This window comes from Azospirillum picis (assembly GCF_017876115.1).
GTDB classification, from domain to species: Bacteria; Pseudomonadota; Alphaproteobacteria; order Azospirillales; family Azospirillaceae; genus Azospirillum; species Azospirillum picis.
In genome coordinates, this window is the sequence record NZ_JAGINO010000011.1 from 1 (window position 1) to 57,671 (window position 57,671).

At 69.8% G+C, this 57,671-nt stretch carries 45 protein-coding genes, 2 tRNA genes and 1 pseudogene (1 of these 48 running past the window's edge); 35 read left to right on the forward strand and 13 right to left on the reverse strand.

Translation table 11 applies throughout. The features are described from left to right. Together eno and J2850_RS15860 are read right to left on the reverse strand one after the other, a co-directional pair. Window positions 1–284: pseudogene (eno, locus tag J2850_RS15855) on the reverse strand (phosphopyruvate hydratase); the annotation flags it as partial. Between the two features lie 185 nt (window positions 285–469). Then, window positions 470–1,252, reverse strand: a complete 783-nt coding sequence (locus J2850_RS15860; protein ID WP_209983345.1) for an alpha/beta fold hydrolase — start codon at window positions 1,250–1,252, stop codon at window positions 470–472. A 166-nt stretch (window positions 1,253–1,418) separates the two neighbouring features. Here J2850_RS15860 and murJ point away from each other — a divergent pair, with 166 nt between their 5' ends. Beyond that, a complete protein-coding gene (gene murJ / locus J2850_RS15865) occupies window positions 1,419–2,969 on the forward strand; it encodes a murein biosynthesis integral membrane protein MurJ (protein WP_209983347.1) in 1,551 nt (516 codons plus the stop codon). A gap of 1 nt (window position 2,970) precedes the next feature. Here the strand turns inward: murJ and J2850_RS15870 are convergent, their stop codons facing one another. After that, the gene (locus J2850_RS15870; RefSeq protein WP_209983349.1) at window positions 2,971–3,813 is read right to left on the reverse strand and encodes a sulfurtransferase; all 843 of its coding nucleotides are present in this window, start codon (window positions 3,811–3,813) and stop codon (window positions 2,971–2,973) included. Window positions 3,814–4,134: 321 nt separating this feature from the next. Here J2850_RS15870 and fliN point away from each other — a divergent pair, with 321 nt between their 5' ends. Further along, a complete protein-coding gene (fliN, locus tag J2850_RS15875) occupies window positions 4,135–4,437 on the forward strand; it encodes a flagellar motor switch protein FliN (RefSeq protein WP_209983351.1) in 303 nt (100 codons plus the stop codon). 195 nt (window positions 4,438–4,632) lie between these two features. Further along, a complete protein-coding gene (locus J2850_RS15880; protein ID WP_209983353.1) occupies window positions 4,633–5,874 on the forward strand; it encodes a diaminopropionate ammonia-lyase in 1,242 nt (413 codons plus the stop codon). 28 nt (window positions 5,875–5,902) lie between these two features. On the opposite strand, the gene J2850_RS15885 is transcribed toward J2850_RS15880, so the two are convergent. Then, entirely contained in the window at window positions 5,903–6,604 is a 702-nt protein-coding gene (locus J2850_RS15885) for an ATP-dependent Clp protease proteolytic subunit (protein WP_209983354.1), read from the reverse strand. A gap of 271 nt (window positions 6,605–6,875) precedes the next feature. Between J2850_RS15885 and gatB the strand changes: the two genes are divergently transcribed. Continuing rightward, window positions 6,876–8,327: an Asp-tRNA(Asn)/Glu-tRNA(Gln) amidotransferase subunit GatB gene (gatB, locus tag J2850_RS15890; protein ID WP_209983356.1), complete on the forward strand. Its 1,452-nt coding sequence runs from the start codon at window positions 6,876–6,878 to the stop codon at window positions 8,325–8,327. Window positions 8,328–8,466: 139 nt separating this feature from the next. Next, window positions 8,467–10,260, forward strand: a complete 1,794-nt coding sequence (locus J2850_RS15895) for a PAS domain-containing sensor histidine kinase (RefSeq protein ID WP_209983359.1) — start codon at window positions 8,467–8,469, stop codon at window positions 10,258–10,260. Between the two features lie 43 nt (window positions 10,261–10,303). On the opposite strand, the gene J2850_RS15900 is transcribed toward J2850_RS15895, so the two are convergent. Beyond that, window positions 10,304–11,152, reverse strand: coding sequence for an EcsC family protein (locus J2850_RS15900; protein WP_209983360.1), 849 nt, complete (start codon window positions 11,150–11,152; stop codon window positions 10,304–10,306). A 254-nt stretch (window positions 11,153–11,406) separates the two neighbouring features. Between J2850_RS15900 and glgX the strand changes: the two genes are divergently transcribed. The 4 genes from glgX (at window position 11,407) to J2850_RS15920 (ending at window position 17,426) form a co-directional block, all read left to right on the forward strand. Continuing rightward, window positions 11,407–13,548 carry a glycogen debranching protein GlgX gene (glgX, locus tag J2850_RS15905; RefSeq protein WP_209983363.1) on the forward strand — a complete coding sequence of 714 codons (2,142 nt, stop codon included), beginning with the start codon at window positions 11,407–11,409 and terminating at the stop codon, window positions 13,546–13,548. Window positions 13,549–13,690: 142 nt separating this feature from the next. Further along, the gene (locus J2850_RS15910; RefSeq protein ID WP_209983365.1) at window positions 13,691–14,827 is read left to right on the forward strand and encodes a response regulator; all 1,137 of its coding nucleotides are present in this window, start codon (window positions 13,691–13,693) and stop codon (window positions 14,825–14,827) included. A 112-nt stretch (window positions 14,828–14,939) separates the two neighbouring features. Continuing rightward, on the forward strand, window positions 14,940–17,159 hold the full coding sequence (gene malQ, locus J2850_RS15915; RefSeq protein ID WP_209983367.1) for a 4-alpha-glucanotransferase: 2,220 nt from the start codon (window positions 14,940–14,942) through the stop codon (window positions 17,157–17,159). Window positions 17,160–17,352: 193 nt separating this feature from the next. Beyond that, window positions 17,353–17,426, forward strand: a tRNA-Gln gene (locus J2850_RS15920). Between the two features lie 254 nt (window positions 17,427–17,680). Here the strand turns inward: J2850_RS15920 and J2850_RS15925 are convergent. Beyond that, a complete protein-coding gene (locus tag J2850_RS15925; RefSeq protein WP_209983369.1) occupies window positions 17,681–18,448 on the reverse strand; it encodes an IclR family transcriptional regulator in 768 nt (255 codons plus the stop codon). A gap of 191 nt (window positions 18,449–18,639) precedes the next feature. On the opposite strand from J2850_RS15925, the gene J2850_RS15930 reads away from it, so the two are divergent. The 5 genes from J2850_RS15930 to J2850_RS15950 all read left to right on the forward strand — a co-directional run bounded on the left by J2850_RS15930 (window position 18,640) and on the right by J2850_RS15950 (window position 25,782). Then, window positions 18,640–20,235, forward strand: a complete 1,596-nt coding sequence (locus J2850_RS15930; protein WP_209983371.1) for an ABC transporter substrate-binding protein — start codon at window positions 18,640–18,642, stop codon at window positions 20,233–20,235. A gap of 106 nt (window positions 20,236–20,341) precedes the next feature. Then, the gene (gene ggt, locus J2850_RS15935; RefSeq protein WP_246513120.1) at window positions 20,342–21,961 is read left to right on the forward strand and encodes a gamma-glutamyltransferase; all 1,620 of its coding nucleotides are present in this window, start codon (window positions 20,342–20,344) and stop codon (window positions 21,959–21,961) included. Between the two features lie 70 nt (window positions 21,962–22,031). Further along, entirely contained in the window at window positions 22,032–23,015 is a 984-nt protein-coding gene (locus J2850_RS15940; protein WP_209983374.1) for an ABC transporter permease, read from the forward strand. Next, entirely contained in the window at window positions 23,012–23,944 is a 933-nt protein-coding gene (locus tag J2850_RS15945; protein WP_209983376.1) for an ABC transporter permease, read from the forward strand. The genes J2850_RS15940 and J2850_RS15945 overlap by 4 nt, the downstream gene beginning before the upstream one ends. Next, window positions 23,944–25,782 (forward strand): ABC transporter ATP-binding protein, encoded by a 1,839-nt coding sequence (locus J2850_RS15950; protein ID WP_209983378.1) that lies wholly within the window; start codon window positions 23,944–23,946, stop codon window positions 25,780–25,782. The genes J2850_RS15945 and J2850_RS15950 overlap by 1 nt, the downstream gene beginning before the upstream one ends. A 95-nt stretch (window positions 25,783–25,877) precedes the next feature. On the opposite strand, the gene J2850_RS15955 is transcribed toward J2850_RS15950, so the two are convergent. Next, window positions 25,878–26,615: a FadR/GntR family transcriptional regulator gene (locus tag J2850_RS15955; RefSeq protein ID WP_209983380.1), complete on the reverse strand. Its 738-nt coding sequence runs from the start codon at window positions 26,613–26,615 to the stop codon at window positions 25,878–25,880. A 191-nt stretch (window positions 26,616–26,806) separates the two neighbouring features. On the opposite strand from J2850_RS15955, the gene J2850_RS15960 reads away from it, so the two are divergent. From J2850_RS15960 to J2850_RS16020, 13 genes are all read left to right on the forward strand, one after another. After that, window positions 26,807–27,604: an ABC transporter substrate-binding protein gene (locus J2850_RS15960; RefSeq protein ID WP_209983382.1), complete on the forward strand. Its 798-nt coding sequence runs from the start codon at window positions 26,807–26,809 to the stop codon at window positions 27,602–27,604. Window positions 27,605–27,747: 143 nt separating this feature from the next. Further along, window positions 27,748–28,419, forward strand: a complete 672-nt coding sequence (locus J2850_RS15965; RefSeq protein WP_209983384.1) for an amino acid ABC transporter permease — start codon at window positions 27,748–27,750, stop codon at window positions 28,417–28,419. Between the two features lies 1 nt (window position 28,420). After that, on the forward strand, window positions 28,421–29,212 hold the full coding sequence (locus J2850_RS15970) for an amino acid ABC transporter ATP-binding protein (RefSeq protein WP_211113946.1): 792 nt from the start codon (window positions 28,421–28,423) through the stop codon (window positions 29,210–29,212). Beyond that, the gene (locus J2850_RS15975) at window positions 29,209–29,736 is read left to right on the forward strand and encodes an ureidoglycolate lyase (protein WP_209983386.1); all 528 of its coding nucleotides are present in this window, start codon (window positions 29,209–29,211) and stop codon (window positions 29,734–29,736) included. Before J2850_RS15970 ends, J2850_RS15975 begins: the two co-directional genes overlap by 4 nt. A 17-nt stretch (window positions 29,737–29,753) precedes the next feature. Next, a complete protein-coding gene (locus J2850_RS15980) occupies window positions 29,754–31,007 on the forward strand; it encodes a cysteine desulfurase-like protein (RefSeq protein ID WP_209983388.1) in 1,254 nt (417 codons plus the stop codon). Between the two features lie 45 nt (window positions 31,008–31,052). Beyond that, window positions 31,053–32,489: a dihydropyrimidinase gene (hydA, locus tag J2850_RS15985; RefSeq protein ID WP_209983390.1), complete on the forward strand. Its 1,437-nt coding sequence runs from the start codon at window positions 31,053–31,055 to the stop codon at window positions 32,487–32,489. Between the two features lie 282 nt (window positions 32,490–32,771). Next, window positions 32,772–34,646 (forward strand): sensor histidine kinase, encoded by a 1,875-nt coding sequence (locus J2850_RS15990; RefSeq protein WP_246513121.1) that lies wholly within the window; start codon window positions 32,772–32,774, stop codon window positions 34,644–34,646. Next, window positions 34,636–35,262: a response regulator transcription factor gene (locus J2850_RS15995; protein WP_209983392.1), complete on the forward strand. Its 627-nt coding sequence runs from the start codon at window positions 34,636–34,638 to the stop codon at window positions 35,260–35,262. The genes J2850_RS15990 and J2850_RS15995 overlap by 11 nt, the downstream gene beginning before the upstream one ends. A 172-nt stretch (window positions 35,263–35,434) precedes the next feature. Next, window positions 35,435–36,220, forward strand: coding sequence for a sulfate reduction electron transfer complex DsrMKJOP subunit DsrO (gene dsrO, locus J2850_RS16000; RefSeq protein ID WP_209983394.1), 786 nt, complete (start codon window positions 35,435–35,437; stop codon window positions 36,218–36,220). Next, the gene (gene nrfD, locus J2850_RS16005) at window positions 36,217–37,329 is read left to right on the forward strand and encodes an NrfD/PsrC family molybdoenzyme membrane anchor subunit (RefSeq protein ID WP_209983396.1); all 1,113 of its coding nucleotides are present in this window, start codon (window positions 36,217–36,219) and stop codon (window positions 37,327–37,329) included. The genes dsrO and nrfD overlap by 4 nt, the downstream gene beginning before the upstream one ends. Window positions 37,330–37,359: 30 nt before the next feature. After that, window positions 37,360–40,464, forward strand: coding sequence for a molybdopterin dinucleotide binding domain-containing protein (locus J2850_RS16010; RefSeq protein ID WP_209983398.1), 3,105 nt, complete (start codon window positions 37,360–37,362; stop codon window positions 40,462–40,464). A gap of 638 nt (window positions 40,465–41,102) precedes the next feature. Further along, window positions 41,103–44,942: an ATP-binding response regulator gene (locus J2850_RS16015; RefSeq protein ID WP_209983400.1), complete on the forward strand. Its 3,840-nt coding sequence runs from the start codon at window positions 41,103–41,105 to the stop codon at window positions 44,940–44,942. A gap of 184 nt (window positions 44,943–45,126) precedes the next feature. Further along, window positions 45,127–45,200, forward strand: a tRNA-Gln gene (locus J2850_RS16020). A gap of 137 nt (window positions 45,201–45,337) precedes the next feature. Here J2850_RS16020 and J2850_RS16025 read toward each other — a convergent pair. Together J2850_RS16025 and J2850_RS16030 are read right to left on the reverse strand one after the other, a co-directional pair. Next, window positions 45,338–45,811 (reverse strand): SRPBCC family protein, encoded by a 474-nt coding sequence (locus J2850_RS16025; RefSeq protein ID WP_209983402.1) that lies wholly within the window; start codon window positions 45,809–45,811, stop codon window positions 45,338–45,340. A 56-nt stretch (window positions 45,812–45,867) separates the two neighbouring features. Continuing rightward, complete coding sequence (locus J2850_RS16030; protein ID WP_209983404.1) at window positions 45,868–46,734, reverse strand: SDR family oxidoreductase; 867 nt, start codon at window positions 46,732–46,734, stop codon at window positions 45,868–45,870. Window positions 46,735–46,831: 97 nt separating this feature from the next. Between J2850_RS16030 and J2850_RS16035 the strand changes: the two genes are divergently transcribed. Next, window positions 46,832–47,734: a LysR family transcriptional regulator gene (locus tag J2850_RS16035; RefSeq protein ID WP_307354441.1), complete on the forward strand. Its 903-nt coding sequence runs from the start codon at window positions 46,832–46,834 to the stop codon at window positions 47,732–47,734. 36 nt (window positions 47,735–47,770) lie between these two features. Here the strand turns inward: J2850_RS16035 and J2850_RS16040 are convergent, their stop codons facing one another. After that, entirely contained in the window at window positions 47,771–48,610 is an 840-nt protein-coding gene (locus J2850_RS16040; RefSeq protein WP_209983406.1) for a substrate-binding domain-containing protein, read from the reverse strand. A gap of 648 nt (window positions 48,611–49,258) precedes the next feature. Here J2850_RS16040 and J2850_RS16045 point away from each other — a divergent pair. From J2850_RS16045 to J2850_RS16060, 4 genes are all read left to right on the forward strand, one after another. Beyond that, a complete protein-coding gene (locus J2850_RS16045) occupies window positions 49,259–50,071 on the forward strand; it encodes an amino acid kinase family protein (protein WP_209983408.1) in 813 nt (270 codons plus the stop codon). 12 nt (window positions 50,072–50,083) lie between these two features. Next, the gene (locus tag J2850_RS16050) at window positions 50,084–50,929 is read left to right on the forward strand and encodes an amino acid kinase family protein (RefSeq protein ID WP_209983411.1); all 846 of its coding nucleotides are present in this window, start codon (window positions 50,084–50,086) and stop codon (window positions 50,927–50,929) included. Between the two features lie 286 nt (window positions 50,930–51,215). Then, window positions 51,216–53,375, forward strand: coding sequence for a M48 family metalloprotease (locus tag J2850_RS16055; RefSeq protein WP_307354442.1), 2,160 nt, complete (start codon window positions 51,216–51,218; stop codon window positions 53,373–53,375). 210 nt (window positions 53,376–53,585) lie between these two features. Then, window positions 53,586–54,050 (forward strand): response regulator, encoded by a 465-nt coding sequence (locus J2850_RS16060; protein ID WP_209983413.1) that lies wholly within the window; start codon window positions 53,586–53,588, stop codon window positions 54,048–54,050. Between the two features lie 32 nt (window positions 54,051–54,082). Here the strand turns inward: J2850_RS16060 and J2850_RS16065 are convergent, their stop codons facing one another. Next, entirely contained in the window at window positions 54,083–55,144 is a 1,062-nt protein-coding gene (locus tag J2850_RS16065) for an SDR family oxidoreductase (RefSeq protein WP_209983414.1), read from the reverse strand. 350 nt (window positions 55,145–55,494) lie between these two features. Here J2850_RS16065 and J2850_RS16070 point away from each other — a divergent pair, with 350 nt between their 5' ends. The 3 genes from J2850_RS16070 (at window position 55,495) to J2850_RS16080 (ending at window position 57,001) form a co-directional block, all read left to right on the forward strand. Further along, the gene (locus J2850_RS16070) at window positions 55,495–55,857 is read left to right on the forward strand and encodes a hypothetical protein (RefSeq protein ID WP_209983415.1); all 363 of its coding nucleotides are present in this window, start codon (window positions 55,495–55,497) and stop codon (window positions 55,855–55,857) included. A 266-nt stretch (window positions 55,858–56,123) separates the two neighbouring features. After that, a complete protein-coding gene (locus tag J2850_RS16075) occupies window positions 56,124–56,777 on the forward strand; it encodes an ERCC4 domain-containing protein (RefSeq protein ID WP_209983417.1) in 654 nt (217 codons plus the stop codon). A gap of 20 nt (window positions 56,778–56,797) precedes the next feature. Further along, complete coding sequence (locus tag J2850_RS16080; RefSeq protein WP_209983419.1) at window positions 56,798–57,001, forward strand: hypothetical protein; 204 nt, start codon at window positions 56,798–56,800, stop codon at window positions 56,999–57,001. Window positions 57,002–57,044: 43 nt separating this feature from the next. On the opposite strand, the gene J2850_RS16085 is transcribed toward J2850_RS16080, so the two are convergent. Next, window positions 57,045–57,413 carry a hypothetical protein gene (locus tag J2850_RS16085; RefSeq protein ID WP_209983421.1) on the reverse strand — a complete coding sequence of 123 codons (369 nt, stop codon included), beginning with the start codon at window positions 57,411–57,413 and terminating at the stop codon, window positions 57,045–57,047. Between the two features lie 119 nt (window positions 57,414–57,532). Beyond that, on the reverse strand, window positions 57,533–57,671 hold the 3' portion of the coding sequence (locus J2850_RS16090; RefSeq protein ID WP_209983423.1) for a TetR/AcrR family transcriptional regulator. The gene runs 632 nt beyond the window's last position; the window shows 139 of its 771 coding nt (coding positions 633–771); its start codon lies beyond the right edge, outside the window — the gene reads right to left on this strand; the stop codon is at window positions 57,533–57,535.

Consider the following 57,671-nt stretch of genomic DNA (forward strand, 5'->3'; position numbering starts at 1 on the left):
ATCATGGCGAGGTCGATGGCGCGCTGGTCGGCGGCCTCCAGGCCGGCGAGCGCGTCGTAGATCTCGCCGTTGACGGCCTCGACCGCCTTCAGCACGCCCTTGCCGCCGAAGCGGGCCTTGTCGCCGTCGCGCAGCTCGACCGCCTCATGGGCGCCGGTGGAGGCCCCCGACGGCACGGCGGCGCGGCCGAAGGCGCCGCTGTCCAGCGCAACGTCCACTTCCACGGTCGGGTTGCCGCGGCTGTCGAGGATTTCGCGGGCGTGAATCTCGGTGATGACGCTCATGGTCGGTCGATCCTTCGAGGAAAGGCAGCCGCGTTGTCGCGGGCTGAGTTTTGGTTGGGCCGCGTTTCAAGGCGCGCAGGCTTGATAGCCTTGGCGTCCGGGTGATGCAATATCTGCTTCGGCTTACAACCTGCACCCGTGGCGGCCTTCCGGGCGCTGCCGGATTGCCGCTCCGGCTGCGGGTTTCAGGCGAAGCTCTCCACCAGTGCCGCGAACTCCGCCGGACGTTCGGCGTGCAGCCAGTGGCCGACACCCTCGATCATCCGGATCTCGGCGGCCGGGAAATGGCGGCGGATCGCGTCGTGATGTTCCGGCCGCACATAGTCGGACCGGCTGCCGCCGATGAACAGCGCCGGCCCCTCGTACCGCGCGGTCCCGAAATCGGGGAAACCGATCAGCCCTTCCATGTTCGCGCCAATGGAGTCGAGGTTGATCCGCCACGAGAAGACGCCGTTCTCCAGCACCAGGTTCTGCATCAGGAAGGAGCGCAGCGGCGCCTCCGGCACGGCGTCGGCGAGCTGGGCCTCCACCTCCGGCCGGCGGGTGGCTCCCTCCAGCCTCGCCGCCTTCATCGCCGCGACGTAGGGAGCGTGGGTGTGGGTGTAGGCGACCGGTGCTATGTCGGCGACCACCAGCCGCGCCACCCGGTCGGGATGGGCCAGCGCCAGCGCCATGGCGGTCTTGCCGCCCATCGAATGGCCGACCACCGTGGCGCGGGCGAAGCCGCGGTCGTCGAGGAAGCGCCGCACGTCTTCAGCCATGTCCCGGTAATCCATGCCGTCGGCCCAGGGGGCGCCGCCGTGGTTGCGCAGGTCGAGCGCATAGACGCGGCGCGATTCGCCGAAGCGCCGGGCGAGGGTCTGCCAGTTGCGGGCCGAGCCGAACAGGCCGTGCAGGATCAGCATCGGCGTCCCGCCGTTGGCTTCGCCGGCTTCCAGGTAGGTCAGGGGGAGGGCTTGCTGCGCCATGGCGGTCTTCCAACGAAGGGTTCTGGACGAATGCGGGCGGCGATCCTATGACGATCACCGCCGCGCCGCCATCATGCGGCGGTCCATTTTCTGCAAACCGGCCCTGTCCCGGCGGCATCCGCCGCCCCCGTCACCGGCATCCGCCGCAACCAGTGGTTCCGCCATCGTGTTTCGCCATATCCTTTCCGTCGGTGGCCTGACGCTCGCCAGCCGGGTGCTCGGCTTCCTGCGCGACGTGCTGACCGCAGCACTGCTGGGCGCCGGTCCGGTGGCCGACGCCTTCTTCGTCGCCTTCCGCCTGCCCAACCATTTCCGAGCGCTGTTCGCCGAGGGCGCCTTCAACTCCGCCTTCGTGCCGCTGTTCTCGGCCAAGCTGGTCCAGGACGGCGCCGCCGCCGCCCGACGCTTCGCCGACGAGGTGATGACGCTGCTGGCGATCGTGCAGGTGGTGCTGCTGCTGGCGGTGCTGGCCTTCATGCCGCAGTTCATGACGGTCTTCGCCCCCGGTTTCGCCGACGAGCCCGAGAAGTTCCGGCTGGCGGTGCTGTTCACCAGCATCACCTTCCCCTACCTGCTGCTGATCTCGCTGGTGTCGCTCTATGGCGGGGTGCTGAACAGCATGAGCCGCTTCGGCGCGGCGGCGGCGGCCCCCATCCTGATGAATCTCTGCCTGATCGCGGCGCTGGTGCTGGCGACGCCGCTGATGCCGAGCGCCGGGCATGCGCTGTCCTGGGGCGTCCTCGCCTCCGGCGTCGCGCAATATGTCTATCTGGCGTGGGACGCCCGCCGCGCTGGCATGGCCCTGCGGCCGGTCCGCCCGCGCCTGTCGGCCGACGTGAAGCGTTTCCTGGCGGTGCTGGGGCCGGCGGCGCTCGGCTCCGGCCTGACCCAGATCAGCCTGTTCGCCGACACCCTGATCGCGTCCGCCCTGCCGACCGGTGCCGTGTCCTACCTCTATTACGCCGACCGTCTCAACCAGTTGCCGCTCGGGGTGATCGGCATCGCCGTCGGCACGGTCCTGCTGCCCGAGATGTCCCGGCGGATCAAGGGCGGGGACGAAGCCGGGGCGGTCGACAGCCAGAACCGCGCCATCGAACTGTCGCTGGTGCTGACGCTGCCGGCGGCGGTCGCCTTCCTGGTGGCCGGCACGCCGATCCTGTCGGTGCTGTTCCAGCGCGGCGCCTTCGGACCTTCCGACGCCGCCGCCTCGGCCCTGACGCTCCAGGCCTATGCGCTTGGACTGCCGGCCTTCGTGGTGATCCGCAGCCTGGTCAACGGCTTCTATGCCCGCCACGACACCGCGACGCCGGTGCGGGTGGCGCTGGCGGCGGTCGGCATCAACGTGGCGCTGAAGCTGGCGCTGATGGGGCCGCTGGCCCAGGTCGGGCTGGCGGTCGCCACCTCGGTGGGCGCCTGGGTCAACGCCGGGCTGCTGGCTTGGCTGCTGCATCGCCGCGGCCTCTTCCGCGCCGATGCCCGGCTGACCCGTAACCTGCCGCGCATGGCGCTGGCCGCCGCCGCCATGGCCGCGGCGCTGTGGCTGGCCGGCGAGCGCCTGTCGCCCTGGCTGGGCGCGGCCGGCATCGTGGAGCGGCTGGGCGGCCTTGTGGTGCTGGCGGCCGTCGGGCTCGGCGTCTACGCGGCGGCGGCGGCCCTGCTCGGGCTGGTGCGCCGGAGCGACCTCGCCCGCCTGCGCCGCCGCCGCGCCAAGGCGTGACTCAGCCGCCGTTCTGCAGCGGCCGGGCCGGGTCGGCGCTCCACTCCGACATCGAGCCGTCGTAGAGCCGCACCCCGGGCACGCCGGCGATCTCGCTCAGCGCGAACCACGACACCGAGGCGAGGTGGCCGGTGTTGCAGAAGGTGATCGGCTGGTCCTTCAGCGGCAGCCCGGCCTTGTCCGCCAGGTCGCGGATCGCCTCGGCCGAGGCGAAGCGGTGGTCGGGCGCCGAATAGAGGGTGGCGATGTCGAGGTTGACGGCACCGGGGATGGTGCCGGCGGCGCGGGCCTGCGGGCTCTTCGCCTTGCCGGCGAACTGCTCGGCGGAGCGGGCGTCGTGCAGCGGGGCGCTGCCGGACGCCACCACCGCCTCGACCTCCGGCAGCGTGGCGCGCAGGTCGCTGCGCGGGGTGGCCTTGAAGGCCACCGGCTTGCGGTCCGACGGCAGCGGCTTCACCGGGCCGGCGGCGGCGGTCCAGGCGGCGAACCCGCCATCCAGCACCGAGACCGCGTCATGGCCGAGCATCCGGAAGGTCCAGTAGACGCGGGTGGCATTGCCCATGTCCGACGCGTTGGCCCCGGCCGCCACCAGGACCACATGGTCGCCGTTGCCGATGCCGAGACCGCCGATCAAAGTCTCAAGCGCCGGGCTGTCAGGCAGCATGCCGGCGCCGGCGCCGACCGTGGCGCGCCAGCCGGCCGTTGCATAGTCGGAATGGACCGATCCCGGAATAAAGCCGCCGGCGGCAGGGGTTCGCAGGTCGAGCACGACCAGGGTCGCGCCGCCCAGGCGGTGCTTCAGCCAGTCGGCGCTCACGAGGGGGGAAAGGGTGGTTTCGGTCATGGCGTGAACCCGGTTCCGGTTGGTCGGCGCCTTTGCCGGGCAGTGGTCATTGCCGAACCGCAATGAGCCGTCCCGCCGGCCTGCATACAGGCGGACCGTCAGTGTGGGCGAACCGTGACGGCGGGGAAAGCCCAATCTTGTCGCAAGTCCGGCCCGACCGTGCCGTTGCCCGACCTCCCGGAAGGGGTGTATTGTCAGCCGCCCATGTGGGGTTGCCGTGCGGGATCGCCGTACGGGACGGGCGCCGCTGCCGGCGGATTGACCTGCGCCGGTGCCGGCGCGTGACGTTGCGCCGTTTCCGGCGCGGAAGCCAGGAGAGCCATGGCCAACATCGACGACCTGCTGGGCGCGCCCGATCCCAACGAAGGCGACGCCGCCGCCTATGCCATCGGCGACGCGCCGGTGGAGATCAAGGTCGTCATCGGCACGGCGATGCTGCGGGTCCGCGACCTGCTGAAGCTGGGCCGTGGTGCCGTGGTGGAACTCGACCGCCACCTGAAGGATCCGACCGACGTCTATGTCGAGGGCGTCCTGGTCGCCCGCGGCGAAGTGGCGATCATCGACGACAAGATCGGCGTCACCCTGACCGACTTCATCAAATCCAGCCGCGAGTGGAAGCGCTGACCGCCCAAGTGGCGTGAGCACGGCGGTCGCAGCCGCCTTGCGGCGACGTGTCGCGGGCCGGCGCCGTCCTCCGGCCGGTCCGGCCCTGCTGGCAGCTTGACGGGCGGCCGCGGCTTCTGGTCTCGTTGAGCGCGGTCGTGGGGTGCGCCGTCGCGGGCGGTGCCGTTCCATGGTTCCGGTCCGGAGTGCGAAGCCATGCGCAGCCCAGAGAACCCGCCGGCCCCGTCCGCCTGCCTGCCGCGCCTGTTCCCCAACCCGCGCGCCGACCGTGAGGCGCCCTACGGCGCGCCGGAGCGCGCGATCCTCAGCCGCGCCGCCTTCGAGGAGGCGATGGCCGAGATCGGCGCCTGGCCGGGTTATGTGCCGACGCCGCTGCGCTCGCTGGGCGGACTGGCGCGGGAGGCCGGGATCGACCGGCTCTGGTACAAGGACGAGGGCACCCGCTTCGCGCTCGGCAGCTTCAAGGCGCTGGGCGGCGCCTATGCGGTGCTGCGCCTGCTGACCCGCGAGGTGACCGCGCGGGTCCCCGGCGTCCCGGTGACGGCGCTCGACCTGGTGGTCGGCCGCTACGCCAGGGTCACCCGCACGCTGACCGTCACCACGGCGACCGACGGCAACCACGGCCGTTCCGTCGCCTGGGGCGCGCAGGTCTTCGGCTGCAATTGCGTCGTGTATGTCCCGGCTGCCTGCTCCGCCGGCCGCCGCGCGGCCATCGAGGCGTACGGTGCCAAGCTGGTGGTGGTCGACGGCCTCTACGACGACGCGGTCCGCCGCGCCGCCCGCGATGCCGCGGCGGCCGGCTGGTTCGTCGTCTCCGACACCTCCTACACCGGTTACATGGACGTGCCCCGCGACGTCATGCAGGGCTACACCGTGATGGTGGAGGAGGCGATTTCCCAGCTCCCGGCCAGCGAACGGCCGACCCACGTCTTCGTCCAGGGCGGCGTCGGCGCACTGCCCGCCGCGGTCTGCGGCCACCTGTGGGAGAGCTGGGGCCGGCAGCGCCCACGGTTCGTGGTGGTGGAGCCGCAAGCTGCCGACTGCCTCTACCAGAGTGCGGTCGCCGGCCGGCCGATGCGGTCGGCGGGACGCCTCGACACGCTGATGGCGGGGCTGGCCTGCGGCGAGGTCTCGCTGCTCGCCTGGGCGATCCTGGAGCGCGGGGCCGACGATTTCCTGACCATCCCGGACGAGGGGGCGGTCGCCGCGATGCGCAAGCTGGCCGAGGGCCGCCATGGCGGCCGTCCGGTCGTCGCCGGGGAATCGGGGGTGGCCGGGCTCGCCGGTCTGCTCTGCGCCGCGGCGCACGAGGAGACCAGGCGGGCGCTGGGCCTCATGCCGGACGCGCGGGTGCTGGTGTTCGGCACCGAGGGGGCGACCGACCCCGAGGTCTATGAACGGCTCGTCGGCCGGCCGCCGGAGCAGGTGGCCGCCTGACGGGCCGCTCCGGCCGCCGCGGTCGCGGTCAGTACAGCAGGTCGGTGACGATGTTGGCGCCGTCGGCGGTCAGGCGGTCGGCGGTCTCGCGGTAGTCGAGGGCGCCGGAAAAGCCCCCTGCCGCCGTCACCTGCCGGATCCAGGTCGGGGAGGCGCCGAGGGACACCAGCCGCTGCACCATCGCCTGGGTCGACCGCAGGGTCATCCTCCCGCTTTCGGCCATGCGCGGGGCGTGGACCATGAACTCGGCGGTCGGGGCGGCATAGCGCGGATAGCCGGCCAGGTAGAGGCCGACGCACATGCTCTCGCAGGATTCGCCGGCGCGCACCCGGGTGGCCACCGGACGGCCGGCCTGGCGTTCGGCCAGCAGGGCGTCGATCATGCGGTAACCGGCCGTGGTGAAGCCGCCGGGGCTGGACAGCTCCACCACCAGCGGCCGGCTGGCCGGCAGGGCCTTCAGGGTGTCGAGGAAGCGGCGCTCGGTTCCCGGCGTGATGATGCCGTCCAGGCGCAGCACGGTGGCGTCGCCCTGGTCGTTGCGGGACATCGCGGCGTCGGGAAACTCGGCGGACGCGGCGGGAACGGGGGTCACGGCGGCCGGTTTGACGGAAACCGGCTCGGTGGCGGCAAGGCCCTGGCTCGCTCCGGTGAAGGCGACCGTGCCCGCCGACAGCATCGCCGCCGCACCGACCCCGAACCCGACTTTCCGCACCAGCGCCCGAACCGACATCAGGACCCTCCCGCTTGCTGCACACCAGCCTGCGGGTCAAATCTTGCCTGATGGTTAACGGCCTGCACAGGGTCCGCCGTGCAATGGGAGTAGGCGGGCGGGTGCCGCCCGGGGGACGGCGGGTGGGACGCCGGGCGGTGGGGCGGCGCGATAAAGCGTGCGCGCGGGCGCAAAGGGCGTTAGAAGAGACTGGATTCCAAGGATATGGCCGGGCCGCCCGTCGGGGCCGCCGCCGGCCGGTCCGGTGCCGAGAACGTCGAAGAGCGGAACGATGTCGTACATCCAGGGTGAAACGGGCGATTGGGAAGTCGTGATCGGGCTTGAGGTCCATGCCCAGGTGATTTCGAACGCGAAGCTGTTCTCCGGCTCCGCCACCGAATTCGGGGCCGCGCCGAACAGCCAGGTCAGCTTCGTCGACGCCGCGTTCCCCGGCATGCTGCCCGTCATCAACGAACATTGCATCGAGCAGGCGGTGCGCACCGGCCTGGGCCTGAAGGCCGAGATCAACCTGAACTCGGTGTTCGACCGCAAGAACTACTTCTACGCCGACCTGCCGCAGGGCTATCAGATCAGCCAGTTCCTGCAGCCGATCGTCGGCAAGGGCGAGATCGTGCTCGACCTGCCGGACGGTACCAGCCGCACCGTCGGCGTCACGCGCCTGCACCTGGAGCAGGATGCCGGCAAGTCGCTGCACGACCAGCACCCGTCCAAGACCTACATCGACCTGAACCGGTCGGGCGTGGCGCTGATGGAGATCGTGTCGGAACCCGACATGCGCAGCTCGGAGGAGGCGGGCGCCTATGTGCGCAAGCTGCGCTCGATCCTGCGCTACCTCGGCACCTGCGACGGCAACATGGAGGAAGGCTCCATGCGCTGCGACGTCAACGTGTCGGTGCGCAAGCCGGGCGAGGCCTTCGGCACCCGCTGCGAGATCAAGAACGTCAACTCGATCCGCTTCGTCATGCAGGCCATCGAGTACGAGGCGCGCCGCCAGATCGAGATCATCGAGGAGGGCGGCAAGATCGACCAGGAGACCCGGCTGTGGGACACGACCAAGTTCGTGACCCGCTCCATGCGCTCCAAGGAAGAGGCGCACGACTACCGCTACTTCCCCGACCCCGACCTGCTGCCGCTGGAGCTGGACGCCGCCTGGGTCGAGGACATCAAGAGCACGCTGCCGGAACTGCCGGACGACAAGAAGGCCCGCTTCATCGACGACTACAAGCTGTCGGTCTACGACGCCGGCGTGCTGGTCTCGGAAAAGGCCAAGGCCGATTACTTCGAGGCGGTGGCCAGGGGCCGCGATCCCAAGCTGGCCTCCAACTGGGTCACCGGCGAGCTGTTCGGCTACCTGAACAAGGCGGGCAAGGAGATCGAGGAAAGCCCGGTGTCGGCGGAGAATCTCGGCGGCCTGATCGACCTGATCGCCGACAACACCATCTCCGGCCGCATCGCCAAGGAGGTGTTCGAGGCGATGTTCGAGACCGGCGCCAAGGCTGCCGACATCGTCGAGCAGAAGGGGCTGCGCCAGGTCACCGACACCGGCGCCATCGAGGCGTCGATCGACGCGGTGCTGGCCGCCAACGGCGACAAGGTGGCGGAGTTCCGCAGCGGCAAGGACAAGCTGTTCGGCTTCTTCGTCGGCCAGGTGATGAAGGCGACGCAGGGCAAGGCCAACCCGGCGATGGTGAACGAGATCCTGACCGCCAAGCTGAAGGGGTAAGCCCGCGCCGGGCCACCCGAAAGAGAGCCCCTTCCCGGTGGGAAGGGGCTTTTTTTTGGGGCACCACCGGCCGGACGGCAAAGGTTCGGTTGAATTCTTCCGATTTCCGTCGCCACATTCCTTGAGCGGGGGAGGGGCCATGGCGGCTGAGCCGGTGATGGTGGCGCTGGCGGGGATATCCATCGGCGGAGCGCTGGGGGTCCTCCTGGCCCTGTGGGCCGGGCGCCGGGCCAGGCGTCCGGGGAGCCGTGCGCCGACCTCCTGTCCGGAGACGTCCCCTCCCGGCTCCTCCCGACCCGACTCCTCCCGCTGCGAGCCGCAGATCGGCGAGCGGCTGGAAATGGCGCTGGAGGCGACCGGGGCCGCGGTCTGGGATGCCGACCTGCTGGCCGGGGCCTGCTGGTGGTCCGACACCTTCCCGCGCATGCTGGGCTTTCGCGAACCGCCGACGATGCCGCCGGACTTCTGGGAACGGCGCCTCCACCCGGACGACCGCGACCGCGTGCTGGCGCACATCGCCTCGCATCTGGCGGGAGAGACGTCCAGCTACGCCTACGCCTACCGGCTGCGGCACGAGGACGGCGGCTGGGTATGGATCGCCGCGACCGGACGCGCCTTCCGCGACGAGACCGGGCGCGCCGTCCGCTACGCCGGCATCATGACCGACATCACCGAGGCCCGCCGGCAGGAGGCGCGCCTGCGCGCCAGCGAGGAGCGGCTGCTGAAGATCATGGAGGCGGCGCCCATCGCCGTGAACGTGACCACCCGCGACGGCCGCTGGCTGTTCTGCAACGCCCAGTCGGCCATCCTGATGGGCCGCGGGCGGGCGGAGCTGATGCGCACGCCTGTCACCGACCTCTATGCCGACCCGGCCGACCGCCGGGCGCTGATCGCCCGCTTCGACCGCGAGGGCGCCTTCCGCAATGCCGAGATCCGCTTCCGCCGGCCCGACGGCGGCATCGTCTGGGTGCTGTCGTCGTGGAACACCGTCGAGCTGGACGGCGAGGCGGCCCTGTTGACCTGGCTCTACGACATCACCGACCGCAAGCATGCCGAGTCCGCGATGGTGGAGGCGCGGGAGGCGGCGGAGCGGGCGCTGGCCGACCTGCGCGAGGCGCAGGAAAGCCTGATCCAGGCGGAGACCATGGCATCGCTCGGCCAACTGGTGGCCGGGGTGGCGCACGAGATCAACACGCCGATCGGCATCGGCCTGACCGCCGCCAGCCATATCGGCGAGCAGGCGCAGGTGTTGCGCGAGCGCTTCGTCGCCAACGCCCTGCGCCGGTCCGAGTTCCTGGAGTTCCTCGACGGCCTGAACGAGAGCAGCCGCCTGCTGATGGCGAACATCGACCGCGCCGCCTCGCTGGTGCAGAGTTTCAAGCAGGTCGCGGTCGACCAGTCGTCCGGCGACCGGCGGCTGTTCGAGCTGGGCGGCTACGTCCACGAGCTGCTGTTCTCGCTGCGCCCGCGGCTGAAGCGCTCCGGGTTGAAGGTGGTGGTCGAGTGCGGCGAGGAGCTGACGATGGACAGCTTTCCCGGCGCGCTCGGGCAGGTGATGACCAACCTGGTGATCAACGCCCTCGTCCATGCCTACGGCGACGGCGACCGCGCCGGCGAGGCCCAGCCCGGAACGATCCGGATCGCCGCCCGCGCCGACGGCGCCGACCGGGTGCGGATCGACTTCATCGACGACGGTGCCGGCATCGCCCCGGAAACCCTGCCCAAGGTCTTCGATCCCTTCTTCACCACCAAGCGCGGGCAGGGCGGTTCGGGCCTCGGCCTCCACATCGTCTTCAACACCGTCACCGGCCCGCTGGGCGGCACCATCGCGGTGCAGTCGCGGCTGGGGCAGGGCACCCGCTTCATCCTCCACCTCCCGCGCGAGGCCCCGGCGCTCCAGCCCGTGCCGGCGCAGGAGGCGGCGCTGACCTGAGCGGCAGGCCGCCCGCCTCCGTGCCAGCCGGTGACGGGGGCGCTCAGAGGTTCGGCAGCGTCTTCGGCATTCGTCCCGCCGCCTTGCCCTGCTTCAGGTCGCGCACGATCGAGGCGAAGCAGGATCTGACCTGGTCGCGGTCGTATTTCGCCTCGATGGGGCGGAGCGTGAAGAGGACGCTCGCCATCGACTGGTAGAACTGCATGTAGGACCAGTTCAGGCCGGCTCCCAGGACGGCGCCGGTGACGGGAACCGCCTGCAGCGCGACCTTCGGCACCACCGCGGCGGCATAGCGCACCGCCACGGTCGAAATGACGTCGGCCAGCTGCCCGGCGCCGATCCGGCCGGCGAGCGCGACGCCGCCGACCCGCGCCGCGAAGAAGGCGAGGTCCGCGTCGTCGTCATCGTCCAGCGGGCCGCCGTAGGCGAAGGCCTCCAGGCAGGTGGCCTGCACCCCGACATCCTCCAGGTCGGCCCCCTTGGAACGGGCGACGTCGGCGATCGACCGCAGGATGGTGACGGTGGTGAGCGGCAGCTCGACCAGCACGGCGGGAAGGCCGAAGAAGCCGCTGACCCCGCCGGACACGGCGGCCAGCGCCCCGTACCAGCGCTTGGAGGCCTCGCGCCCGGCGTCCTTGTCCATGCGGGACATCGCCACCTGCTGCGCGTATTCCAGCGCCTCGCGGACCTTGAGCATCACCTCGTTGCGGAAGCCGCCGGGAAGCGCCTCGAAGCCCTTTTCGATCGTGCTGCCCAGGGTGGACATCAGGCTCATCAGCGCGCCCTGGGCCGCCAGGTACTCGTTGGCCGCGCCGACGAGCGTCTCGTACTCCTCGGCGTCCAGCAGGGCGCAGGCATTGGTCTGGCGTGCGGTCAAGGTGCTCTCCGGCATCGGCGGTCTCCCGGCGTCAAGGGGCGTCTTTGCGGTCCCGCGGGCGGCCCGCGAGGCAGGAGATGGGAACGGCGGGCCTCCGTTGCACCGGGCGGATGGCGGATCGGCGCGCCGTCCGGCACGGCGGCGGCGGCGCCGTCCATGGGAAAAGCCGCGGCTCCGGGTGATCCCGGGTTGCGCATCCGATTGATCGCGCTATGGTTTACCGGTCAATCCCAGGTTTCCTTTCGGCTTTCTCCACCCCGGTAGCCCGCATGCCATCCAACACCCCCGCCCGCACCCCGGTCTGGCCCGGCAAGCCCTATCCGCTCGGCGCCACCTGGGACGGCTTCGGCGTCAACTTCGCGCTCTTCTCGGCCCATGCCGAGCGGGTGGAGCTGTGCCTGTTCGACAAGACCGGCCAGCGCGAGGTGGAGCGGGTCACCCTGCCGGAACACACTGACGAGGTCTGGCACGGCTACCTGCCCGACGCGCGGCCCGGCCTGCTCTACGGCTACCGCGTCCACGGCCCCTACGAGCCGGAGGAAGGCCACCGCTTCAACCCGAACAAGCTGCTGATCGACCCTTATGCGCGGGCGCTGTTCGGCGGCTTCAAATGGTCGGATGCCCATTACGGCTACCGGGTCGGCTCGACGCGGGAGGACCTGTCCTTCGACCGGCGCGACAATGCCCGCGGCATGCCGAAATGCCGGGTGGTCGACGGCGCCTTCACCTGGGGCCACGACCGCCGCCGCCAGGTTCCCTGGACCGACACGGTGGTGTACGAGACCCACGTCCGCGGCTTCACCATGCGCCACCCGGAGGTGCCGGCCCACCTGCGCGGCACCTTCGCCGGCCTCTCGACCCAGCGGGTGATCGAGTATCTGCGGGCGCTCGGCATCACCTCGGTGGAGTTCCTGCCGGTGCAGGCGGTGGCCGACGAACAGCATCTGGTCACCCGCGGCCTGACCAACTACTGGGGCTACAACACCATCGGCTTCTTCGCGCCGGAGCCGCGCTACATGAACACCGGCGTGCTGTCGGAGTTCAAGACGATGGTCGCCCGCCTGCACGAGGCGGGGATCGAGGTGATCCTGGACGTCGTCTACAACCACACGGCCGAGGGCAACCACCTGGGACCGACCCTGTCCTTCAAGGGCATCGACAATCTCAGCTACTACCGGCTGATGCCGGACACGCCGCGCTACTACATCAACGACACCGGCACTGGGAACACCCTGGATTTCAGCCACCCGCGGGTGGTGCAGATGGTGATGGATTCCTTGCGTTACTGGGTGACGGAGATGCATGTCGACGGCTTCCGCTTCGACCTCGCCACCGTGCTGGCGCGGGAGCCCTACGGCTACGACCCCGGCTCGGGCTTCCTCGACGCCGTGCGCCAGGACCCGGTACTGGCCGACGTGAAGCTGATCGCCGAGCCGTGGGACGTCGGCCCCGGCGGCTACCAGGTCGGCAACTTCCCGCCCGGCTGGGCGGAGTGGAACGACCGCTACCGCGACACGGTGCGCCGCTACTGGCGCGGCGACGACGGCATGCTGCCGGAACTGGCCGGGCGCATTGCCGGATCGGCCGACCTGTTCGAGAAGCGTGGACGCCGCCCCTGGGCCAGCGTGAACTTCATCACCGCCCATGACGGCTTCACCCTGCACGACCTCGTCACCTACAACGACAAGCACAACTGGGCGAACGGCGAGGAGAACCGCGACGGTCACTCCTCCAACTGTTCCTGGAACCACGGCGTGGAGGGCGAGACCGCCGATCCGGCGGTCGGCGAGCTGCGGGCACGGCAGAAGCGCAACCTGCTGGCGACGCTGATGCTGTCGCAGGGCACGCCGATGATGCTGGCCGGCGACGAGCTGGACCACAGCCAGCGGGGCAACAACAACGCCTATTGCCAGGACAACGACCTCACCTGGCTCGACTGGTCGAGGCGCGACGGCGCGACGGTGTCCTTCGTCCGCCGGCTGGTTGCCCTGCGCCGCGCCCACCCGGTGCTGCGCCGTGCCGGCTTCCTGCATGGGCGGGAGGTGGCGGCCAACGGGCTGAAGGACATCGTCTGGTACAACGCGCAGGGTCTGGAGAAGACCGCGGAGCACTGGCGCAACACCCAGGCGCGCTGCATCGTCCTGCTGTTGAACGGCCGCGCCGGCACCCATGTCGGGACGGACGGCCAGCCGCTCACCGACGGCGTGCTGCTGATCGTGCTGAACGCCCATGCCGACACCATGGCGGTGACGCTGCCCGACGTGCCGGGCGGGCGGGGCTGGCGCTGCATCCTCGACACCCGGGTCGACGACGGCGCCGGCGACGAGCGCATGCAGTTGGCCGGCCGCGCCATGATGGTCGACGGGCGCACCGTGCTGGTCTTCACGCTGATGGAGCAGGCCGGGATGTGAGCGGGGGAGGGGGCGCCCTGCGATCATTCGTCCACTGTCCATCCGTCCGGCCGAGATGCTACGGCGACGGGGACGGTCAAAGCGTGCTAGCCTGCGTCGCCGCGCTCTCGGGGGCGGCCGCAGCGGAGCTTCGGGTGGGACGATGCCGGATTACGATTTCTCGCAGATCGACGCCGCGATCATCGACAGCCAGCTCAACACCGGGCGCCTGTTCCGCGACGTGCTGATCCGCATGAACTTCCGCCGGGCCGAGGTCTTCGATTCCGTGCGCGCGGCGGCGGGTCTGCTGGTTGCCGGCATGCCCGACCTGCTGCTGGTCGACGCCGACGCCGAGGATTCCGAAGCCTTCCGCTTCATCCGCTCGCTGCGCAACGATTCGGGCGTGCCCAACCCCTTCGCCTGCGTGATCGTCACCACCTGGACTCCGACGCCGGCGTTGCTGGCGCGGGTGAGCAACGTCGGCGGCGACGACCTGCTGATGAAGCCGGTGTCGCCCAAGCAGATGCGCGAGCGGATCGTCAGCCTGATCGAGGCGCGCAAGGGCTTCGTCGTCACCGCCGACTACACCGGTCCCGACCGCCGCAAGGCACCGCGCGAAGGCGCGCAGATCCCGGTGCTGGACGCGCCCAACACGCTGCGGCTGAAGGCGACGGGCCAATGGACCCAGTCGGGCGCGCGCATGCTGCTGAACGAGGCGGTCGCGACCGTCGCCTGCTGGAAGCGGCTGCGCGCCAGCATCCAGATCGCCTTCCTGGCGGAGTTCGCCCTTCCCGGCCTGGCGCGGCCGGTCCCGGACCGGCTGGCCCTCGACCATCTCGCCCGCATCGCCGGCTTCGCCGACGATCTGCTGCGCCGCCTCGGCGAGGGGGACGGTGCCGCCGACGCCGGCGACCACGCGCCGGTGGAGGCGGTGGCCCATGCCGTCAAGGCGCTGGCCGAGACCATCGGCGCCACCGCCGAGGCTGCCGGTCCGGCCGCCAGCCCCGCTGGTGTCCCGGCCGCCGACCTGACCGTCGACCTCGCGCAGCTCCAGGCGCTGACCCGCGCGCTGATGCAGGCGGTCGATCCCGACCGGCCGCTGGACGCCATGGTGCGCGAGGTGGCGGCGGCCGTCTCCAGCTACCGCGGCCGGCTGGAGCAGATGGCCCTGGCCAAGGCCGCCGCGGCATCGTCCCAGCCGGCCTTGCCGGCCGAGGCGGCGGACGCGATGCCGCCGGTGCCCGATGCCCTGCACCAGTCGCAGGCCGGCCGGGCGGCAGGCGCGGTTCCGGCCGGCTGAATGCGGCTCCGTTGCCGGATGCGGTCCCGATGTCATAGGCCGCCGGTCTGCATTGACGCGGGCCGCCATCCGCACAATCCCTATGTGTCCGAATTACTCCCGGGGACTCTGAATGAGTGATCTCGACCGTCTGGCCGATCTGCTTGGACTCGAACCGGTCTACCATGACATCTGGGGCAACCGGCGGGAGACCTCGGCCGCCACCAAACGGGCGCTGGTCGCGGCCATGGGGCTGAACGCCGCCACCGATGCGGACGTCGCCGCCAGCCTTGCCGCGGTGGAGCGGCGGGGTTGGAGCCGTCCGCTGCCGCCGGTGCTGGTGGCCGGCGAAGGGCAGCGGATCGAGCTGGCGGCCGCGCTGCCGGACGGCCTGGGGGACGCCACCCTGCGCTGGACCCTGACCCCGGAAGGCGGCTCCGCCGAGGGCGGCACGGTCACCGTGCGCGACCTGACCGTGACGGGGCGGGCGACGATCGACGGCGCCGGCTACGAGCGCCGCGGGCTGGGCGGGCTGCTGCCGGTGTCGCTGCCCATCGGCTACCACCGGCTGGAGGTGGCCCTGGAGATGGCCCTGGAGATGGGTGGGGAGGCCGGCGCACCGGGGGCCGGCACCCTGGCCGGTGCCACCACGCTGATCGTGGCGCCCGAGCGCTGCGTGACGGTCGAGGAGGTGGTTCCGGCCGGCCGCACCTGGGGCATCGGCCTGCAGGTCTACTCGCTGCGCTCCGGCCGCGATTGGGGGATGGGCGATTTCGGCGACCTCGCCCGCTTCGCCGGCACCGCCGGCCGGCTGGGGGCCGGGCTGGTCGGGCTGAACCCGCTGCACGCGCTGTTCCCGGCCGACCCTCACCACATCGGCCCCTATTCGCCGTCGAGCCGTCAGTTCCTCAATATCCTCTACATCGACGTGGCCGCCGTGCCGGAACTGGACGGCGCCGACGACCTGCAGGCCCGCATCGCTGCGCCGGCCTTCCGGCAGGCGCTGGCCGACGCGCGGCAGGCCGAACTGATCGATTACTCGGCGGTGGCGGCGCTGAAGCTGCCGGTGCTGGAGGCGCTGCACGCGCGGTTCCACGCGCTGCCCGGCGACCACCCGCGCAAGGCCGCCTATGCCGCCTTCCGGCAGGAGATGGGGGCCGCGCTGGAGCGCCACGCCCTGTTCGACGCCCTGCACGAGCATTTCTTCCGCGCCGACCCGTCGCAATGGATGTGGCGGAGCTGGCCTGCGGCCTTCCAGGATCCGGAGAGCGCCGAGGTCGCCGCCTTCGCCGCCGAGCATGCCGCGCGCGTCGATTTCTTCGCCTGGGCGCAGTTCGAGGCCGACCGCCAGCTTGGCGAGGCGGCCGCCCGGGGGCGGGCGGCCGGGCTCGCGCTGGGCTTCTACCGCGACCTCGCCGTCGCCGCCCATCCCGGCGGCGGCTCCGCCTGGGCCGACCCCTCGATCCTGGTGCAGGGCGCCAATGTCGGCGCCCCGCCGGACCAGTTCAACCTGAACGGCCAGAACTGGGGCCTGGCGCCGCTGTCGCCGCTCGGCCTGCGCGAGGCGGGCTATCGCCCCTTCATCGAGATGCTGCGCGCCAACATGCGCCACGCCGGGGCGCTGCGCATCGACCATGTGATGGCGCTGCAGCATCTGTTCTGGATCCCCGAGGACGGCAGCGACGGCGCCTATGTCGAGTACCCGTTCCACGAGCTGCTGCGCATCGTGGCGCTGGAGAGCCGGCGCAACCGCTGCGTGGTGATCGGCGAGGATCTGGGCACCGTTCCGGAGGGCTTCCGCCCGGCGCTGGAACGGGCCGGCATCCTCAGCTACCGGGTACTCTATTTCGAGCGGACGCCTGACGGCGGCTTCAAGCGGCCCGGCGACTATCCGGCCGGTTCGATGGCGACGGTCAGCACCCACGACCTTGCCCCCTTCAAGGGTTTCTGGACCGGCCGCGACCTGGAGTGGCGCACGCGCCTCGGCCTCTATCCCGACGACGCCAGCCGCGACAAGGACCGCTGGGACCGCGGCGTCGACCGCTGGCGCCTGCTGCAGGCGCTGTCGCAGGAAGGGCTGCGCCCGGACTCCTACCCCAGCGACGACGGCGACCAGCCTTTCCGCACCGAACTGGCCGCCGCCGTCCACGCCTATCTGGCGCGCACGCCCTCGCGCATCGTCATGGTGCAGATCGAGGATGCGCTGTGCGAGGACGAGCAGCCCAACCTGCCCGGCACCGTCGACCAGCATCCGAACTGGCGCCGTCGACTGACCCGCGAGGTCGAGCAATTGGACGGCGACGCCGAGCTTGCCCAGGTGATCGCCCCCATGGCCGGCGGAACCGCCGCCTGATCCGGCAGCCCCGCTTCCGGCGGCAGCGCGGGGGCGGGGCTTGGGGGGCAGGGGGGTGCCGATGGGGATGGCGGGACGCCGGATCGGAAAATTTCACGCCGGGTGAAAAAACCCCCTGTACAGCCTGTCACCGCATTGGTATAAGCCCGCCCACACCACGGGGAACGGCAGTTTGGCCGCCCCGGTGACGGTCTGGGGGATCGTCTAGCGGTAGGACAGCGGACTCTGACTCCGCCAGCCTAGGTTCGAATCCTAGTCCCCCAACCAACTCTCACGACTTCCTTTTGTAAACAGCCGCGCGGTTTCGCCGCTCCTGCATGGCCCGCAGGTGGTGCCCATGGCTGTAGCCCAACGCTGCGGCACAAAACTGCTGCCTGAACCGCTCCGGGTTTCCTGGGCCATCTGTGTTGCGTCACGCCGCCAGAACGACGTCCTCAAGGGTTGGGTGACGCGGGTTTCGTCATGATGACCCCACTCTCTCGGATGATGGGGCCTTCGGGAAACCCGGGGCGGTGCGGTCTTCAGGAGCGGCCGAGCATGGACGACAGTTCGGCGGCCGCCGTCCTGACGGAGACGATGCAGCGTTCGAGAATGTCGTCGGGCAGGCGTGTTGCCGGTGCGCTGATGAGAATGGACGCGTCCGCGAGCCCATCCGGCCCCAGAATGGGAGCGCTGACGGAGATGAGGTCTCGCGTCACCTCGCCCCGGCTCACGCAATAGCCGTTGGAGCGGATCTCCTCAAGCTGCGCCTTCAGAACCGTTGCGTCCGTGCTGGTGTTGTCGGTCAGGGCCGGCAGTGGCCGCGACAGGATTTCGCTCCGAAGCAGCGGCGGCGCGAAGGCCAGCAGCAGCTTGCCCGATCCGGCGTGAAGGGGGCGGCGCCGATTGAGCGTCGTATGGACCCGCAATTCGCGCTGCGGCTCCCAGAACGCGACGCAAAGGCTTTGGTCCCCTTCCCGGATGCGAAGCTGTGCGGTCTCGTTGAACTCCCTTCCGAGGCGCTCCACGACGGGTTGGCCAAGCTGCACGAGATCTACCTGTTCCATCGCCGCCCGTCCGATCAGCGCGGCGGCGTAACCGAGCTTGTAGACACGGGTCTGGGGGGTGCAGGTCACGAGCCCCCGCATCTCCAGCGTGCGCAGCAGCCGCAGGACCCGCGCCTTGCTTTCCCCGCTGCGTCGCGCGACCTCCGACAAGCCCAGGCCCGGCTCCGACGCAATGATGAGCAGCAGGGCCGCCGCCTTGTCCACCGCGTCGACGAAATAGCGGCTCTCACTGGTCTTGCTCAATCGATCGGTCCCCGATTTGTCCGGCCGGGTTGCGGCCGAAGGCTTGTCTACCCCGCAGGCGCAAAAAGCGAAATCTCAAAGTTGGTTCACTAGGTGAACCAATGGATCGACTATATTGACACGTGCAAAAATGATCTTATGGTGATGTCCTGTCGCCCGTGGGGAGGCGAGGCATAGCCAGAGGACTTGCCATGATGACCTTGGATCGGCGGCAGATGCTGGCCGCAACGCTCGGGGCTTTCGCGACCATGCCGCTGATCGCGCGACATGGGTCTGCCCAGGACGCCGGAGCGCTTCGCGTGGGTCTCGGCGCACCCAACACCAGCATCGACCCGCATGCGGCCAACAACGTGCCGAACAACGCGGTCAATGCGCACATCTTCGAATCCCTCGTCGTCAACGATCCGGCCTCCAGGCCCGTGCCGGGACTGGCGGCGTCCTGGCGTCCGATCGACGACACGCGCTGGGAGTTCAAGCTCCACGACGGCATCACCTTCTCGGACGGCTCGCCCCTGACGCTGGAGGATATTCAGGTTTCCGTGCAGCGCGCGACCGACCTGCCGAGCCCGTCCTCCTTCCGCAACTACACGCGCACCATCAAGTCGGTCTCGTCGGGCGGGACGCCCAACACCATCATCATCGAGACCAATGCTCCCGACCCGATCCTGCCGAACTCGCTGACGCGCCTTCGCATCATCCGCGCGACGTTCAAGGACGCATCGTCCGCCGACTTCAACTCCGGCAAGGCGGCCATCGGCACCGGCCCGTATCTTCTCGACAGCTTCACCAACGGCAGCCAGACGCTTCTCAAGCGCAACGACGCCTATTGGGGCGCGAAGGCGCCCTGGGCCACCGTCACCCTGCGCGTCCTCACCGATGACGGCGCGCGGGTCGCCGGGCTGCTGGCCGGCGATCTCGACCTCATCGATGCCGTTCCCACCGAAGGCGAACGCCTGATCAAAGGCAATGACGCTCTACATCTCGTGACCGGCGTTTCCAGCCGTTTCGTCTTCATGGCGATGGACCAGGAGCGCGACGTCACGCCCTTCGCCACAGGCCATGACGGCCGCCCGCTGGAGAAGAACCCGTTCAAGGACGAGCGGGTCCGTCGGGCCATCGGCATGGCGATCAACCGCGGCGCCATCGTCGAGCGCATCATGGGCGGCAATGCGCTGGTCGCCACCCAATTCCTGCCGAAGGGCGGGTTCGGCACGTCGGACGCGATCGCGGGGGCGACCTACGATCCGGCCAAGGCCAAGGCGCTGCTGGCGGAGGCGGGCTATCCCAACGGCTTCAAGCTGACGCTGCACGGCCCGAACGACCGCTACGTGAACGACGCCAAGGTCATCCAGGCGGTGGCCCAGATGCTGGCGCGCATCGGCATCGCCTCGACCGTGGAGGTTCTGCCCTGGTCCGTCTATTCGGGCCGGGTGAGCGCTGCCGAATTCAGCTTCATGCTGGGGGCCTGGGGCGTCAACACCGGCGAGACGTCCAATCCTCTGGTCGCGCTCAGCCTGACCTACGACAAGAAGGCCGGCACCGGGGCGAGCAATTACGGCCGCTATTCCAATCCGCGCCTCGACGCGCTGGTCAAGGAGGCCACGAGCACGCTCGACGACGCCAAGCGGGCTTCGCTCCTCGGCCAGGCGAGCGAGATCGTCTTCAACGGGAATGCTCTGATCCCGCTTCATCACGAGGGGGTCAGTTGGGGCGCCAAGCGGTCGGTCGACTACACCGCGCGCGCCGACCAGTACACGATGGCGCTCGCGGCCACGCCGCGCGCCTGACGCCCGCCCGCCTTCTCCCTTCTCCGCACCTTCACCCCGCGGCGGCCTCCTCGCCGCGGGGCCTGCCGCGGCGCGGCCCGATGGCAAAGATCCAAGGACAAATCTCATGAAGAACGCGATGATCGTCGCCCCCCAGCCCGAAGCCGTCGAGGCCGGGGCGATGGTACTGGAGCGCGGCGGCAACGCCATCGACGCCGCGATCGCCTGCGCCTTCGTGCAAGGGGTCGTGGACCCCCAGATGTGCGGCATCGGCGGCTTCGGCTCGATGCAGGTCTACATGCCCTCGCGCGGCGTGCATGAGATCGTGGAGTTTTACGCCAAGGCCTCCCTGTCGGCGCGCGAGGACATGTGGACGTCGAAGCTCGTCGGCCAGTCGCGCGACGGCTTCGCCTATCTTCTCGACGGCAACATCAACGAGATCGGCTACCTCGCCGCCTGCACGCCGGGCAGCGTCAAGGGCTATGACCACGTCCTCGGCCGCTTCGGCACCATGGACTGGAGCGACGTCATCGCGCCGGCGCTCGACCAGGCCCGGCGGGGGTTCATGGTGCGGCCGCATGTTCACTGGTACTGGTCGCTGGACCAGAAGAGCTCGGGCCAGGTTAACACGGTCGACAAGCTGCGGTACAGCCGCACGGGCCGGGAGATCTATTTCCGGCCCGACGGCAGCCTGAAGCGGCCGGGCGACATCGTCACCAATCCCGATCTCGCCAACACGCTGGAACGCCTGATGCGCGGCGGCGCCGATCTCTTCTACACCGGCGAGATCGCCGAGGAGATCGCCGACGACATGGCGCGCAACGGCGGCCTGATCTCGCGCGAGGATCTGGCCGGCTACTCCCTGTCGTCCGCCGAGCCGCTGCGGGGGGACTACCGGGGATACCGGATCGCCACCAGCCCGCCGCCGGGAAGCGGCATGTCGATGCTTCAGCTCCTGAACATCCTGGAGAACTTCGACATCGCCGGCATGGGGCATGGCTCGACCGAGCATGTGCGCCATCTCGCCGAGGCGATGAAGCGCATGACGATCGACAAGGACCGCTACATGGGCGACCCCGCCTATGTCGAGGTGCCGGTCGAGCGCCTCACGTCCAAGGCCTACGCTCGCGACTTGGCCGACTCCATCCGGGCCGGCGAGCGGGCGAGCGTCACCCGCCTCGACAAGTCCTCGCGCGACACGACCCATGTCTCGGTGATCGACGCTCACGGCAATGCCGTGGCGCTGACCCATTCGCTCGGCAGTCCCTCGGGCGCGATCAGCGACGGCCTCGGCTTCATGTACAACGGGCTGATGAGCCGTTTCGACCCGCGTCCCGGCCGCGCCGGCTCCATAGCGCCCGGCAAGCGCCGGCCGAGTTCGGCCGCGCCCACGATCGTGTTCAAGGGTGAGGAGCCCTTCATCGTCATCGGAGCGCCGGGCGGCAGCTACATCGCCCCGGCCGTGGCGCAGGGCATCATGAACGTGATCGACTTCGACATGTCGATGCTGGAAGCCGTCAGCGCGCCGCGCGTCGTCGCCGTTTCCAACGTGATCGACGTGTCGAACCGCATCACCCGACGCGTCACCGACGCGTTGGCGGCCGACGGCTACGACGTGAAGCGGTCCTGGCAGAGCTATCCGTTCGCCGCCCTTCACGGCATCCGCATCGACGAGGGGCGCTGCACCGGCGGGGCGGACCCCCAGCGCGACGGCATGGCCCTGTCCGTTCCCGCGCCGGTGGCGTGATCGCAGACACAGGGCCGGCGCCCCCCGCCCGCATCTCCCCTGCCTCATTGTCCCCGTTGGGAGGCCTTCGATGATCCTGTGGCTCTTGAAACGGCTCCTTCAAGCCGTTCTGGTGATGGTCGCGATGTCGATCATCGTGTTCGTCGGCCTCAACGTGATCGGCAACCCGGTCGACATCCTCATCTCGCCCGACGCCGACCAGGCGGAGCGGCTGCGCGTGATCGCCGAACTCGGCCTCGACCAACCTCTGGTCTGGCAATATGTCGGGTTCCTCAAGGCGGCGCTGCACGGCGACCTCGGCAACAGCTACGTCTTCAACCAGCCGGCGCTTCAGGTCATCCTCCAGCGGATGCCCGCCACGCTGGAGCTTGCGGTGATCGCGGTCGGCTTCGCCGCGCTCGTCGGCCTGCCGCTCGGCCTCTATGCCGGCCTGCGCTCGGAATCCTGGCTCGCCAAGTTTCTGATGGCGGGCAGCATCCTCGGCTTCTCCTTGCCCACCTTCTGGATCGGCCTCATGCTGATCATGGTGTTCGCGGTGCAGCTCGGCTGGCTGCCGTCGGGCGGGCGAGGCGAAACGGCCTCGCTCTTCGGCCTGCAATGGTCGTTCCTGACGGCGGACGGCTGGCGTCACCTCCTGCTTCCCGCCCTCAACCTCTCGCTCTTCAAGATGGCGCTCATCATGCGCCTGACGCGGGCGGGCGTGCGCGAGGTCCTGCCGCAGGACTACATCCGCTACGCCCGGGCGCGCGGGCTCACCGAGCGGCGCGTCATCAGCCTGCATGTCCTCAAGAACATCATGATCCCGGTCGTCACCGTGATCGGCATCGAATTCGGCTCGGTGATCGCCTTCTCGGTGGTGACCGAGACGATCTTCGCCTGGCCCGGCATGGGCAAGCTCATCATCGACAGCATCAACGTCCTCGATCGGCCGATCATCGTCGCCTACCTCCTGCTGATCGTGGTCGTGTTCGTCTGGATCAATTTCGCGGTCGACGTGGTCTACACGCTCCTCGATCCGCGCGTTCGCCTCGGCGAGAAGGGAAGCGCCCGATGACCCAGGTTCCGGACCAGACGCCGATACCGGCCGCCGGCCCGGTGGGAGGCGCGACGCGCGGACCCTGGGCAAGGGTCGCCCGCGACTTCGCCCGCTCCCCTCTCGCCATGACGGCCCTTGTCGTGCTCGCCCTCGTGGTGCTGGCCGCCGTCTTCGCGCCGCTCCTGACGCCGCAGAACCCCTACGACCTCATGCAGCTCGACATCATGGACGGGATGCTGGAGCCGGGTTCCCCGTCGGCGGCCGGGGGCTACACCTATCTCCTGGGCACCGACGACCAGGGGCGCGACCTCTTCTCGGCCATCCTCTACGGCTTGCGCATCTCTCTCAGCGTCGGCGTCGTGGCGGCCCTGGTGGCGGCCCTCGTGGGAGCCTCGCTCGGACTCTTCGCCGCCTATGTCGGCGGGCGGACCGAGACGGCGATCATGCGCCTCGTCGATCTCCAGCTCTCCTTCCCCTCGATCCTCGTGGCGCTGATGATCCTCGCCTTCCTCGGCAAGGGCGTCCAGAACGTGGTGCTCGCGCTCATCATCGTGGAATGGGCCAGCTATGCGCGCACGGCCCGCGGCACCGCTCTGGTGGAGAGCCGGCGCGAATACATCCAGGCGGCGGACTGCCTCGGCGTTCCCATGAGCCGGATCATCTTCCGACACCTCCTGCCCAACTGCCTGCCGCCGCTGATCGTCATGGCCACGATCCAGGTGGCGCGCGCGATCTCGCTCGAAGCGACCCTGTCGTTCCTGGGCTTGGGCGTTCCCGTCACCGAGCCGAGCCTCGGGCTCCTGATCTCCAACGGCTACCAGTACCTTCTGTCCGGCCAGTACTGGCTGTCCTTCTATCCCGGCATCGCCCTCCTCGTGACCATCGTCGCGATCAACCTCGTGGGCGACCAGTTCCGCGACGTGTTCAATCCGAAAGGCCGTGGCTGATGGTTCAGGCGAAAGCGCAGCGCGAGTCCTCGCCCCTTCTTTCCGTGCGGAATCTCAGAACCTCCTTCCAGGTGGAAGGGCGTTGGACGCGCGTCCTCAACGACGTGTCCTTCGAGATCGGCAACAGGCAGACCCTGGCCGTGGTCGGCGAATCCGGCTCGGGCAAGAGCGTCACGGCCATGTCGATCATGCGCCTCCTGCCGCCGGCCACGAGCCGGATCGAGGGCGAGGTCCTGTTCCGCGGGCGCGACCTCCTCAAGCTGCCGTCCGAGGAGATGCGGCGCATCCGTGGCAGCGACATCGCCATGATCTTCCAGGAAACGAGCCTCAATCCGGTCTATACGATCGGCTTCCACATGGTGGAGACGCTGCGCCAGCACCGCAACCTCTCCGCCGCCGAGGCGCGGCGCGAGGCGGTGGCGCTTCTCGACAAGGTGCGCATCCCCTCCGCCGCCAGCCGCCTCGACGATTACGCCCATCAGTTCTCGGGCGGCATGCGCCAGCGCGTCATGATCGCCATCGCGCTCGCCTGCAATCCCAAGCTCCTGATCGCCGACGAGCCGACCACCGCGCTGGACGTGACGATTCAGGCGCAGATCCTTCAGACGCTGCGCGACCTCCAGGCCGAGGAGGACATGTCGATCCTCTTCATCACTCACGACATGGGCGTCGTCGCCGAAATGTCGGACCGCACGATCGTCATGTATCACGGCGATGCGGTGGAAGAGGGCGAGACCCGGCGGATTTTCGCGGCGCCCGGCGCACCCTACACCCGAAGCCTCCTGGCAGCCGTCCCGCGCCTTGGCGAAATGGCCGAAAGCCCCGGCCCGTCGCGCTTTCCCGTGATCGACCGTGCCACCGGCGCGGTTGTCACGCCCGCCGCGTCAGGCTCCGTGCCGGACGGAAGCGCCCCGATCGTTCTCCAGGTCGAGGATCTGGTCAAGCGCTTCGACATCCATGGTGGAACGTTCGGCGGGCTGACGGGCCGCGTTCACGCGGTCGAGAAGGTGTCCTTCGACATTCGAGAAGGTGAAACGCTGTCGCTGGTCGGCGAGTCGGGCTGCGGCAAGTCCACCACGGGCCGGACCATCATGGGTCTCACCTCCCCGACCGGCGGCTCGGTGCGCATGGAAGGGCGGGAGATCGGCTCGCTCGGCCGCCGGGAGCTGCGCATGACGCGGCGACGGATGCAGATGATTTTCCAGGACCCCATATCCAGCCTGAACGCCCGGATGACCGTCGGCGCGGCGATCGCCGAGCCCTTTCTCGTCCACAAGCTCGGCGGCAAGGCGCAGGCACGCGATAAGGTCGCCTATCTCTTGGAACGGGTCGGGCTCAGGCCCGACATGGCCAACCGTTACCCGCACGAGTTCTCCGGCGGACAGCGCCAGCGCATCAGCCTGGCCCGTGCTCTGATCCTCGATCCCAAGCTCATCATCGCCGATGAGTCCGTTTCCGCCCTCGACGTCTCGGTCAAGGCACAGGTCATCAACCTGATGCTGGACCTCCAGTCCCAGCTCAAGCTCTCCTACCTGTTCATCTCGCACGACATGGCCGTGGTGGAGCGCGTCAGCCACCGGGTTGCGGTGATGTATCTGGGCGAGATCGTGGAGATCGGTGCGCGTGCGGCGGTCTTCGGCAATCCGCAGCACCCCTACACGCGAAAGCTCCTGTCGGCCGTCCCGGTTGCCGACCCCGATCAACGCGGCCAACGCAGGGTCGAGGCCGGCGAGCTCAAAAGCCCCGTCCGGGCGGTCGATTTCGTCCCGCCGGGCCGCGAGTACCGGGAGGTTTCGGCGGGTCACTGGGTTCAGCTCGCTGACAACCGATCGTGGTGACCGGTCGGCCATGGGGAAACCGCGGGGCAACCGCTCGGCGTCTGGCTCCGTCGGTGCGCACGTCTTTCAAGGGCCGGCGTTGCCCGAACCGTGGCTCACCTGCCCGGGTGTCCCACGGGAAGCTCCAGATCCTCCCGTACCGCGCCGGCTCCCGTGCCCAGGCCGATACCGAGCCGCCCCGCTGCGCCGGAAATATGGTCGGACATGGCCTGTGCGGCGCGGCCGCCATCACGCATCCGCAAGGCTTCCAGGATCCGCTCGTGTTCATCCAGGGTCTCCCAGATGCGGTCCTCCCGCGCGAAGGGCAGCCTCTGGATCTCGGCGACCACCGCATCGACGGTGCGGAACAGGTCCGTGAACATCCGGTTGCCGCACCCCTCGACGATCAGCCGGTGGAATGTGCTGTCCTCGACCCCTGCCTGGGCGAGGTCATGCGCCTCGAACGCCGCGCGCATCCGGACGAGCGTGCTGGCGAGCGCCCCCAGGCCGGCAGCCGGCAAGGAGGCGGCGGCCAACTGCGCGGCCTGGGGTTCCAGCGCCAGGCGCGCCTCATAGACCTCCCGTGGTGAATAGAGGTCGGCGAACCGCCAGGTGGCGACCGGGTCCGGCGGCTTGCCGTCGGTGAGAAAGACTCCGCGCCCGACCTCGATCCGGATCAGGCCCAGGGTTTCAAGCGCCGACAGCGCCTCGCGCAGCGATGCGCGGCTGATGCTCAGCCTTTCCGCAAGTTCGCGCTGGGGCGGAAGCTGGTCGCCCGGGCGCAGCCCCTGCTCGTCGATGATCTGGCGGATCCTCGCGACCGCCGCCTGCGGCACCAACAGCCGTCCACGCATCCTGCCGATCCCTGTCTGTCGTTGCTCATGCCGCGGGTACCCGACGCGACGCCTTGACAATAGCCCGGAAAGGCGGTGCAATCCAACTGGTCAGACCGGTACGACCCATCAGACCAAATAACAACATCACCGGTCGGCAGGGATTCGCGTCAGGCTTTCTTCCATTCATGCAGGGAGACGCAGGTACAGCCATGCGCAGACAGATTCTCAAGCTCGCCCTCCTGGCGGCGGTGACGGCCACCGTCTGGGGCGCCGCACCGGCCCGTGCCGCCGACCTTGCCGTCGGCGCCAACATCGGCAACGTCCCGTGGGAGTTCCAGGACGCCTCCGGCACGTTCGTCGGATTCGAGATCGATGTGGTCAACGAGGCGGCCAAGCGCCTCGGCAAGACGGTGGAGATCGTCAACATCCCCTTCAACGGCCTGTTCTCAGCCGTTCAGTCGGGGCGGATCGCCATGGCGATCTCGTCGATCACCATCACCGACAAGCGTCTGGAATCCGTATCCTTCGCCCAGCCCTATTATGACAGCGACCAGTCCCTGACCGTGCGGGCGAACACGCCGTACAAGTCCGTCGAGGACCTGAAGGGCAAGTCGCTGGGGGTCGATACCGGTTCCACCGGCGACATGTGGGCCACCCAGAACCAAGCCAAATACGGCTTCGGCGACATCCGCCGCTTCGAGGGGCTGCAGCCGGCCATGCTCGACCTCGGGGCCGGCCGCCTGGACGGCTACATCAGCGACATTCCGGCCCTGCTCTATTACACCAAGGACAAGCCGCAGTTCAAAGTCGCCCAGCGCATCCCGACCGGCGAACGCTATTCGGTGATGCTCGCCAAGGACAGTCCGCTGTTGCCGTCCGTCAACGAGCAGATCACCGCGATGAAGAAGGACGGCACGCTGGCCGCGCTGCACGAGAAGTGGTTCGGCGTGAAGCCCGAAGCCGACGGCAGCACCGTCAAGGTCCTCGACATTCCGAAGAAGTCCTGAGCGCGGTTCGTCTCCCCGCCAATGGACCTCCATGGCCGGGCACGCGGCGCCTGCGCCGCGCCTGCCCGGCCGTTGCCTCCCGGCTATCTCATCCCGGCCGCGTCCTTCCGGCCCGGACCCAGCCCATGCCTGGACATTCCCTCATGGATTTGATCGACACCTTCTTCAATGGAAGGGTGCTGTGGGAGTCGCTGCCGCTCCTGTTGATGGGGCTGGGGACGACGCTCACGCTGGGCATTCTCAGCATCGTGCTCGGCCTGGTCGGCGGCCTGGTCCTGGCCCTTCTGCGGCTTTACGGCCCGCCGGCCCTGAGCGGGCTGTGGGTGCTCTACATCGACCTGTTCCGCGCCATTCCCATCCTGGTGCTCCTGGTCATCGTCTATTACGCCTTGCCTTTCGTCGGGCTGCGGCTTTCCCCCTTCGCGTCGGCCACCACCGCCCTGTCGCTGGTCAGCGCGGCCTACAGCGCCGAGATCCTGCGGGCCGGCATCCAGGCGATCCCCCGCGGCCAGTTCGAGGCCAGCCAGGCGCTGGGCCTGTCCTATTGGAGCATGATGGGGGACATCGTCCTGCCCCAGGCCGTCCGCATCGTCATTCCGCCGATGACCAGCAACTGCATCAATGTGATGAAGGACACGGCACTCGCCTCCGTCGTCGCGATGCCGGACCTGCTGAAGCAGGCCACCCAGGCCCAGGCCCTGGCGGCGAACCCGACGCCGCTGATCGGTGCGGCCGCGATGTATGTGCTGCTGCTCCTGCCGATGGTCCGCGCCGTGGGGACGCTGGAAAAACACTTTGCCAGGGAGCGCCGCTGACATGCAGGGCAACGATATGCAGGCGGGGCAATCCGGGTCGGGCCGGCCCACGCCGTCCGCCCGGCCGATCATCTCCATCCGCGGCCTGCGCAAGATGTACGGCAGCTTCTGCGCCTTGTCCGGCATCGACCTCGACGTCGCGGAAGGCGAGGTCGTCGTGCTGCTCGGGCCGTCGGGCTCGGGGAAATCGACCCTGATCCGCTGCATCAACCTGCTGGAAACCTACGACGCCGGAACCGTCGTGGTGGACGAGGTCGCCGTCCGCCCCGGCCCCAACCTGGCGGCCGTGCGCAGCGAGGTCGGGATGGTGTTCCAGAGCTTCAACCTGTTTCCCCACATGACCGTGCTGCGCAACGTCGCGTTGGCGCCGATCCGGGTGCGCAAGCTGGCGCCGAAGGCCGCCGAGGACCGGGCGATGGAACTGCTGACCCGCGTCGGCATCGCCGAGCAGGCCGGCAAGTTTCCCGGCCAGTTGTCCGGCGGCCAGCAGCAGCGCGTCGCCATCGCCCGCGCGCTGGCGATGGAGCCCAGGATCCTGCTGTTCGACGAACCGACTTCGGCACTCGACCCGGAGATGGTCGGCGAGGTTCTCGACGTCATGCAGTCGCTGGCCCGCACCGGCGTCACCATGCTGGTCGTCACGCATGAGATGGGGTTTGCCCGGCGCGTGGCCGACCGCGTGATCTTCATGGAGCGCGGCCAGATCGTCGAGGAGGCGAAGCCGGACGCCTTCTTCTCCGCGCCCAGGGAGGAGCGTGCCCGCGCCTTCCTGCAAGCGGTCCTGAACCATTGAGCGCCCCCCGGATCATCCCGCCGGTGCCGCTGACCGCCGAAGCGTTCGCGCCTTTCGGCACGGTGCTCGCCGCCGGCGGGGGCCGCCCCTCCCCGGTCAATGACGGGCGGGGCGTCCGTTACGACGCCGAGCACGGGCTGGGCTTCGCCGGCGACCCGCTGCCGCCGGTGCTGGCGCTCTACCGTCTCACGCCGTCGCGCCTGCCCTTCGCCGTGACGGCGATGGAACAGCACCCGCTCAGCACCCAGACCTTCGTGCCGATGACCGGCGGACGCTTCCTGGTGGTGGCCGCCCGCGCCGGCGCGGGCGGCGCGCCGGACCCGGAGACCGCCTGCGCCTTCATCGCCGGCCCCGACCAGGCGATCACCTATGCCGGCGGGGTCTGGCACTGTCCGCTCGTGGCTCTCGACGAGACCGCCGACTTCGCCATGATGATGTGGCGCGCTCCCGATCCCGATTCCGACTGCCGTGTCGTCTCCCTGTCCGTGCCGCTGCTGGTCGCCGACCACGCCGCGGCGACCTGACCGAAGGAACTGAACCCGTGTCGAACGTGTCGTCCTCCCCGCTTGACCTGTCCTTTGTCCGCTCCCAGTTCCCGGCGCTCGCCGGCGACTGGACCTTCATGGACAATGCCGGCGGCTCCCAGACCCTGGCCCGCGTCGCCGACCGCATCCGGGACTATCTGCTGACCAGCAACGTCCAGCTCGGGGCCAGCTATGGCGTGTCGCGCCGGTCCGGCGCGCGGGTCGCGGACGCCCACGCCCAGGTCGCCGAGCTGATCGGTGCCGCCCGGCCGGACGAGGTGGTCATGGGGCCGAGCACGACGGCCCTGCTCTACACCCTGTCCGCGGCGATGGCCGGGGGCATCCAGCCCGGCGACGAGATCGTCGTCACCGACTGCGATCACGAGGCCAACATCGGCCCCTGGCGCAAGCTGGAGGAGAGGGGCGCCGTCATCCGGACCTGGGCCGTCCGCCCCGACAGCCTGGAGCTGTCGCTGGACGACCTGGACCGCCTGCTGAACGGGCGCACGCGGCTCGTCTGCGTCACCCATGCCTCGAACATCCTCGGCACCATCAACCCGGTGGCCGACATCGCCCGGCTGGTCCACCGGCACGGCGCCAGGCTGCTGGTGGACGCCGTCGCCTATGCCCCGCACCGTGCCGTGGACGTGGCGGGATGGGACGTCGACTATTACGTCTTCAGCTTCTACAAGGTCTATGGGCCGCATTTCGCCGTTCTCTACGGCAAGCACGAGCACCTGGCGGCGCTGCCCAGCCTGAACCACTACTTCATCGACCGCTCGGTGATCCCCTACAAGCTCCAGCCCGGCAACGTGAATTACGAACTGGCCGTCGGCTGCACCGGCATCGTCGACTACCTCGCGGAACTGGGGGAGCGCTGCGGTGCCGCCGGTTCGCGCCGGGCGAGGATCGAGGCCGCCTTCGACGCCATCGCCGCCCACGAGGAGGCGCTTGCCGAACGGCTGCTCTCCTACCTGCGCCGGCGCAAGGACGTGAGGATCGTCGGCCACTCCGCGGCCGACCGGGGCCTGCGGGTTCCGACCATCAGCTTCGTGGTCGACGGGCGGCGGTCCGACGAGGTGGTGAGCGCCGTCGACTCCGCGATGATCGGCATCCGCTTCGGCGATTTCTACGCCCGGCGCCTGATCGAGAAGCTGGGGCTGGCCGCGGTGAACGGCGTGATCCGCGTGTCGCTTGTTCACTACAACACGCTCGACGAAGTCGACCGTCTCGTAGAGGCGCTCGGCCGGGCCATGCCGCAGGGGCGGTGAGCGCAGCGGCGATCAGCCGATCACAACTGGAACGGGATAAGGCACATGGCTGAGTTCGATCTGGTGGTGCGCAACGGCACGGTGGTCACGGCCGCCGACGTCAGCCGCTGCGACATTGGCATCAAGGATGGCCGCATCGTGGCCCTGGCCGAACGGCTGGACGCCTCCGGCCCGGTGCTCGACGCCGCCGGCAAGCTCGTGATGCCGGGCGGCATCGACAGCCACGTCCACATCGCGCAGGACGGGGACGACGGCACCGTCATGGCCGACGATTTCCGCAGCGGAACCCTGTCGGCCGCCTTCGGCGGCAACACGACGGTCATCCCCTTCGCGCTGCAGCCCAAGGGCCGGTCGCTGCGCGCCGCGGTCCAGGCCTACCACGCGCGGGCGGAAGGCCAGTGCCTGACCGACTATTCCTTCCATCTCATCATCTCCGACCCCACCGAGCAGGTGCTGGGCCAGGAACTGCCCGCCCTGGTCCAGGACGGCTACACCTCGTTCAAGGTCTTCATGACCTATGACGACCTGAAGCTGAACGACCGCGAGCTTCTGGAGGTGTTCGACATGGCCCGGCGCGAGAAGGCGCTGGTGATGGTCCATGCCGAAGGCTACGACGCCATCAAGTTCCTGACGGAGCGGCTGGAGCGTGCCGGCCGCACCGACCCCTACTACCACGCCGAATCCCGGCCGATCCCGGTCGAGCGCGAGGCGACCCACCGCGCCATCTCCTTCGCCGAGATCGTGGACGTGCCGATCATGATCGTCCACGTCTCCTCCGCCGACGCGATCGAACAGATCCGCTGGGCGCAAAGCCGCGGCCTGAAGGTGTATGCCGAGACCTGCACCCAGTACCTGACACTCACGGCCGAGGACCTGAAGGGTTTGAACATGGAGGGGGCGAAATACGTCTGCAGCCCGCCGCCGCGGGACAGGGAAAGCCAGGAGGCCTGCTGGACCGGCCTTCAGTCCGGCCTCTTCTCCGTCTTCTCCTCCGACCATTGCCCGTTCCGCTTCGACAGCCCTGCCGGCAAGAAGAAGCAGGGTGAGCGGACGGCGTTCAAATGGGTCCCCAACGGCATCCCCGGCGTCGAGGTCCGCCTGCCGATCCTGTTCTCGGAAGGGGTGGGAAAGGGGCGGATATCCCTGCAGGAGTTCGTCGCCCTGACGGCCACCAACCATGCCCGCATGTACGGCCTCGCCCCGCGCAAGGGCAGCATCGCCATCGGGGCAGACGCGGACATCGTGCTGTGGGATCCCGACAGGACGGTGACGATCACCCAGGATCTGATGCATCACGGCGCCGACTACACGCCCTATGAGGGGATGGAGGTGACGGGCTGGCCGGAAACCGTCCTGCTGCGCGGAAAGGTCATCATCGACAAGGGCGTCCAGACCGGCAAGGCGGGCGACGGCCGCTTCCTGCACCGGTCGATCTCGCCCTTCGCGGCTCCGCGCGGTCGCCGTCCGACGCAGTACGACTGAGCGGGGGGCGCTGCCGTGCGTCGGCCCTGCGGCAGCGCCCTCCACCGGTCTTCGTTCACCGGTCTTGGACGGCCGATGGGCTCAGCTTGACCTGCATCAGAGCCGTCCCGGCCGCCGGGCGCTATCCATGCTGCGGCGGCGCTTGGCGCGGCTCCGCCGTGACGGCATCCTCCGCCCGTGGAACGTCGGGTGCCCACCGCAGATGGACGTGGATCGAGGTCGGCTTTGAGGATGGCCAGGAACGGATACGGACTGGGCGGCCGGATGGCCGGAGCGTTCCCCATGGTCCCGCGCTCCGCTCTCCGCGTGCTCATCGCGGCGGTCGTCCTGACCGTTTGCCACCCCGTCGGAGCCACATCGGCCTCGATGTCGCCGCCCCTGCCGCCGATCCGGGTCGCCGTGCTGGCCTATCGCGGCGGCGACCATGCGAACGCCGTTTGGGAGCCGACCATCCGCTATCTGGCCGGGCGCTTTCCCGACCGCGGCGCGGAGATGGTGCCGCTGGACCTGCCGGGCATGGAGGAGGCGGTACAGGGGCGTACCGTCGATTTCGTCCTGACCAACACCGGCAACTATGTCGAGCTCGAGGCGCGGCACGGCATCGCCCGCATCGCCACCCTCCAATCCTCCCGGACCGGAACCTCCGGCGCGTCGGTCGGCTCGGCGCTGATCGTCCGCGCCGACCGCGCCGATATCCGGGACCTCGCCGATCTCAAGGGGCGGACGGTCCTGGCCAGCGATCCCGACGCCTTCGGCGGCTTCCAGGTCGCCTGGGGCGAGATGGTCAAGGCCGGGATCGATCCCTATCGCGACCTGAAGGAGCTCCGCTTCTCCGGCTTTCCCCTGGATCGCATCGCCTTCGCGGTGCGCGATGGCGACAGCGACGTCGGCGTGCTGCGCGCCTGCCTGCTGGAGGAACTCGCCGCCGAAGGGCGGATCGATCCCGGCCGGTTCCGGGTTCTGGCGCCGAAGGCTCCTCCCGGCTTCGGCTGTTCCGTATCCACGGACCTCTATCCCGACTGGCCGCTCGCCCGGCTCGCCTCGACGCCGGAGACGCTGGCGAAGGCGGTTGCCGTCGCCCTGTTCCAGATGCCCGCGAACGACCCGGCGGCTGCGGCCGGCGGCTATGCCGGCTGGACGGTGCCGCTCGACTACCAGCCCGTCCACGCCCTCTTCCGCTCCCTGCGCATCGGGCCTTACCGTTACCTGCGCGAGCTGTCGCTGGTCGACATCGCCCGGGAGCATTGGCAGTGGCTCGCCGTCGCGGCCCTGGCGCTGCTGTGGTGGGCGATCCATTCGCTGCGGGTGGAGCACCTGATCAAGGTGCGCACCGCGGAGCTCCATGCCGCCAACCGCGGCCTCCGCCATGAGATGGCGGAGCGCCGGCGGGCGGAGGAGGTCGCCCGCGAGCGGCAGAAGGACATGGACCACATCGCCCGCCTGTCCATCCTCGGCGAAATGGCCAGCAACCTGGCTCATGAGCTCAACCAGCCGCTCGGCGCCATCTCCAACTACGCCCGCGGCTGTACCCGGCGCCTGGAGGCCGGAACCGGCGACCCGGCCCAACTGGCGGGGGCCACGCGGGCCATCGCGGAGCAGGCCGAGCGGGCCGGGCAGATCATCGCGCGCATCCGCAACTTCGTGCGCAAGCGCGCGCCGCAGCCGGAACCGATGGATGTCAACGACGGCGTCCATGCCGCCGTTGCCCTGTGCGAGGGGCAGGCGCGCACCGACAGCGCCGCCATCACCCTCAGTCTCGCCGGCGACCTGCCGCCCGTGCTTGCCGACCGCGTCCAGATCGAGCAGGTCATCCTGAACCTGGTCAAGAACGCGCTGGACGCGATGGCGGACACGAAGCCCGGCGGTGCGGGCGACGCCGTCCGCGTCGTGAGCATCCGCACCGGACGGGACCGGGAGGGGCGGGTCGAGGTCGCGGTGGCCGACCGCGGCCACGGGCTGGCGGCCGACGCCAAGGCGCGCCTGTTCGAGCCATTCTTCACCACCAAGCCGGGCGGCATGGGTCTGGGGCTGTCGATCTGCCGGACCATCGTGGAGGCCCATGGCGGCCACCTGTGGGCGAGCGACAATCCCGGTGGCGGCACCGTGATGCGGTTCGTGCTGCCCGCCACGACCGAGGAGCACCGCGATGACCGCTGATCCGAAACCCGCCGACATTGCCCGGACCGTCTATGTCGTCGATGACGACCCCGCGATGCGGCATTCGCTGGCATGGCTGATCGGCGCGCTCGGGGTTCCCGTCGAGTGCTTCGGGTCCGGCGAGGAGTTCCTGCATGCCGTCCGTCCCGAGCGGCCCGGCTGCCTCGTCACCGATGTCCGCATGCCGGGGATGAGCGGGCTGGAGCTGCAGGACACGCTCGCGCGCGCCGGCTCGATGCTGGCCGTCGTCGTCATCACCGGCCACGGCGACGTGCCGATGGCGGCCCGCGCCTTCCGCGGCGGGGCCGTCGATTTCATCGAGAAGCCGTTCAACGACCAGATCCTGCTCGATCGCGTCCACGAGGCGCTGGAGACGTCGACGCGCGCCTGGGCCGCGCATGCCCGCAAGGCCGGCCTCCGCTCGCTGCTGGCGCGCCTGACGCCCCGCGAGCGGCAGGTCGCCGATCTCGTGGTGGCGGGCAAGCTCAACAAGGTGATCGCCGCGGAGATCAACCTCAGTCCCAAGACGGTCGAGGTCCACCGCCACAACGTGATGGAAAAGCTCGAGGTCGGCTCGGTCGCCGACCTGACGCGGTTGCTCATCGAGGCGGAGTGAAGCCTCGCCCTGCGGGGCGATCCCCCCGCGGCCGCGACATGTCGTCACTGGGGAAGATCCTAGAAAGTCTAGGAAACCTCCCAGTGGGAGGGGCGGGAGCCCGCCGGATACCTTCACACCACGGCAACCGCCGACTGGCGGGCGCCAGCGAACAGGTGCGAAGGGGCCAGTCATGGATCAGTCACGGCGCAACTTCTGCCTCGGCGTCGGCGCCGCCACGGCGGGGGCGGCCACGCTCCCGCCCGTCCCGGCGGAGGCGGCCGCCACGCGGCAGGGCGGCGATCCGGCGCACCGCTGGGGCATGGTGGTTGACGTGCGCAAATGCGTCGGCTGCCAAGCCTGCACGGTGGCCTGCATCATGGAGAACGACGTCCCCGAAAACAGCTTCCGCACCATCGTCTCGACCTACGAGGTGACCGAGGAGGGGCGGAGCGGGACCTACATGCTGCCGCGGCTGTGCAACCACTGCGAGGACCCGCCCTGCATCCCGGTCTGCCCCACCGGCGCGACCTACCAGCGCCGGGACGGCATCGTGGTGGTCGACAACACGGTGTGCGTCGGCTGCGCCTATTGCGTCCAGGCCTGTCCCTACGATGCGCGCTTCATCAACCACGAAACCCAGACCGCCGACAAATGCACCTTCTGCGTCCACCGCGTCGAGGCGGGGCTGCTGCCCGCCTGCGTCGAGACCTGTGTCGGCGGTGCGCGCATCTTCGGCGACCTGAACGACCCCGGCAGCACGGTGTCGGCGCTGGTCCGCGACCAGGCGCCGAAGGTGCTGAAGCCCGAGCAGGGCACCCAGCCGCGCGTCTTCTACATCGGCCTCGATCCCAAGTTCCAGGGCAAGGTCGACGGCACCCCGACCCTGTGGCGCCCGAGCGCCGCCGCTGAACACGACGACGGGTACCGCGTCGATGAAGCGCATGCCGAACCGCGAGCCGCGAAGGAGCACGCATGATGGACACCAGCATCGTCGAGGTCATCAACGTGACCCGCGAGGTCGCGTGGCTCCCCTGGGCCGTGCAGTATTTCTTCCTGATCGGCCTGTCGGTCGGCGGCCTGCTGCTCAGCCTGCCGGGTTACGCCTTCGCCCGCGCGGGCTGGCGCAAGCTGGGCCGCGTCGCCCTGCTGGCGGCGCTGACCTGCGGGCTGGCGGCGCCGGTCGCCCTGCTGTCCGACCTGCACCAGCCCGGCCGCTTCTGGCATTTCTACGTGGTGTTCCGCCCGACCTCCTGGATGTGGTGGGGCTCCATCATCATCCCGCTCTATGTGACGGCGCTGCTGGTCTACGGCTGGGCCTGCCTGCGCGAGGAGCTGCACGAACAGGGCCGCGTCGACAGCCGCCTCGCCGCGCTCTATCGACTGGCCGCCCTGGGCGGTGGGCGCGACGACCGGCTGATCCGCACCGCCGGGCTCGTCGCCCTCGCCGCATCCCTGCTGGTCGCGCTCTATACCGGCAGCGAGGTCGCCGTCGTCAGGGCGCGCCCGCTTTGGCACACGCCGTTCCTGCCCGTCCAGTTCCTCGCCACCGCGCTGGCCGGCGCCGCCGGCCTGGTGCTCCTGCTGAACCGCTTCGCCGCGGACGGCGACCGTGACGTCGAGGTGCGGGCGAACCGCCTGCTGGCCGCCGCCCTGGGCGCGGTGATGCTGGTCGGCGCACTGTGGCTGGCGCTCGGCCTGTCCGGGCTGGAACCGACGCATGCCGAGGCGTTGCGCAGCGTCGCCGGGTCGGAGGCGTGGCGGGTCACCGCCGTCTGGGCGGTCGCCGCCACCGTGCTGCCCTTCGCCATCGCCGTTGCCAAGCCCGCCGGCACCGGCCTGCTGACCGGGCTGGTCGCCGTGCATGGCGCCTGGATGTTCCGCTGGACCGTCTTCATCGGCGGGCAGACCGTGCCGAAGACCGGCGCCGGCTTCTACGAGTATGCGCTTCCCGCCGGTCCGGACGGGGTGCTCGGCATCGTCGGCACCGCCGGGCTGTGGATGTTCCTGCTGCTCGCCGTCACCGCCGTCCTGCCGATCCCGCGCCGTGCCGCGCCCGGCATGCCCCATCCCATCGCCGCCGAATAGACCGCCCGCCGGACCACCGGAGACACCGCCATGTCGATCCCCCGTCGCCTCCTCCTGAAGACCACCGCCGCCGGCGGGGCGCTCGCCGCCTTCGCCGCCGGCTTCTCCGAAACCGGCCGCAAGCTCGTGAAGGGCGCCTGGGCCGGCGGGAAGCCGGAGAACGCGGTCTCCGGCAATGCGCCCAAGCCGGAGTTCCGCGTCGACCCGGCGAGCGGCGACATCGTGCCGACGCCGGGCCAGATCGTCGCCTACACCGGCTGCATCGGCTGCACCACCCTGTGCGGGGTCCGGGTGCGGGTGGACACCGAGCGGAACCGGGTGCTGCGCGTGGCGGGCAATCCCTACACGCCGATGTCGACCGATCCCTTCCTGCCCTACGGCACCCCGGTGAAGGAGAGCTTCAAGGCGCTGTCCCGCTTCCAGGAGAAGGGCCTGAACGGCCGCTCGACCGCATGCGGGCGCGGCAACGCGGTGCTGGAGAACGTCACGTCGCCCTTCCGCGTCACCACGCCGTTGAAGCGCGTCGGCCCGCGCGGCTCGGGCCGGTGGGAGCCGATCCCCTTCGACCGGCTGGTCCGCGAGGTGTGCGACGGCGGCGACCTGTTCGGCGAAGGGCCGGTGGAGGGGCTCGCGGCCCTGCGCGACCTCAAGACCCCGATCGACCCGGCCGCGCCGGAACTCGGCCCCAGGGTCAACCAGGTGGCCCTGGTCACCGGCGTGCCCGACGGGCGGGAGTCGCTGGCGCAGCGCTTCTTCCAGCAGGCTTACGGCAGCATCAATTATGTCGGCCACGGTTCCTACTGCGGCGGTGCCTACCGCGCCGGCTCGGGGGCGGTGTTCGGCGACACCAAGAAGCAGCCGCACGCCAAGCCGGACATCGCCAACGCCGAGTTCGTGGTCTTCATCGGCACCGCCCCCTCCAATGCCGGCAACCCGTTCAAGCGGCAGGCGACCCTGGTCGCCAAGGCGCGCACCGACGGCGCCCTGCGCTACGTCGTCGTCGACCCGGTGCTGACCAACGCCCGGGCCGCGGCGGCGGGGGAGCGCGCCGGCTGGATCCCGATCCGTCCCGGCACCGACGGCGCCTTCGCCATGGGCATCATCCGATGGATGTTCGAGAACGACCGCATCGACGCGAAATACCTGTCCCAGCCCAATGGCAAGGCGGCGGAGGCGGCAGGGGAGGCCGGCTGGTGCAACGCCACCCACTTGGTCGTCGTGCAGGCGGGCCACCCGCGCGAGGGGCGCCTGCTGCGCGCCTCCGACATGGGTTGGGTGACTCTGGACGACAAGGAGCGCTACGGCGACCGGGACGCCTTCGTCGTCCTCGATCCCGCCACCGGCGCCCCGGCCGCCCATGATGCGGCGGCGGCGGCCACCCTGTTCCATGACGGCGGCGTACCGACGCCGGCCGGCGACCTCGCCGTGAAGACCGGCCTGACGCTGCTGCGCGAGGAGGCGATGCGGCTGGACCTGGGGGCCTATGCGGACGCCTGCGGCGTGCCGGCAGACGTGATCGCCGGCTTGGCGCGCGAACTGACCAGCCACGGCAAGAAGGCGGCGGTGAACGCGCATGGCGGCATGATGTCGGGCAGTGGCTTCTACAACGCCTTCGCCGTCGTCACCATCAACACGCTGCTCGGCAACCTGAACTGGAAGGGCGGCACCATCGTCGGCGGCGGGCGCTTCCCGGAGGGCGGCGACGGGCCCCGCTACCGGCTCGCCGGCTTCCCCGGCCAGGTGAAGCCGGCGGGCATCCCGCTCGGCCGCAACGTGCCCTACGAGAAGACGGCGGAGTTCAAGGCGGCGAAGCAGGCCGGCAGGGCCTATCCGGCCAAGGCGCCCTGGTACCCGACCGCTCCCGGCCTCACCACGGAATGGATGTCCAGCGGCATCGCCGACGGCTACCCCTATCCGGTGAAGGCGCTGCTGCTGTGGAACGCCAACCCGGTCTACGGCATCCCCGGCGCCCACCGCTTCGCCCGGCACCTCGCCGACCCGAAAACGGTGCCCCTGGTCGTCGCCATCGACCCCTTCATCAACGAGAGCACGGCGCTCGCCGACTACATCGTGCCCGACACCGTGCTCTACGAGACCTGGGGCTGGACCTCCGCCTGGGGCGGGGTGCCGACCAAGATGACCACGGCGCGCTGGCCGGTGCTGGTGCCGCGCACCGACAAGCTGCCGGACGGCCAGCCTATCCAGCTGGAGCCGTTCCTGATCGCGCTGGCCGAGCGCCTCGGCCTGCCGGGTTTCGGCCCCGGCGCCATCGAGGATATGGACGGCAACCGGTATCCGCTGGAGACGGCGGAGGACTGGCACCTGCGCGCCGGCGCCAACGTCGCCTGGCTGGGCAAGCAGCCGGTGCCGGATGCCGGCGACGAGGACATCGCCTTCTCCGGCGTCGGCCGCCTGCTTCCCGCCCTGAAGGCGACGCTGAAGCCGGAGGAATGGCGCAAGGTCGCCTTCATCCTCGCCCGTGGCGGCCGCTACCAGAACCAGGCCGAAGGCTTCGAGGGCGACAGGGCGGCCCAGCGCTTCGCCAAACCGCTTCAGGTCTACAACGAGGCGGTCGGGACATCGAAGAGCAGCATCACCGGGCGGCGCTGGCCGGGGACGGCGTCCTGGATGCCCGCGGTCTTCGCCGACGGCACGCCCGTCGGCGACGTCCACAAGCCGGAGGACTGGCCGTTCCAGCTCGTCAGTTCGAAATCGGTGCTGGTCAGCGCCTACACCATCGGGGCGACCCGGCTGCGCCACCTGCATCCGGAAAATCCGGTCGGCGTGAATGCCGAGGATGCCGGGCGGCTGGGCATCGAAACCGGCGACCGCATCCGCATCGCGACCCCCGGCGGTGCGGAACTGGCGACCGCCATCGTCCGCCACGGCGTCATGCCGGGCGTCCTGGCGGTCGAACATGGGTTCGGCCACAAGGAATACGGTGCCCGCGCCCATGTGATCGGCGACCGCCGCCAGCCCGAGGTGCCGGGAATCGCCGCCGGCGTCAACCTGAACGACCTCGGCCTCGCCGACCCGACGCGGCCGGGTGCCTCGGTCTGGGTCGATCCGGTGGCCGGGACCGCGGTGCGCCAGGGCATCCCGGCAAAGATCGAGCGGGTCGGTTCGCCCACGTAAGCCGGCGGGCCTTCTTCTCCGACGCTGGCCCGCTCGCCTGCCGGCTGCAAGGCATGTGGCCCTGGTCGGAAAGCGCCGCTGCACTGGACAGGAGAAAGTGCAATAATCCTGATCTCGGTTTCGGTTATGAGAGTTATGAGAATAAACTCAATGCGTGTTGCATCGGCAGGCTGCCGCCGTGTGACGATCCGACTATGGCGGCCCATCCGCCGCGGCAACGGATAGTCCGTTTCGCCGAGTTCTCTTGCCGCGCATGACTTCGGCAGAGCCATGTCTCGGCCATCATCGTGGAAGTTCACGGCTGCCGGAGTGATCCGAAGGGTGGTTTATCGTTGACGGAAAGCCATTGCATGTCGTTCGTCATGACTTGTGCTTTCATATCCTCTGCTTTCGATAATGATGCATTTAGTTGGCAATATTATTTCCTTGAGCGCGACATGGAAGTTCTTGAGGAGTGTCCGCGGCGCGGATTGACAGAGTGGCGCGATTGGTTTCTGATGGCTTCATGGCTGCACCTGGACCCATGACGGCATCGATCGCCCCGGAGTTGGAACGCGCCGCCACCGGCGTCGCCGCCACGCTTCCGGCGCCTTGCTCTCCATCGGCCCACCCGCCGCAGTGACCGCCCCAGGGATCCCGTGACCGCAAATTCCAATCTGGCCTTCCTGAACGGTCCTGGCGAAATGGCCGCCCTGATCCGGGCGAAGAACTGGGCGGAAACGCCGTTCGGGCCGATCGAAGGCTGGTCCACGGCGTTGCGCTCGGCCGTGGGAATCTGCCTCGGCTCGCGCTTCCCCATCGTGCTCTATTGGGGACCGACACGGGCCCTGATCTACAACGATGCCTGGAGCCCGGTGCCGGGCAACAAGCACCCCTGGGCTCTCGGGCGGCCCGGCTGGGAGGTCTGGGCGGAGATCTGGGACATCATCGGCCCGATGTTCGACCATGTGATGACCACCGGGGAGGCGACCTGGTCCGACGACCAGCTCCTGCCGCTCAACCGCTACGGCTATGTCGAGGAGTGCTACTTCTACTACAGCTACAGCCCGGTGCGCGGGGAGGACGGTGCCGTCGAGGGCATCTTCACCGCCGTCACCGAAACCACCCAGCGCGTGCTGGCCGAGCGGCGCGAGCGCCTGCTGCGCGGGGTTTCGGAAGCGACGTCGCGGACCCGCTCCGCCTCCGAGGCCTGCGAGGCGGCGCTCCGCTGCCTGGCAACCCTGCCGGAGGAATCGCCCTTCTCGCTGGCCTACCTGCGTGACCCGTCGAGCGGGACCCTGCATCTGGTCGCCCGCGAGGGGCTGCCGCCCGCCGAGGATCTGGCGCCCGACCGGGTAATGCACGAAGGCAACCCGTCGCCCTGGCCCTTTGAAAAGGCGCTGGCGTCGGGGGGAACGGTGACGGTGGAGGGGCTGGCGCTCCGCCATGCCGGCCGTCTGCCGGGGACGCCCTGGCCGGAGGAGGTGGAGCAGGCGCTCGTCGTGCCGATCCTCGGCGCCCGTGCCGATGCGCCGCACGGCTTCCTGGTCACCGGCATCAGCCCGCGCCGGCGGATCGACGCCGCCTACGTCACCCTGTTCGAGCGCGCCGCCGGCCACATCTCCGCCGCGATCATGAACGCCGCGGCCTATGAGGAGGAGCGCCGCCGCGCCGAGATGCTGGCGGAGCTCGACCGCGCCAAGACGGCCTTCTTTTCCAACGCCAGCCACGAGTTCCGCACGCCGCTGACCCTGATGCTCGGGCCGGTGGAGGACATGCTGCAGCGGGCCGCGGCGGAAGAAGGGGCGGAGGACGGGGCGACGGTCCAGGTCGAGCGCGGGGCGCTCGACCTTGTCTACCGCAACGGGCAGCGTCTGCTGCGTCTGGTCAATGCGCTGCTCGACGTAGCCCGCATCGAGGCAGGGCGCATGAAGGCCCGTTTCGAGCCGGTCGATCTGGCGGCCTTCACCGCCGACCTGGCCAGCAGCTTCCGATCCGCCATGGAGCGGGCTGGCCTGGATTACCGCATCGACTGCCCGCCGTTGCCGGAACCGGTCTGGATCGACCGCGACCTGTGGGAGAAGATCGTCCTCAACCTGGTGTCCAACGCCTTCAAATTTACCTTGAGCGGCGGCGTCACGGTGGCGGTCCGGCCCTCCGACGCGGGGGCCGTGCTGACGGTGACGGACACCGGCGTCGGCATCCCGGCCGAGGAACAGCACCGCGTGTTCGACCGCTTCCACCGCATCGAAGGCCAGCGTGGGCGGACCCATGAGGGTACCGGCATCGGCTTGGCCCTGGTGAAGGACCTCATCCAGTTGCATGGCGGTGCCGTCTCCCTCGAAAGCCGGGTGGGCCATGGCACCAGCCTGACCGTCACGCTTCCCTTCGGCGACGCGCATGTTCCCGCCGGGGACCGTAGCGCGGAGCCGCCGATGGCCTCCACGGCGACCCGTGCCGACGCGTTCGTCGCCGAGGCCCTGCAATGGCTGCCCCAGGAGCCGCGGAGCGACGCCCCGCCGCCGGCCTGCGGGGCCCCCGGCACTCCCGGCGGCCCCGTGCCCGAGCGGACCCGGACTGCGGCCGTCCTGCTGGCCGACGACAACACCGACATGCGGACCTATGTCGAGCGGCTGCTGACCGCCGCCGGCTACCGGGTCGAGGCGGTGGCCGACGGTGCTGCCGCGGTGGAGCGGGCGCGGGCGGCGCCTCCGGACCTCGTGCTGTCCGACGTGATGATGCCGCGCCTGGATGGCTTCGGCGTGATCGCCGCTCTGCGCGGGCACCCGGACACCAGGGACCTGCCGATCATCCTGCTGTCGGCGCGGGCCGGCGAGGAATCGGCGATCGAAGGGTTGCAGGCCGGGGCGGACGACTATCTGGTCAAACCCTTCAGTGCCCGCGAGCTGCTGGCCCGCGTCGAAGGGGCGCTGCGACTGTCGGACCTGCGCCGCGAAACGGCCGAGCGGCTTCGCCAGGCCAACGAGGCGCTGGAGCGCCGCGTCGAGGAGCGCACCCGCGAGCGCGACCGCTTCTGGCGGCTGTCGCGCGATCCGTTCGTCGTCGCCGACGCGGACGGACGCTGGGTCAGTGCGAGCCCGGCCTGGACGGATATCCTCGGCTGGACGGATGCGGAGCTGCTCGGCCGGACGTCGGAGTGGATGGAGCACCCCGACGATCGCGAAAAGACCCGTGCCGAGGTGCGCAAGCTGGCCGGCGGCGGCAACACGCTGCGCTTCGAGAACCGGTTCCGCTCGCGGGATGGCCAGTACCGCAGCTTTGCCTGGACGGCCACCCCGGCGGATGGCCTGATGTTCTGCGTGGCGCGCGACGTGACCGACGAACGGGCGCAGACCGAGATGCTCCGGAAGACCGAGGAGCAGCTCCGGCAATCGCAGAAGATGGAGGCGGTGGGCCAGCTTACCGGCGGCATGGCGCACGACTTCAACAACCTGCTCCAGGCCATGTCGAGCTGCCTTCAGCTCGTCGGCCGGCGCGCCGGCCATGTCGCGGGGGTGGAGCCCGTGCTCGACGCCGGACGCCAGGCGGTCGACCGCGGCGCCAGCCTGATCCGCCAGTTGATGGCCTTTTCCCGCCGCCAGAGCCTGCAGCCGGAGGCGTTCGATGCCCGCGACCGGCTGCTCGGGATGCGCCTGCTCCTCGACCGCGCGCTGCGCGCCGACATCCGGCTGGAGTTCAGGCTCCAGGCCGGACTGTGGCCGGTGATGGCCGATCCGGTCCAGTTCGACCTCGCGGTTCTGAACCTCGCGACCAATGCCCGCGACGCCGTCAGGGCGGACGGCGAGGTGGTGATCGGCGCGGCGAACGTCGAGCTTCGGGGAAGCCACGGGCTGACCGGGCGGTTCCTCCGGGTGTGGGTGCACGACACCGGCCACGGCATCCCGCCCGAGGCGGTTGGCCGCGTGTTCGAACCCTTCTACACCACCAAGGCGGTGGGGCAGGGGACCGGGCTCGGGCTGGCGCAGGTGTACGGTTTCTGCCGCCAGTCCGGCGGCACCGCGACGGTGGAGAGCGCGGTGGGGCAGGGCACCACCGTGTCCCTGCTGCTGCCCTGCGCCGACGCGGCGGCGGTGGCGAGTTCCCGCGCCGCCCGCCCGGCGTTGCCGTCAGGCGGCGGCGCCCATGTGCTGCTGGTCGAGGACGATCCGGTGGTGGCGCCGGTGGTGACCGCGGCGCTGGAGGATCTCGGCTACCGGGTGACACGTGCCGCCTCCGGCGAGGAGGCGCTGCGCCGGCTGGAGGAGGGGGCGGTCGACCTGCTGTTCAGCGACGTGGTCATGCCGGGGACCATCAACGGCATCTCCCTGGCGCGGGAGGCACGGCGGCGCTGGCCGTCGCTGGGCGTCCTTCTGACCACCGGCTACAGCGAGGATCTGGCGGCGGTGGACTCCCTGCGGGTGTTGTCCAAGCCCTATCCCATCGAGGATCTGGCGCGCGCCATCCAGGAGGAGCTGGACGAGGCGCGGCGCCGGTCCTGAGCCGGCCTGCGCCGGCAGGGGCGGGGAGCCAGCGCAATCGGCCGCATCGGGCAGCGGAAACGGCGGCTCAAACAGGGCGCTTGACGCCGCCGCCGATTTGGTCCAAAACCATCGCCCGCGCCGGACACCGGCGCGCTGCCCCGGCAAGCTGCGGTCCGCGAGACCGGCTTTCCCGGCGACGGTCTGGGGGATCGTCTAGCGGTAGGACAGCGGACTCTGACTCCGCCAGCCTAGGTTCGAATCCTAGTCCCCCAACCAACTCTCAAGACTTCCCTTTGGAAACAGCGTTCCGGCTTCACCGCCCCCGGCACTCGGCAGGGGTTGATGCCTCGCGACGCCGGACAGCTTTCCCTTGAAGCCTTCCGCCTTCCCCTTCCACCGCATGGCGGCGGCCTTCAAAGCCGGCCTTCGGCCAGCAGCTCGCGGGTACGCCTGAGCGTCGACAGGAGCGCGGCCTTGTAGCCCTGGTCGCTGTCGAACCGTGCCTGTTCGGCCCGCTCCTCCGGGCCGTCCGGTTCCGTGTCGCGCAGGCCGAGATGGCAGTAGAACCTGAGCCGGAGTTCGCCCGCCTCGTCCTCGAACAGCTCGTTGACGATCGCCCCCTCGCGCGGGCCGCTGGCCTGGAAGAAGGTGACCTTGCGCTGCGGTTCCAGCGTGATGATCTCGCGCAGGTCGATGCCGGCGATGGTGGCGTCACGCACGAAATGGGTTGCGCTCTCTTCCACGACGTCGCAGCGGGTGCAGAGACCGGCCGGCAGGAACGGGCGGGCGTCGCGGGCCTTCAGGACCAGGCCCCGCCAGACCTCGTCGCGGGTCAGCCTGGGCTCGCCGGCCGGGTTTACCGGCACGGTGGCGGTCGAGTGGATCATGGCGAAACTCCTCGCTGGATGTGTGCTCAGGCGGCGTTTGCTCAGGCGGCACATGGTCAGGCGGCGGCGATCGCGGCGGCGAAGCTGCGGTAGCTGTGCAGCGGGCGCCCCAGGATCCCGGTCAGGCGCGCGACGTCGCCGGGCTCGGGGATCATGCCGTCGCTGACATAGCGTTCGGCCATCAGGCGCATCTCGTACGCCGTCCACTTCGGCATGAAGGTCGCCATGGTCCGCTCGAACCCGCCGGGATCGTCGCCGCCATACACCACGTCGCGGCCCAGCAGGTCGGACCAGATCGCGGCCAGTTGCGGACCGGTCAGCGTGTCGGGGCCGACCAGGTTGATGGTCTCCACCGGCAGCCTGCCCGGCGCCCGGTCGCGGCGGACCAGCTCGATGGCCGCGACCTCGGCGATGTCCCGCGCATCGACCATGGCAACGCCCTTGCTGCCGATCGGCATCGGGTAGACGCCATGCTCCATGATCACGTCCTTGATCATCACCTCGTTGTCGATGAAGTAGGACGGACGCAGGATGGTGGCGCTGAACCCCATCTGGTCGAGCATGCGCTCCGCGCCGAACTTCACGGCGAAATGCGGAACGTTCACCGCGCGGTCGGCTTCGAACACCGACTGGTAGACCACGCGCTCGACACCGGCTTCGCGGGCGACGTTCAGCGTGATGATCGCCTGGGTGAATTCATCGCCGGTGACGGCGTTCAGCAGGAACAGGGTGCGGACGCCGCGGAAGGCATCGCGCAACGCATCGATGTCCAGCATGTCGCCACGGGCGACCTCCACGCCTGCGGGAAAGCCGGCTTTCGACGGGTCGCGGGTCAGAACGCGCACCGCCGCGCCGCGCTTGACGAGCTGGTCGACGACATGGCGGCCGACGCGGCCGGTGGCTCCGGTAACGAGGATTGTCATGGGATCGCTCCGTTTTTCGGGGTTCAGAAGACAACCCTGAAGTTAGCGATCCACAGCGATACCGATAGGCGCTATATTTGGACGGACTGTCTCAGTGGTGGAACGATTGGACCTGCTTGCCCTTGCCGACTTCAATCTGGTCGCCCGCCACGGCGGGTTCGGAAAGGCTGCGCGTGCTGCCGGGCGCCCGAAGGCGACCTTGTCGCGGCGCGTGGCGGAACTGGAGGCGAGCCTGGACCTGCGCCTGTTCGAGCGGGGCGCCCGGTCGCTCAAGCTCACGCAGGAAGGACACGCGTTGTTCGAGCGGACTGGCGCGCTGCTGACGGAACTCGACGAGACGGCCAGGGCGATCGCGTCGCGTGGGCACAGCCCGCGCGGCCGGCTGCGGATCAGCGCGCCGCTGCTGTTTTCCCAGACCGCCATGGGGAAGCTGGCGGCCGGGTTCGTGCTGAGATACCCGGATGTCCGGCTTGAGATCACGACGGAGGACCGGGCCGTCGACATGATCGAGGAAGCCTATGATCTGGTCATCCGGGTCAATCCGCAGCCCGATGCCGCCCTTGTCGGGCGCGCCTTCCTGCACGACCGTCTGGTCGTCGTCGCAAGTCCCGGACTGCCGCGCCCCGCAGGCGGCCAGGCTGTTCCCGCCATCACCCGCGGATCTGCGGATGGTGCCGGGGTCTGGGAGGTCAGGACGCCGGCGGGAAGGTCGAGCATCGCCGTCGAACCGGTTCTCGGCCTGTCGTCGTTCGTCATGGTGCGCGACGCCGTCCGCCTCGGGGTGGGGGCGGCCCGCCTGCCGCTGTCGCTGGCCAGCCCCGATCTGGTTGCCGGCAAGCTGGTGAGCTGGGGCGATGTGGAAGGCTTCGAGACGGCCCTGTGGGTGCTTTATCCGACACGGCGGCTGCTCAGCGCGCGCGTATCGGCCTTCCTCGACCATCTTCGGGAAGCCTTTCCGCAAGGGACGCCGGACGAACTGGCGGCCTATGTCGCGGGATGACCGGGCAGCTCGTCGGCCGGCGGGGAAGGGGCATGGTCAGCGCTCCCCGTCCGCCGGCAGGCCGACGGGATCGAAGCCGAAGCGTGCCAGCGTCGCCTGCCCCTCCGGCGACAAAATCGCCAGCATCAGCCCGACGGCGGCCGGCTTCCGGAGGCTGGTGATCGCCAGACCATATTCGGGACCGGTGGCGTAGGGCGGCGGCACCGGCACCACCTGCAGGTCGGGCGTGGCCTGCCGCCGCTGCTCGGCGCCGCTGCAATAGGCGATCATGACGGTGATGTCGTCGCGCGCGAAGGCCGAGGCGATCGGATCGGAGTCGGACGGATCGGCGGCGGTGCTGCCGCCGACGATCTTCTTCGCCTTGCCGTCGAGGGTGGCGAAGGCGCCGGGATGGTGCCGGTCGATGCGCCGGAACATCTCCCAGGTGTAGTCGCCGCCGGGATCGGCCTTGGGCGTCGAGGTGCCGATCCGCACCGACGGATCGAGCAGCCGTTGGGCGAAGGATGCCGCCTCCAGTCCGGCACCGGGCTTGGCGAAGGCGCACAGCCGGTTGCGGGTGAACATGACCACGGCGGAGGCACGCCCGTCCCGGCGCAGCGTCAGCGCGTGCTCCATGTCCGCCGAGGTGAAGAGGTCGACCGCTTCGCTGGCCTCGATGCGGTCACGCATCAGGCCGGACGGACCGAAGGCCGTGCGCACCGTGTTCCCCGTCGCCTTGCTGTAATCGGCGGCGATGGCGGTCATCGCGCCGCGCAGGCTGCCCGCGCCATAGAGGACGAGCTCCTCCGCACGGGCGGTCGAGATGGCGGCGGACATGCAGGCAACGGCGACGGCGGCCGGCAGCGTCAGGCCGGCAAGACGGCGGAGCGGAATCATGGATCATGAACCTCGGTCTATAGGGCGCCGATCGCCGCGATCGATCCGGCGAGGCTGGCGCCGTGCAGTGGAACAAGGGGTTTGCCGGTTTGGCGGCACGGCACTGGCCCCTTCGTCATGACTCGGCGCACCGGTCGGGCCGGCAGCCTGCCAGGGAGGAGCCGTGCGGGAAGAACCGCTTGGGAAGAACCCGGTGATGAACCATCGCGACGCCTGACCATTATATTTTTTCGAATATAACGTAGGAGAGCCGGCAGGAGGCGGGCAATCCTCCTGTCGGGGCCGGGCCACGAACGAAGGGGCTGCGGCGGCTTGCCCTCCACGCTCCTTCGGGCGGCATGTCCCGCCGGTCGAGAAAACCGGTGATAAGCCCACAGCTTCTATGGTTATATGGTATTGCTCGATAACGCTGCTCATGGGGTTCTGGCCATGCAGGTTCGTGCCCGGCTCTCCTTAGCTGCGGCCAATGGGCCGCCGGCCACCACAGCTGCGTTGTAACCCATGTCTTCGTAACGCTATGAAAATAAAGGAAAATATCTCGTCTTCCATTGACGGTTGAAGCGAGCGGCGACACTCTCCCGGCGGCACCTGTGTTCGGCGGCGGCGGGCAGGGGGCCGACACGCACTGACGATAGGGAAACCCCCTTGATGACCGAGACGACAGCGGCGCTTGAAGCGCTCCTCATGCAGCGGTCCCTGACCGATGCGCAGCTCGAAGCGGCGGCGGAAACCGCCGCGGACTTCCGCATTCTGCCCGACGCCACGGTGCTCAAGATCGGCGGGCAGAGCGTCATCGACCGTGGCCGTGCGGCCGTCTACCCGCTGGTCGACGAGATCGTCGCCGCGCGCGGGTCCCACAAGCTGCTGATCGGCACCGGCGCCGGCACCCGGGCCCGCCACCTCTATTCGATCGCCGCGGGGCTCAACCTGCCGGCCGGCGTGCTGGCGCAGCTCGGCGCCTCGGTGGCCGACCAGAACGCCGCGATGCTCGGGCAGCTCCTCGCCCGGCACGGCATCTCCGCCGTCGACGGTGCCGGCCTCTCCGCGGTCCCGCTCTATCTGGCCGAAGTGAGCGGCGTCGTCTTCAGCGGCATGCCGCCCTACAAGCTGTGGATCCGCCCGGCCGCCGAAAGCGTGATCCCGCCCTACCGGACCGACGCCGGCTGCTTTCTCGTCGCCGAACAGTTCGGCTGCAAGGCGATGATCTATGTGAAGGACGAGGACGGCCTCTACACCGCCAACCCGAAGACGTCGAAGGACGCAACCTTCATCCCGAAGATCTCGGTCGACGAGATGAAGGCGAAGGGGTTGCAGGATTCGATCCTCGAATTCCCGGTGCTCGACCTGCTCCAGCGGGCGTGCCACGTCCGCCAGGTGCAGATCGTGAACGGCCTCGTCCCCGGCAATCTCACCCGTGCGCTCGCCGGCGAGCATGTCGGCACCATCATCACCGCGCGCTGAAGGACCACGGCAATGTCTGACACCACCACCAGCATCAAGCATGTGGTCTCCCCGCTCGCGCGCCAGACCCTCCTCGACAGTGCGCTGACCCGTCCCGTCGCCGGCGTGCGCCCGATCCGCCTGCTGCCCTGGCTGCAGGTCGTCAAGATCGGCGGCCGGTCCATCATGGATCGCGGCGCGGATGCCATCCTTCCGGTCGTGGAGGAAATCCGCAGGTTGCTGCCCGAACACCGCCTGCTCATCCTGACTGGGGCCGGCATCCGCGCCCGCCACCTCTACGGCGTCGGCCTCGACCTCGGCCTGCCGGTCGGGTCGCTGGCTCCGCTCGCCGCGAGCGAGGCCGGCCAGAACGGCCACATCCTCGCCTCGCTGCTGGCGCCGGAGGGGGTTTCCTACGTCGACCATCCCACCATCGCGAACCAGCTCGCCATCCATCTGGCGGCGGCGCGCGCCGTCGTCGGCAGCGCCTTCCCGCCCTACCATCACCACGAGTTTCCGGGGTCGCGCATCCCGCCGCACCGGGCCGACGCCGGCGCCTTCCTGCTGGCCGACGCGCTTGGCGCCGCCGGGCTGACGATCGTCGAGGACGTGGACGGCATCTGCACCGCCGATCCCAACGGTCCCGACGGGAAGGCCGCGGAGCTGCTCCGCGAGGTGACCGCCGCCGAGCTCGCCCGCTTCGAGGGCACCCTGCCGGTCGACCGCTCGCTGCCCGGCATCATGGCGAACGCGCGCCATATCGAGCGCGTGCAGGTGGTGAACGGCCTCGTGTCCGGCCGGCTGACCGCCGCGCTGCGCGGCGAGCATGTCGGGACGATCATCCGCACCGGCGCCGGCCTGGACGGGACGGAGGCGTGACCCTGCCGGCCATGATCCTCCCGCCCGGCGGGATCCGCTGATCCGGCCCCCGGTGGAGGGAGGTGACGGCCCTCCACGGCGCCGCATCGCGCCCGGCCGGAGCGCCCGCCAGGGCGTTCGCCGGACCGATCCGGGGGAGCGCGGTAACTTCCGCACCCCCCGCAGGGAGTACCGGACCGCCATCGTCGGGATCTGTGCTGGAGTTGCTACCCCTTCCGAGTGGCTGGCTTCACTGCGCGCATTGGATGATGCTCCGACGCGGATGGGCAATCAGGGAGGGCGGGGCGTGGCATTCACAATCGCTTCTGGCGGTGCGGCCGGACTCCGCCGCCGCATACTTCGCCTTCCATCCGGCCTCACCCTCGTCCTCTGGCTCCTGGTCCTTCCGCTGGCGCTCGTGGCGCTCGGCGGCTGGCAGGAGCGGCGCGGCGCCGCGACGCTGGACGGCTACCGGCAGGCGAGGGAGGAGCTGCCCCGGACGCTCGCCCAGCTTCAGCGCATCGAAGCGGAAAACCCATCGGCCTTCGTCACCATCGAGGGATCGGACGGCCGCAGGTTTCCGGTGTCCATGGCCGTCGCCCGCCTGCGCAACGCCATCGGCACCCTGGACGAAGGCGTCGAGGTCTCGGCGATCCGCTACCCGTTGAGCTGGGGCACCATGGCCGGCGGCCTGCTGGCCTTCCTCGCCGGCCTGGGCGGCCTGGTGGCGGCGCGGATCGCCGCCCGCCGGGCACGGGGCTCGCGGGACGCCACCGTCCGCAGCTTCGACCGGTTGAGGCGGATCCTGCCCTTCACCCTGGCGGGCGTGCTCGTCGGCCTTTGCGTCTCCGGCATCGCGGCGGCGCTGTTCGAGGCGGCGAGCCTGTGGTTCTGGGACCATGTGTCCACCGCCAGCGCCAAGCTGTTCGGCCTGGGCGTGGTGCTCGCCGCCCTTGCCGCCTACAGCGCCGTGATGGCGGTGATCGCGATGCGCCGCGTCTTCGGGCTTTACACGCTCGAACCGCTCGATGTCTGGGCCGTGGCCGCGAACCGGGAGATGGCGCCCGGCCTCTGGCGCTTCGTCGAGGATCTGGCGGCCCGGCACGAGGCGCTGGTGCCGGACACCATCCTGGTCGGCCTGGCCGGCGGCTTTTTCGTCACCGAGGCGCCGGTCCGGTTGCCGGAGCACGAGCAGGTGCTGTCCGGCCGTACGCTCCATCTGCCGGCCCCCTACCTGCCGCTGATCGGAGAGACGGAGTTCGCTGCCATCATCGGGCACGAGCTGAGCCACTTCTCTGGCGAGGACACGGTCTACAGCCAGCGCTTCGCCCCGATCCATGCCGGGCTGTGGCGGACCCTGCGCGCGCTCGGCCGGAACACCGGCGCCGGCAGCTTCGTGCTTCATCCGGCCTTGCGGCTCGGCTTTCACGCCCTGGAAACCTTCGACCACTCGGTCGCCCAGATCAACCGCCTGCGCGAACTGGAGGCAGACCGCCGCAGCAGCATGGTCAGCGGCCGGGAGAGCATCCCCCTCGCCCTGCTGCGCACCACCGTCCTCGATCCCGTCATCGAGGACACGCTGGACGACGCCTTCTCCGACCCCGACGGCAGCCCTCCGGACCTGGTGGCGGAGGTGGTCCGGCGCGCGGAGGGCGGTCTTCCCGATCCCACCGGGCACCTTGAGACGTGCCAGCCGCATCCGACCGACCGCCATCCCCCGACGATCCTGAGGATCACCACCCTCGGCGTTCCGCTCGACGAGCGTATCCTGGCGCGCGCGACCCGCGGCCCCACGGCGGAAGACACCCTGCTGCCGCATCGGCTGTTCTCGGATTGGACAGGGCTTTGCCACGCGCTGACCCTGGCCTTCCTCGGGGAGGCCTGGCAGACACACCGGGAAACCCGCCAGGAGCTGGAAGCCGCGGCGGCGGCCATACCGGCGGAGCACACGGTGCTGTACGAGAACGGCAAGCCGATGATCTGGGCCATGGCGGTCATTGCGTCGCTGTTCGCCACCTTCGCGCTCTGCACCACCGTCTTCGCGCCGGTTTTCGGCCTCAACCAGGACCCGTCTAAAAAGACGATCATCGTGGTGGTGACCGCCGCCATGGCGGGTGCCGCGCTGCTCTATGCCGCCTGGATCCGCCACAGGACGAAGGCGCCGCTGATGACCCTGACCCCGGAAGGGCTGGTGTCGGCGCGGCTGCGGGAGGCGATCGCCTGGACCGACGTCGCGGGGATGCATGTGACGGCGTCCCAGCGGCTGGCACTGGTGCTTGCGCTGCACGAGGAGGCGCCGCTGCCAAACCGGATCGGCTTCTCCATCTACAACAAGGTGGACCGGCGCAAGCGCACGGTGGTGCTGGAGGCGCTGGGCATCCGCGGCATGAAGGCGGACGAGTTCCAGGCGCTGGTAGGCCGCTACCTGAATGCCGCCTATGCGCGCCGCCAGCTCGGCGACGACTGACCTCATGCCGGCGGCCGGGGCCGCAGCCGGCGAAGGTGATCCCGTCGGCGGCGTTTGCCGCGCCCGGCCCGCGCGAAGGGAGAAGCAACCATCTCAGCGGGATAGGGCGGCCGAAATGCAACAGTGTGTCGCCGTCTCCCGCGTGACCTGGGCAATTCGCCGGCGGAGGGGCCATCTCAGTCGCAGCGCATCCACGGGGAGGACGAGGGAATGGCCGATCGCCTGGACATCCTGATTGCCGAAGACGATCCGTGCATCGCCGAGATGCTGTCCGAGATCCTGGGCGACCTGGGGCATCACGTGGTGGGTGTCGTGGACACCGCCGAGGGGGTGGTCGGATTCGCCGGACGGCAGCTCTTCGATCTTGCGGTGGTCGATGTCTGGCTCGCCGACGGCTCCAACGGCCTTGATGCCGTGCGGCACCTCACCGGGCGGCTCGGCATCCCCGCGATCGTGTGCAGCGGCCACGCCGCCGCCCAGGATGCCTTCGCCGCCGGGGCCGCCGCCTTCCTGGAAAAGCCGTTCCGCATCGCCGACCTTGAGCACGCCCTGGACATGACGGCGGCCGGCGTTCCGGGCGGCGGCTCGGGTGGCGTTCCATCAGCCGGCATACCGTCTGCCGCGGCGCCGCCGAGGGCACCCGCCGCCCTGACCTGGTCGCCGGCCGGCCGGTAGATGCCTCCACGGTGCCGTCGCCGGGTTTCCCTTCAGGGGATCAGGCGGTCGGCCCGCAGCGTCTCGAAGAGGTCGAAGAACGCATCGTCGGACGGCTGGTAGCGGGTGAAGCCGAGCCGGCGGCTCTTGCCCATGTCGGTCACCACCTCGATCGGCCGCCCGAGGTCGGCGTCGGTGTGCCAGGGCGAGGCGAGGCGGCCGAGGTCGGGTTCGGCCAGACCCTCGCGTTCGGCGATGCGCCGCCACAGTGGTGCATCGTCCTTCATGACCTGTTCCAGCGGCTGGATCGTGCCGTCGAAGGGTGCCGGCTCCAGGCCGAACCATTCCGCGATGCGGCTCCACATCCAGTTCCAGCGGAAGACGTCGCCGTTCACCACGTTGAAGGCCTCGTTCGCCGCCCGGGGCGTGGTGGCCGCCCACAGCAGATGATGCGCGAGCTGGCGAGCGTCGGTGACGTCGGTCAGGCCGTTCCACTGCGCGGCGGAGCCCGGGAACCGGAAGGGCCTGCCCGTTTCCCGGCAGAGCACCGCATGGGTGGCGAGCGTCGTTCCCATGTTCATCGCATTGCCGACCGCCTTGCCGATCACCGTATGGGGCCGGTGGACGCTCCAGGAAAAGCCGTCGCGCTGCGCCGCGGCGAAGAGTTCGTCCTCCTGCGCATAGTAGAAGTTCGGCACGTCGAGGCGGCCCTGGCTCTCGCGGAAGGGCGTCAGCGGCAGCGTGCCCTTGCCGTAGGCTTCGAAGGGGCCGAGATAGTGCTTCAGGCCGGTCACCAGCGCCACATGGCGCACGCTTCCCGCCGGCCGGACCGCGTCGAGGAGGTTGCGTACCATCGCGGCGTTGACGCGGATGTTCTCCGCCTCGCTTTCCTGGCGCAGCCAGGTGGTGATGAACACCGTGTCCGGCCTCAGGCCCTTCAGCGCCCCCGCCGTGGCCGGCGCATCCTGGAGATCCGCGGCGACGGGCCGCACGCCGTCCTGCGCGACCGGGCGCCGCGCCAGGCCGTGCACCTCCCAGCCTTCGCCGGCCAGCAGGGCCGCGGTCGCGCTGCCGACGATGCCGCTCGCACCGACAACCAATGCCGATCCCGCCATTCCGTTCATCCTCGCTTTTTGCATGGGAGTGAGTGAAAAGGAGCGCACGGGCTGCGGGGCAATACCGCGAAAGGTATGATCCGATGGATCCCGCCCCGCCGCCCCAGCTTTGGGGACGGGTGCGGCGAGGCGCAGGGGCCGGATCGACGTGGCGTCGGGGGCGCCATGTCGATGGACGCGGCCGCACCACCGCCCTGCGGCTGCCCCGCCGCCCGGCGGCTGTAAGGATGGTCGGAAGATATCGTCCATCCGGCAAGGCACCGTTTCGCCGTCTGCACTGTTCAGGCAGCGACCGAAGCGGTGGCGACCGGGCCGCCGATGATTGAACCGTTCCGACGATCGAACTGGAAATGACTGGACTGGACTCCCCCGCGCCCGGCAAGCGGCGCCCGCTCACCACTCCCGACGGCCGATACATCGTGGTGCGCGGCCGATTGTGGCGCACCACCAACCCGGCGCTGCCCGACGAGATCCGCACCAGGCTGGTCGCGGCGCTGATGATGGCGCGCCGGGCGGTGGCGTCGGCACGCCGGGCCGCCGACCGCGACGCGGAGGCTGCCGCGCACATGGCCGTCGACGAGGCGAAGCACGCGCTTGGCGAGCGTGGGCCGGTCTGGTGGGACGACGGCACGCCGGACCTCAATCGGCACATGGTGCGGACCACGCCATACGCGGCTTGGTTCGAGGAGGTCGGCGGGACCGCAGGCCGATAGCCTGCCGGAAAGAAAACGGGCGCCGATGCGGCGCCCGAAGTGAGGAGGAGACGAGGCATGACCGCCCGTTCGTTCCGACTTTCCCAGCATCCGCGGTTGCCGTCAGCTTCGGTGCAACCCTATCCGGACAACCCCCATGCGGTTGGTCATGCGATCGCCGATGGACCTGCACCGGGCTCCGCGCGGCCGGCGCATCGGCGGGCGAGACATTCGCGGCCTCGGGACGGTTGTACCGGATACCCCGCAATCGATACTCGGGTGCCACCATGCGCATCGTCGCCGACTGTCACGAGCCTGCCGAGATCATCAATCTGCTCCGCTCCACCGGCACCGTGGACGGCAGCGCCGTGGAGGTCGAGGCCAAAGCCCTGGACGTCGGCGATTACCTGATCGGTCCCGGCGCCGCCGTCGAACGCAAGGCCGGCGGCGATTTCGTGGCGTCCCTGCTGGACGGCCGGTTCGCCGAGCAGGCGGCCAAGCTGCGGGCGAGCTACGACAAGGTCGTCTGGATCATCGAGGGCGACCCGTATGACGGCCATGTCCGGCTGGAATCCAAGGTGATCACCGGGGCGATCAGCCACCTCGCGATGGTCGAAGGGGCGACGGTGCTGCGCACGCAGACGCTGCAGGAAACGGTGGACCTGCTGTTCTCGATGGCGAAGCGCCTGCAGGACGGCCGCACCGACCTGTCCCTGAGGCCGGCCAAACCGGCGGACCCGCGGCTTCTCGCCGAATATATCGTCAGTGGCCTTCCCCGCGTCGGCCGGGGGAAGGCCCGCGCCCTGCTCGGCCATTTCGGCTCGGTACGCGCGGTGTTCGCGGCCGACGCGGCGGAAATCGCCGGCATCCGCGGTTTCGGCCGCAAGACCGCCGAAGCGATCCGTGCGGCCCTCGACGCGGCCTATCGGGAGTCCGCGTGATCCCCATCATCTCAGGAGGCATGATGACGAAAGACAGGAAGAGCAGTTCGGTCAAGGAAGACCAGCGCGCCATGCAGCCCGGCGTCGGCGGCAGCGACGGCTTCAAACCGGATGAGGGCGCCCTGGAGCCGTTGGGCGACGTGGCGGCCGAGGACGACCAGCGCGACCTGCTGCGGCCGGACATCGACCGCCCCAGGCCGGACGCCGGCGACGCGACGCTGTGACGGTGGGCCGCCGGCCGGACCATTCGTCCGGCCGCGTCGGCCTTTACGGCCTCTCGGCAGTGTGCCGTGCCTTCCGCAGCCAGCCGAAGGACAGGACCAGCCGCTCGCCGACTCCCTCGGTCACGCGGTGCGGATGCAGGTCGGGACGGAAATACTTGATGCGGGGCGTGTTGATGATCGCCTTGTCGCACAGGAACAGGCCGCCCACCGCCGGTTGCCGCAGGACGATGTTGACGCGGTGGTGTTCGAAGCCGTCCGGCGCCGGATCCACATGCTCGTCCAGCCCGGTGGTCGCCGGGTAGCGCAGCAGGTAGCAGTCGAAGCGCAGCCTGGCCGACCGCGCCAGCAGCATCTTGAAATAGTCCTTGCCACCATTCTCCTGGCGGCCGCGGTCCCACCGCATCCATGCCATCGCTTCGCTCCTGATTGTTGGCAGGCGACGTCCCTGTGAACGGCGCCCGGCGGTGAGGCATCGCCGATGGTCCGTTCCGGCGCGCCGGAGGCGTCGGAAGCGGCCAGACCGGCGGCTGGTCACCCCCCGGCCACCGGATGTCCGGGATCGGCCTGCCCGGTGCTGCAGGCGCGCCCGCCCGTTACCGGCGCCGCAGCCCCCACGGCCGCTTCGACGAAGGCGATCAGCGACCGCGCATAATCCTCCGGCGTGATGCCG

Bases quoted from the DNA above. Each gene is read 5' to 3' on its own strand.
- J2850_RS15860 (WP_209983345.1), bottom strand. From the start codon at position 1,252: ATGGCGCAGCAAGCCCTCCCCCTGACCTACCTGGAAGCCGGCGAAGCC.
- J2850_RS15870 (WP_209983349.1), bottom strand. From the start codon at position 3,813: ATGACCGAAACCACCCTTTCCCCCCTCGTGAGCGCCGACTGGCTGAAG.
- fliN (WP_209983351.1), top strand. From the start codon at position 4,135: ATGGCCAACATCGACGACCTGCTGGGCGCGCCCGATCCCAACGAAGGC.
- J2850_RS15880 (WP_209983353.1), top strand. From the start codon at position 4,633: ATGCGCAGCCCAGAGAACCCGCCGGCCCCGTCCGCCTGCCTGCCGCGC.
- J2850_RS15885 (WP_209983354.1), bottom strand. From the start codon at position 6,604: ATGTCGGTTCGGGCGCTGGTGCGGAAAGTCGGGTTCGGGGTCGGTGCG.
- gatB (WP_209983356.1), top strand. From the start codon at position 6,876: ATGTCGTACATCCAGGGTGAAACGGGCGATTGGGAAGTCGTGATCGGG.
- J2850_RS15895 (WP_209983359.1), top strand. From the start codon at position 8,467: ATGGCGGCTGAGCCGGTGATGGTGGCGCTGGCGGGGATATCCATCGGC.
- J2850_RS15900 (WP_209983360.1), bottom strand. From the start codon at position 11,152: ATGCCGGAGAGCACCTTGACCGCACGCCAGACCAATGCCTGCGCCCTG.
- glgX (WP_209983363.1), top strand. From the start codon at position 11,407: ATGCCATCCAACACCCCCGCCCGCACCCCGGTCTGGCCCGGCAAGCCC.
- J2850_RS15910 (WP_209983365.1), top strand. From the start codon at position 13,691: ATGCCGGATTACGATTTCTCGCAGATCGACGCCGCGATCATCGACAGC.
- malQ (WP_209983367.1), top strand. From the start codon at position 14,940: ATGAGTGATCTCGACCGTCTGGCCGATCTGCTTGGACTCGAACCGGTC.
- J2850_RS15930 (WP_209983371.1), top strand. From the start codon at position 18,640: ATGATGACCTTGGATCGGCGGCAGATGCTGGCCGCAACGCTCGGGGCT.
- ggt (WP_246513120.1), top strand. From the start codon at position 20,342: ATGAAGAACGCGATGATCGTCGCCCCCCAGCCCGAAGCCGTCGAGGCC.
- J2850_RS15940 (WP_209983374.1), top strand. From the start codon at position 22,032: ATGATCCTGTGGCTCTTGAAACGGCTCCTTCAAGCCGTTCTGGTGATG.
- J2850_RS15945 (WP_209983376.1), top strand. From the start codon at position 23,012: ATGACCCAGGTTCCGGACCAGACGCCGATACCGGCCGCCGGCCCGGTG.
- J2850_RS15950 (WP_209983378.1), top strand. From the start codon at position 23,944: ATGGTTCAGGCGAAAGCGCAGCGCGAGTCCTCGCCCCTTCTTTCCGTG.
- J2850_RS15955 (WP_209983380.1), bottom strand. From the start codon at position 26,615: ATGCGTGGACGGCTGTTGGTGCCGCAGGCGGCGGTCGCGAGGATCCGC.
- J2850_RS15960 (WP_209983382.1), top strand. From the start codon at position 26,807: ATGCGCAGACAGATTCTCAAGCTCGCCCTCCTGGCGGCGGTGACGGCC.
- J2850_RS15965 (WP_209983384.1), top strand. From the start codon at position 27,748: ATGGATTTGATCGACACCTTCTTCAATGGAAGGGTGCTGTGGGAGTCG.
- J2850_RS15970 (WP_211113946.1), top strand. From the start codon at position 28,421: ATGCAGGGCAACGATATGCAGGCGGGGCAATCCGGGTCGGGCCGGCCC.
- hydA (WP_209983390.1), top strand. From the start codon at position 31,053: ATGGCTGAGTTCGATCTGGTGGTGCGCAACGGCACGGTGGTCACGGCC.
- J2850_RS15990 (WP_246513121.1), top strand. From the start codon at position 32,772: ATGGTCCCGCGCTCCGCTCTCCGCGTGCTCATCGCGGCGGTCGTCCTG.
- J2850_RS15995 (WP_209983392.1), top strand. From the start codon at position 34,636: ATGACCGCTGATCCGAAACCCGCCGACATTGCCCGGACCGTCTATGTC.
- dsrO (WP_209983394.1), top strand. From the start codon at position 35,435: ATGGATCAGTCACGGCGCAACTTCTGCCTCGGCGTCGGCGCCGCCACG.
- nrfD (WP_209983396.1), top strand. From the start codon at position 36,217: ATGATGGACACCAGCATCGTCGAGGTCATCAACGTGACCCGCGAGGTC.
- J2850_RS16010 (WP_209983398.1), top strand. From the start codon at position 37,360: ATGTCGATCCCCCGTCGCCTCCTCCTGAAGACCACCGCCGCCGGCGGG.
- J2850_RS16025 (WP_209983402.1), bottom strand. From the start codon at position 45,811: ATGATCCACTCGACCGCCACCGTGCCGGTAAACCCGGCCGGCGAGCCC.
- J2850_RS16030 (WP_209983404.1), bottom strand. From the start codon at position 46,734: ATGACAATCCTCGTTACCGGAGCCACCGGCCGCGTCGGCCGCCATGTC.
- J2850_RS16040 (WP_209983406.1), bottom strand. From the start codon at position 48,610: ATGATTCCGCTCCGCCGTCTTGCCGGCCTGACGCTGCCGGCCGCCGTC.
- J2850_RS16045 (WP_209983408.1), top strand. From the start codon at position 49,259: ATGACCGAGACGACAGCGGCGCTTGAAGCGCTCCTCATGCAGCGGTCC.
- J2850_RS16050 (WP_209983411.1), top strand. From the start codon at position 50,084: ATGTCTGACACCACCACCAGCATCAAGCATGTGGTCTCCCCGCTCGCG.
- J2850_RS16060 (WP_209983413.1), top strand. From the start codon at position 53,586: ATGGCCGATCGCCTGGACATCCTGATTGCCGAAGACGATCCGTGCATC.
- J2850_RS16065 (WP_209983414.1), bottom strand. From the start codon at position 55,144: ATGGCGGGATCGGCATTGGTTGTCGGTGCGAGCGGCATCGTCGGCAGC.
- J2850_RS16070 (WP_209983415.1), top strand. From the start codon at position 55,495: ATGACTGGACTGGACTCCCCCGCGCCCGGCAAGCGGCGCCCGCTCACC.
- J2850_RS16075 (WP_209983417.1), top strand. From the start codon at position 56,124: ATGCGCATCGTCGCCGACTGTCACGAGCCTGCCGAGATCATCAATCTG.
- J2850_RS16080 (WP_209983419.1), top strand. From the start codon at position 56,798: ATGATGACGAAAGACAGGAAGAGCAGTTCGGTCAAGGAAGACCAGCGC.
- J2850_RS16085 (WP_209983421.1), bottom strand. From the start codon at position 57,413: ATGGCATGGATGCGGTGGGACCGCGGCCGCCAGGAGAATGGTGGCAAG.